This window comes from Novosphingobium capsulatum NBRC 12533 (genome assembly GCF_001598375.1).
Taxonomy (GTDB): domain Bacteria; phylum Pseudomonadota; class Alphaproteobacteria; order Sphingomonadales; family Sphingomonadaceae; genus Novosphingobium; species Novosphingobium capsulatum.
Genome location: NZ_BCYV01000012.1, coordinates 173,015 through 230,685 on the forward strand (window position 1 = coordinate 173,015; position 57,671 = coordinate 230,685).

At 67.2% G+C, this 57,671-nt stretch carries 47 protein-coding genes (2 of these 47 running past the window's edge); 13 read left to right on the forward strand and 34 right to left on the reverse strand.

The genetic code is table 11. The annotated features are described in order from the left end of the window. The 14 genes from SCA01S_RS12180 to SCA01S_RS12245 form a co-directional block, all read right to left on the reverse strand. Positions 1-25 carry the 5' portion of a DUF6152 family protein gene (locus SCA01S_RS12180; protein ID WP_133726793.1) on the reverse strand. 350 nt of this gene lie to the left of the window's left edge, so only the first 25 of its 375 coding nucleotides appear in the window; the start codon lies at positions 23-25; the stop codon falls past the left edge of the window. A gap of 25 nt (positions 26-50) precedes the next feature. After that, the gene (locus tag SCA01S_RS12185; protein WP_054130420.1) at positions 51-554 is read right to left on the reverse strand and encodes a DUF6644 family protein; all 504 of its coding nucleotides are present in this window, start codon (positions 552-554) and stop codon (positions 51-53) included. A gap of 53 nt (positions 555-607) precedes the next feature. Further along, the gene (locus SCA01S_RS12190; RefSeq protein WP_022678536.1) at positions 608-1,072 is read right to left on the reverse strand and encodes a DUF6644 family protein; all 465 of its coding nucleotides are present in this window, start codon (positions 1,070-1,072) and stop codon (positions 608-610) included. Between the two features lie 124 nt (positions 1,073-1,196). Next, on the reverse strand, positions 1,197-3,263 hold the full coding sequence (locus SCA01S_RS12195; RefSeq protein WP_062785858.1) for a TonB-dependent receptor: 2,067 nt from the start codon (positions 3,261-3,263) through the stop codon (positions 1,197-1,199). Between the two features lie 147 nt (positions 3,264-3,410). Beyond that, positions 3,411-3,848, reverse strand: coding sequence for a carboxymuconolactone decarboxylase family protein (locus SCA01S_RS12200; RefSeq protein ID WP_062785861.1), 438 nt, complete (start codon positions 3,846-3,848; stop codon positions 3,411-3,413). Position 3,849: 1 nt separating this feature from the next. After that, a complete protein-coding gene (locus SCA01S_RS12205) occupies positions 3,850-5,277 on the reverse strand; it encodes an NAD-dependent succinate-semialdehyde dehydrogenase (protein WP_062785864.1) in 1,428 nt (475 codons plus the stop codon). Between the two features lie 26 nt (positions 5,278-5,303). Continuing rightward, complete coding sequence (locus tag SCA01S_RS12210) at positions 5,304-5,873, reverse strand: cytochrome b (protein WP_062785867.1); 570 nt, start codon at positions 5,871-5,873, stop codon at positions 5,304-5,306. A gap of 26 nt (positions 5,874-5,899) precedes the next feature. After that, the gene (locus SCA01S_RS12215; protein ID WP_062785869.1) at positions 5,900-6,688 is read right to left on the reverse strand and encodes an SDR family NAD(P)-dependent oxidoreductase; all 789 of its coding nucleotides are present in this window, start codon (positions 6,686-6,688) and stop codon (positions 5,900-5,902) included. Further along, positions 6,685-8,289 (reverse strand): acetolactate synthase large subunit, encoded by a 1,605-nt coding sequence (locus SCA01S_RS12220; protein WP_062786020.1) that lies wholly within the window; start codon positions 8,287-8,289, stop codon positions 6,685-6,687. Before SCA01S_RS12220 ends, SCA01S_RS12215 begins: the two co-directional genes overlap by 4 nt. Position 8,290: 1 nt before the next feature. Further along, a complete protein-coding gene (locus SCA01S_RS12225; protein WP_054130428.1) occupies positions 8,291-9,223 on the reverse strand; it encodes an alpha/beta fold hydrolase in 933 nt (310 codons plus the stop codon). A 2-nt stretch (positions 9,224-9,225) separates the two neighbouring features. Further along, positions 9,226-9,831: an amino acid synthesis family protein gene (locus tag SCA01S_RS12230; RefSeq protein WP_022678528.1), complete on the reverse strand. Its 606-nt coding sequence runs from the start codon at positions 9,829-9,831 to the stop codon at positions 9,226-9,228. Between the two features lie 62 nt (positions 9,832-9,893). After that, the gene (locus tag SCA01S_RS12235; RefSeq protein WP_022678527.1) at positions 9,894-10,373 is read right to left on the reverse strand and encodes a VOC family protein; all 480 of its coding nucleotides are present in this window, start codon (positions 10,371-10,373) and stop codon (positions 9,894-9,896) included. Continuing rightward, complete coding sequence (locus SCA01S_RS12240; protein WP_062785871.1) at positions 10,360-11,394, reverse strand: WD40/YVTN/BNR-like repeat-containing protein; 1,035 nt, start codon at positions 11,392-11,394, stop codon at positions 10,360-10,362. The genes SCA01S_RS12235 and SCA01S_RS12240 overlap by 14 nt, the downstream gene beginning before the upstream one ends. 62 nt (positions 11,395-11,456) lie before the next feature. Then, a complete protein-coding gene (locus tag SCA01S_RS12245) occupies positions 11,457-12,983 on the reverse strand; it encodes an aldehyde dehydrogenase family protein (RefSeq protein WP_054130430.1) in 1,527 nt (508 codons plus the stop codon). Between the two features lie 209 nt (positions 12,984-13,192). Here SCA01S_RS12245 and SCA01S_RS12250 point away from each other — a divergent pair, with 209 nt between their 5' ends. Further along, the gene (locus SCA01S_RS12250) at positions 13,193-13,963 is read left to right on the forward strand and encodes a 2-keto-4-pentenoate hydratase (RefSeq protein WP_157088958.1); all 771 of its coding nucleotides are present in this window, start codon (positions 13,193-13,195) and stop codon (positions 13,961-13,963) included. A 34-nt stretch (positions 13,964-13,997) separates the two neighbouring features. After that, on the forward strand, positions 13,998-14,801 hold the full coding sequence (locus SCA01S_RS12255) for an SDR family NAD(P)-dependent oxidoreductase (protein WP_054130432.1): 804 nt from the start codon (positions 13,998-14,000) through the stop codon (positions 14,799-14,801). 119 nt (positions 14,802-14,920) lie between these two features. Here the strand turns inward: SCA01S_RS12255 and SCA01S_RS12260 are convergent, their stop codons facing one another. Together SCA01S_RS12260 and SCA01S_RS12265 are read right to left on the reverse strand one after the other, a co-directional pair. After that, positions 14,921-16,108: an MFS transporter gene (locus SCA01S_RS12260; protein WP_062785876.1), complete on the reverse strand. Its 1,188-nt coding sequence runs from the start codon at positions 16,106-16,108 to the stop codon at positions 14,921-14,923. 89 nt (positions 16,109-16,197) lie between these two features. Next, positions 16,198-17,562 (reverse strand): aminotransferase, encoded by a 1,365-nt coding sequence (locus SCA01S_RS12265; protein ID WP_062785879.1) that lies wholly within the window; start codon positions 17,560-17,562, stop codon positions 16,198-16,200. 253 nt (positions 17,563-17,815) lie between these two features. Between SCA01S_RS12265 and SCA01S_RS12270 the strand changes: the two genes are divergently transcribed. After that, the gene (locus SCA01S_RS12270) at positions 17,816-18,760 is read left to right on the forward strand and encodes a LysR family transcriptional regulator (protein ID WP_231627483.1); all 945 of its coding nucleotides are present in this window, start codon (positions 17,816-17,818) and stop codon (positions 18,758-18,760) included. Between the two features lie 476 nt (positions 18,761-19,236). Here the strand turns inward: SCA01S_RS12270 and SCA01S_RS22260 are convergent, their stop codons facing one another. From SCA01S_RS22260 to SCA01S_RS12280, 3 genes are all read right to left on the reverse strand, one after another. Then, positions 19,237-19,392 (reverse strand): hypothetical protein, encoded by a 156-nt coding sequence (locus SCA01S_RS22260; RefSeq protein ID WP_156306329.1) that lies wholly within the window; start codon positions 19,390-19,392, stop codon positions 19,237-19,239. Between the two features lie 78 nt (positions 19,393-19,470). Continuing rightward, complete coding sequence (locus SCA01S_RS12275; protein ID WP_157088959.1) at positions 19,471-19,746, reverse strand: hypothetical protein; 276 nt, start codon at positions 19,744-19,746, stop codon at positions 19,471-19,473. 4 nt (positions 19,747-19,750) lie between these two features. Next, positions 19,751-20,950, reverse strand: a complete 1,200-nt coding sequence (locus SCA01S_RS12280; protein ID WP_231627484.1) for a CaiB/BaiF CoA transferase family protein — start codon at positions 20,948-20,950, stop codon at positions 19,751-19,753. A gap of 213 nt (positions 20,951-21,163) precedes the next feature. Here SCA01S_RS12280 and SCA01S_RS12285 point away from each other — a divergent pair, with 213 nt between their 5' ends. Next, positions 21,164-22,129, forward strand: coding sequence for an IclR family transcriptional regulator (locus SCA01S_RS12285; protein WP_062785882.1), 966 nt, complete (start codon positions 21,164-21,166; stop codon positions 22,127-22,129). 8 nt (positions 22,130-22,137) lie between these two features. Beyond that, positions 22,138-23,355 (forward strand): SGNH/GDSL hydrolase family protein, encoded by a 1,218-nt coding sequence (locus tag SCA01S_RS12290; protein WP_054130435.1) that lies wholly within the window; start codon positions 22,138-22,140, stop codon positions 23,353-23,355. Positions 23,356-23,376: 21 nt separating this feature from the next. Here the strand turns inward: SCA01S_RS12290 and SCA01S_RS12295 are convergent, their stop codons facing one another. From SCA01S_RS12295 to SCA01S_RS12315, 5 genes are all read right to left on the reverse strand, one after another. Beyond that, complete coding sequence (locus SCA01S_RS12295; protein ID WP_062785883.1) at positions 23,377-26,175, reverse strand: alpha-L-rhamnosidase; 2,799 nt, start codon at positions 26,173-26,175, stop codon at positions 23,377-23,379. Further along, complete coding sequence (locus SCA01S_RS12300; RefSeq protein WP_062785886.1) at positions 26,175-29,651, reverse strand: glycosyl hydrolase; 3,477 nt, start codon at positions 29,649-29,651, stop codon at positions 26,175-26,177. The genes SCA01S_RS12295 and SCA01S_RS12300 overlap by 1 nt, the downstream gene beginning before the upstream one ends. A 66-nt stretch (positions 29,652-29,717) precedes the next feature. After that, the gene (locus SCA01S_RS12305; protein WP_054130438.1) at positions 29,718-32,312 is read right to left on the reverse strand and encodes a TonB-dependent receptor; all 2,595 of its coding nucleotides are present in this window, start codon (positions 32,310-32,312) and stop codon (positions 29,718-29,720) included. A 57-nt stretch (positions 32,313-32,369) separates the two neighbouring features. Then, positions 32,370-33,971 (reverse strand): alpha-L-fucosidase, encoded by a 1,602-nt coding sequence (locus SCA01S_RS12310; protein ID WP_062786023.1) that lies wholly within the window; start codon positions 33,969-33,971, stop codon positions 32,370-32,372. A 122-nt stretch (positions 33,972-34,093) separates the two neighbouring features. Next, positions 34,094-35,209 (reverse strand): type 2 periplasmic-binding domain-containing protein, encoded by a 1,116-nt coding sequence (locus SCA01S_RS12315; RefSeq protein ID WP_062786026.1) that lies wholly within the window; start codon positions 35,207-35,209, stop codon positions 34,094-34,096. Between the two features lie 120 nt (positions 35,210-35,329). Here SCA01S_RS12315 and SCA01S_RS12320 point away from each other — a divergent pair, with 120 nt between their 5' ends. The 7 genes from SCA01S_RS12320 to SCA01S_RS12350 are packed head-to-tail and all read left to right on the forward strand — an operon-like array spanning position 35,330 to position 43,760. Beyond that, positions 35,330-35,782 (forward strand): MaoC family dehydratase, encoded by a 453-nt coding sequence (locus SCA01S_RS12320; RefSeq protein ID WP_022674682.1) that lies wholly within the window; start codon positions 35,330-35,332, stop codon positions 35,780-35,782. Between the two features lie 4 nt (positions 35,783-35,786). After that, the gene (locus SCA01S_RS12325) at positions 35,787-36,800 is read left to right on the forward strand and encodes a sugar ABC transporter substrate-binding protein (protein WP_062785889.1); all 1,014 of its coding nucleotides are present in this window, start codon (positions 35,787-35,789) and stop codon (positions 36,798-36,800) included. Next, positions 36,794-38,305: a sugar ABC transporter ATP-binding protein gene (locus SCA01S_RS12330; protein WP_062785892.1), complete on the forward strand. Its 1,512-nt coding sequence runs from the start codon at positions 36,794-36,796 to the stop codon at positions 38,303-38,305. The genes SCA01S_RS12325 and SCA01S_RS12330 overlap by 7 nt, the downstream gene beginning before the upstream one ends. Next, positions 38,302-39,414, forward strand: coding sequence for an ABC transporter permease (locus SCA01S_RS12335; protein WP_054130442.1), 1,113 nt, complete (start codon positions 38,302-38,304; stop codon positions 39,412-39,414). Before SCA01S_RS12330 ends, SCA01S_RS12335 begins: the two co-directional genes overlap by 4 nt. Then, entirely contained in the window at positions 39,411-40,604 is a 1,194-nt protein-coding gene (locus tag SCA01S_RS12340) for an extracellular solute-binding protein (RefSeq protein ID WP_062785895.1), read from the forward strand. The genes SCA01S_RS12335 and SCA01S_RS12340 overlap by 4 nt, the downstream gene beginning before the upstream one ends. Next, entirely contained in the window at positions 40,601-41,653 is a 1,053-nt protein-coding gene (locus SCA01S_RS12345; protein WP_054130444.1) for a Gfo/Idh/MocA family protein, read from the forward strand. The genes SCA01S_RS12340 and SCA01S_RS12345 overlap by 4 nt, the downstream gene beginning before the upstream one ends. Positions 41,654-41,684: 31 nt before the next feature. Next, positions 41,685-43,760: a beta-galactosidase gene (locus SCA01S_RS12350; RefSeq protein ID WP_245652539.1), complete on the forward strand. Its 2,076-nt coding sequence runs from the start codon at positions 41,685-41,687 to the stop codon at positions 43,758-43,760. A gap of 24 nt (positions 43,761-43,784) precedes the next feature. Here SCA01S_RS12350 and SCA01S_RS12355 read toward each other — a convergent pair whose 3' ends face one another. Both SCA01S_RS12355 and SCA01S_RS12360 read right to left on the reverse strand, forming a co-directional pair. Beyond that, a complete protein-coding gene (locus tag SCA01S_RS12355) occupies positions 43,785-44,861 on the reverse strand; it encodes a glycoside hydrolase family protein (RefSeq protein WP_062785898.1) in 1,077 nt (358 codons plus the stop codon). Next, entirely contained in the window at positions 44,851-45,672 is an 822-nt protein-coding gene (locus SCA01S_RS12360) for a FadR/GntR family transcriptional regulator (RefSeq protein WP_245652540.1), read from the reverse strand. The genes SCA01S_RS12355 and SCA01S_RS12360 overlap by 11 nt, the downstream gene beginning before the upstream one ends. Positions 45,673-45,841: 169 nt before the next feature. On the opposite strand from SCA01S_RS12360, the gene SCA01S_RS12365 reads away from it, so the two are divergent. After that, on the forward strand, positions 45,842-47,932 hold the full coding sequence (locus tag SCA01S_RS12365; RefSeq protein ID WP_245652541.1) for a PepSY domain-containing protein: 2,091 nt from the start codon (positions 45,842-45,844) through the stop codon (positions 47,930-47,932). Positions 47,933-47,953: 21 nt separating this feature from the next. On the opposite strand, the gene SCA01S_RS12370 is transcribed toward SCA01S_RS12365, so the two are convergent. The 8 genes from SCA01S_RS12370 to SCA01S_RS12405 form a co-directional block, all read right to left on the reverse strand. Continuing rightward, complete coding sequence (locus tag SCA01S_RS12370) at positions 47,954-48,259, reverse strand: hypothetical protein (protein ID WP_157088960.1); 306 nt, start codon at positions 48,257-48,259, stop codon at positions 47,954-47,956. 175 nt (positions 48,260-48,434) lie between these two features. Next, on the reverse strand, positions 48,435-49,436 hold the full coding sequence (locus tag SCA01S_RS12375) for a LacI family DNA-binding transcriptional regulator (RefSeq protein WP_062785907.1): 1,002 nt from the start codon (positions 49,434-49,436) through the stop codon (positions 48,435-48,437). A 43-nt stretch (positions 49,437-49,479) separates the two neighbouring features. After that, a complete protein-coding gene (locus tag SCA01S_RS12380; protein ID WP_062785910.1) occupies positions 49,480-50,661 on the reverse strand; it encodes a cytochrome P450 in 1,182 nt (393 codons plus the stop codon). Position 50,662: 1 nt separating this feature from the next. After that, positions 50,663-51,745, reverse strand: a complete 1,083-nt coding sequence (locus SCA01S_RS12385; RefSeq protein ID WP_237741076.1) for a hypothetical protein — start codon at positions 51,743-51,745, stop codon at positions 50,663-50,665. Next, complete coding sequence (locus SCA01S_RS12390; RefSeq protein ID WP_167542895.1) at positions 51,742-53,040, reverse strand: alpha/beta hydrolase; 1,299 nt, start codon at positions 53,038-53,040, stop codon at positions 51,742-51,744. Before SCA01S_RS12390 ends, SCA01S_RS12385 begins: the two co-directional genes overlap by 4 nt. 5 nt (positions 53,041-53,045) lie before the next feature. Continuing rightward, on the reverse strand, positions 53,046-54,578 hold the full coding sequence (locus tag SCA01S_RS12395) for a dienelactone hydrolase family protein (protein ID WP_022677293.1): 1,533 nt from the start codon (positions 54,576-54,578) through the stop codon (positions 53,046-53,048). Between the two features lie 17 nt (positions 54,579-54,595). Next, complete coding sequence (locus tag SCA01S_RS12400) at positions 54,596-56,731, reverse strand: TonB-dependent receptor (protein ID WP_167542896.1); 2,136 nt, start codon at positions 56,729-56,731, stop codon at positions 54,596-54,598. A 425-nt stretch (positions 56,732-57,156) separates the two neighbouring features. Beyond that, positions 57,157-57,671, reverse strand: partial view of a LysR family transcriptional regulator gene (locus SCA01S_RS12405; protein WP_062785918.1) — the 3' portion only. Its footprint extends 385 nt past the window's final position; 515 of the gene's 900 nt are visible here — the last part of the coding sequence; the start codon falls outside the window, past its right edge; its stop codon occupies positions 57,157-57,159.

Sequence of the window (57,671 nt, forward strand, 5' to 3'; positions counted from 1 at the left end):
TGATCGTACGAAGAGTTGGGGTCACGGGCAGACGCTCCTGGGAGTGGGTTTCAGAACAGCACATCAAGGGTGAAGCCAATCCAGCGGCCAAGGAAGATCACCAGCGTCCACAGCACCAGCGACAAAACGCCGGCGGCACGCGCGGCAAAGGGCGGCGCGGCGGTCTCGTCCCACTGCGCGATCGTGCGCTGGGTGGTGGCGTGGAAAATCGCCATGTTGATGCCGGCCGCCACGATCGCCAGCAGCTTGAGCCGGAACTCGGTATTGGCGGCATAGGCCACCGCGTTGGAGGCAAAGAGCAGGCTGCCGGTGATGATCGCGACGACGAACGCGCCCCATGTGAAAGGCAGCAGTTCAGTGATCAGGCGATTGGCGCTGCGCCGGTGCGCGGCATAGCCGACGAGCCGCAGGTCAACGATCAGGATCGTGCCGAAGACGAGCGTGATCGCCAGCACATGCAGCGATTCGAGCACCGGGAAGGCGTTGGCGTTCTCGCGAATGGCGTTAGAAAGCGGCAGGTCATAGATGCTTTGCAGCGTGGTTTGCAGGGTCATGGGTTGGGCTCCCCCGGTTGTGCTGTTTGGTCGTAACGGTGACGGGGCGCCGTTCAGGTGTAGGCGATGAAGCGGCCACAGAAGATGACCGCGCTCCACACCACCAGCAGCAGCCATGCCACCGTCTTGGCCGCAGGCCGCGCATCGTCGCGCAGCAGCGGGCGGCGCAGCAGCAGCGTGGCAAGGAAGGCCAGCAGCACCAGCGCCATCTTGGCCCAGAACACCGTATTGCCCAGAGTACGCGCCGGCTCGGCCACGATCAGCAGCGTGCCACTGGCCAGCAGCACGACCAGCGCCGACCATATCCACGGCAAATAGCGCCGAACCACGCGCGCGGGGCTCTCGTCAGTAGCGAGCACGCCGGCGAGGCGCAGTTCCGAGACCAGGGCCGAGCCCACGACCACCGCGATCGCCAGGATATGCACGCTCTGCACCGTGGGGATGATCCACGTCGTCTCGCGGAACGTGGTCGAGATCGGCGTGGCATAGAGCCAATCGCCGAAGGTTTGGATGGACATGGCGCAAGGTCTCCCCTCGATGCGTGGATGTTCAGGTCTGTTTATTCCCCCGCCCTAGCCGTCAGGCTGGGCGCCGGGACGTTCGAAACCGTTGCAATACCGGAACAGAGCGCGTGCAACGCCGTCACAGCGTGGCCGAAAGCGTCACGCGCAGCGAACGCGGTTCCAGCGGATGGGCGTTGATTCCGGCCACGCCGGCGGCAGGCTCGCCGGGCAGCCGGCTGACGTAGTAGTAGTCTGCCGCATCGTCGCGGCTGCCGAGCAGGTTATAGATATCGGCACGCAGGTTGACGCGCGGCGTCAGTTGATAGCCCGCCGAAAGGTTGATCTCGCCATAGCCAGGCGAGCGTTGGCTGTTGTCCTCGGTCAGCGGATGCGGGCCGAGCCGCCGCCAGGTGAGCGCGCCCGACCAAGGCCCGAGATTGTCGACCAGCATGCCAGCGGCACCGATGAATCCGGGCGCATCCTCGATAAAGCGGGTGGCCGGGGCACCATCGCGATAGCGCGCATGGCTGAATGCGAGGTTGGAATTGAGTTCGAGCCAGGGCAGCGGGCGGTACTGGGCGCTCAATTCCAGGCCGCGACGCCGGCTGGGCCGCCCCGCCTCGGTTTGCCCGGCATCGGCCGAATAGGTCAGTTCGGAGGCGAAATCGATCTGGAACACGGTGGCCGCAAGCGTCAGCTGGCGCATGAGATTGCTGCGCAGCCCCGCCTCCATGCTGGTGGCGCCGACCAGCAGCGGTGGGCGCACCAAGGTGGTACTGCCATCGTCCGCGGTGACGAGGCCGGCGCGGCCATCGTTGGAATGAAAGCCGCGCCCCGCCGAGACGTAGAACTCGGTCCGCGCCCAAGGGCCGAGGATTATGCTGCCCTTGGGCTGCCACAGCGCGGCATGCTCATGCCCGCGCTCAGGACGCACCAGGTCGTGGTCGGCCACGTGGAAGCTATCGACGCGCAGGCCAAGCACGGTGCGCAGCCAAGAAAGCCATTGCGCCTTGTGTTCTGCATAAGCGCCAAGGCTTGCCTCCTCGACTTGGTCGTCGCGATCGGTGCTCAGCACCGCGCGGCGGCGGGTGTGCGCCAGATCGACGCGGATCGCATCAAAGCGTCCATCAATCCCGAGGGTCAGGGTCTGGTCGATCCCGACGGTGGCAAAGCGGTGCGCCAGTGCCAGGCTGCCGCCCGCGATCCAGCGACGATCGTTCTGCGCGTGCTGGTCTCCGTTGACCGGGTCATCGAGGTAATGGGTGAAGTTGCTCCACAGCGTCAGATGCTGGCGCACGCCATAGATCTCGGCGGTGAGCTGGTCGGCGCTGGACAAGGGCCGGGCATAGCGCAGCGACAGCGACATGCGCTGCGATATCCCCCCATCGCTGGGATCGAGCGAACCAAAGCGCCCAATCAAGCCCTGCTCCACCGCGCGCAGGGGCTGGTCGGTGGTGGCGTTCCAGCGCCCCGAATAGGCCATTGCCGTGGCTGACCACCCTTCCTCGACCGTGCCATGCGAGAGGCGCACCACCCCGTTGAAGCGGCGCAGGTTATCGGGGTTGTCCCATGGGCCATCGAGGTGGAAGTATTCCCCCGCCCCAAGCAATGTGGTGCCCCCGCGCAGGGCCACCGATCCGCCCGCGAACACGCGGCGATCGCCGACCGTGCCGGCGGAAAGCGAGAGTGTGGGCGGCAAGCTGTCCACCAGGCTCAGCCGCGCTGATCCCACGGCGGCAAAGTCCCCGGCAGCGGCGAAATAGGGTCCCTTGGTAAAGGCGATCCCGCCAAACAGCTCGGGCATGAGGAAGTTGAGATCGGTATAACCCTGGCCGTGCGCGTGGGTGCGCTGGTTGACCGGCATGCCATCGACGAAGGTGGCAAAGTCAGTGCCATGGTCGAGGTTGAACCCGCGCAGGAGGTACTGGTTGGCCTTGCCCTCGCCGCTGTGCGAGGTCACCGACAAGCCGGGGATCGCCTCCAGGTACTGCCCGACGCGATAGGCCGGCCGGCGTTGGATTTCCTGGCGGGTGATCGCGCCCTCACTCGATGTGGTGGCGGTGCCAAGCACGTCCTGCGTCGAAGCGGTGACCACGATTTGCGGCGGCGCATCGGGCGAAGCGGCGGCAGGTTCGGCGGCGCGGACCGTGCCAGTGGCAAGCGCCAGTGCGCTGATGGCGGCAAGCATGATCGATGTGCGGCGCATGGCGCTTCCTCCCTCGTCTGTTCTTCGACAAAGGAGGAAGCGCAGCGGCCCGGCCCGCACAAGTTACGCGACGGTTGGCGCAGCGCCCCGCAACGGCTGCGCGCAACGGTTACCCAAGGTGCCGTTACCCGGGGTCAAAAGCCGACCCTATTGCGCGGCAGCGGTGGTGGCCTCGGCGTCATATTCGGCGATGGCTTCGCGCGCGATACGGGTGGCATCGATGCCAGCGGGCACGCCGCAATAGACCGCCACCTGGAGCAGGGCCTCGCGGATCTCCTCGCGCGTCAGGCCGTTGCGCAGTGCCGCCTTGACGTGGAGCCGCAGCTCGTGCGGGCGATTGAGTGCGCTGATCATGCCGAGGTTGAGCAGGCTGCGCTCGCGGCGGGTAAGCCCTGGGCGCGACCAGGTCTCCCCCCAGCACCAGCGCGTCGATAATGCCTGCATCGGGCGTGAGAAATCGTCCGCGCCAGCCATGGCCTGCTCGACATAGGCCGCACCGAGCACTTCCTTGCGCAGCGCCAGACCGCGCACGAAGGCCGGATCGTCGGTGCCGTCGGCCAGAGGGTCGGGGGAGTCCGGCTCCATGTTACAGCCCGCCGACGAGGCAGTACTTGATGGACATGTAATCAGCGAGGCCGTGGCTCGATCCTTCGCGGCCGAAGCCTGATTCCTTCACCCCGCCGAACGGTGCCACCTCGCTCGAGATCAATCCGTCGTTCACCCCGACCATGCCGTATTCGAGGCCCTCCATCATGCGCCACTGGCGTGCAACATCGGCGGTATAGACATAGGCGGCAAGGCCGAACGGCGTATCGTTGGCGATGCGCAGCGCGTCAGCCTCGTCGGTGAAGCGGATGACCGGCGCTACCGGGCCGAATATTTCCTCGTGCGCGATGGCCATGGCCGGGGTCACCCCCGCCAGCACCACTGGACGATGAAAGGCACCGCGCGCGGGGCCATCGTGCCCGTGGCTGACTTCGCGCGCGCCCTCGCCCACTGCGGCCTCGACCAGCCCGGCTACGCGGGTGACTGCCTTGCCATCGATCAGGGAACCCATCGCGCCCGGCACCGCCTGCCCATCGGCCACGCGCAAGGCATCGACCCGCGCGGTGAGCGCAGCGACAAAGGCATCGTGCACGCCATCCTGCACCAGGAAGCGGTTGGCACAGACGCAGGTCTGCCCGGCGTTGCGGAAGCGCGAGGCCATGGCACCGTCAACGGCACGCGCGATGTCGGCATCGTCGAACACCACGAAGGGCGCATTGCCGCCCAACTCGAGGCTGAGCCGCTTCACCTGGGCAGCAGCCTTGGCCATGATGACCTTGCCCACCTCGGTCGAGCCGGTGAAGCTGATCTTGCGCACCAGCGGATGGCTGCAGAACAGGTCCCCCGCCTCTGACGAACGCACGGCCGGGGCCACGCGAAACAGATCGCGCGGCACCCCGGCGCGGTGGGCCAGCGCCTCCAGCGCGAGCGCGGACAGCGGTGTAGCCTCAGCCGGCTTGACCACGATCGAGCAGCCTGCTGCCAGTGCCGGCGCGACCTTGCGGGTTATCATCGCCAGCGGGAAGTTCCACGGGGTGATCGCCGCGCACGTCCCCACCGGCTGGCGCAGCGTCAGCACGCGTTTGCCCGGCGCAAAACTGGGGATCACCTCGCCATAGGCGCGACGCGCCTCTTCGGAGAACCATTCGATGTAACCCGCACCATAGCGCACCTCGCCACGCGACTCCTCGAGCGGCTTGCCGCTTTCAAGCGTCATCAACAGCGCCAGCGCCTCGGCGTTTTCCACCATCGCGTTGAACCAGGCGCGCAGCACGTCGCTGCGTTCCTTGGCGGTGCGCGCAGCCCAGGCATGGCGCGCGGCGTCAGCGGACTCGACGATCGCGGTGAGTGCAGCCACGTCATAGCGGCGCACCGTGGCGACGATGCTGCCATCGGCCGGATTGGTCACGGCCAGGCCCGCCGCATCGAAGGCGTCGGGATGCAGCAGGTGGTGGACAGGGTTGGTCATGGCAGGATCTTTCGTTGAAGGGGCGATCACACCATCCGTGCGAGCACGTCGGTATCGCCGCCGCGATCGTGCAGCCGGTGCTTGAGGGCGCCAGCCACGTGAAGCACCACGAGCACGGCGAGCGTATAGGCACTCCACCCGTGCAGCGTGTCGAACAGCGCGAAGGCCTTGTCGTTCTTGGGCAACAGTTCAGGTACCTGACCCAACCCGAAGAAGGGCACGCCGTCGCTCTGGGTAAAGCTGGCCGACATCGCATAGCCCAGCAGCGGGGTGAGCAACGTCAGCACCATGATCGCACGGTGGACCAGATGCGAAAGCACCCGCTCCCAGGGTCTGAGCCCCACCGGCGGGTGCGGCAGGTGGCGGCGGTGCTGGTAGCGCAGGCCCAGGTGGACCAGCGCGAGCAGCCAGACCAGGGCGCCGAACTGCTTGTGATTGGGATAGAACACCGCGAACTTGGCCGTCGCCTCGTCAGGCAGGCCGGTCATGAACCAGCCCGACCAGATCATGCCGATGATCAATACGGCGCGCAGCCAGTGCAGCAGGCGCATCGACAGCGGATAGCGGGTACGCGCCCCGCCGGTTTCATCGCGCATCGCCCTCTCCTTGCCCGCACGCGCGCTCACAGGAAGATGCCGCGCGAATAGCCGCCATCGATGGTCAGCGACTGGCCGGTAATGGTCGGCCGCGCGGCAACCGCCAGCATCGCCACCAGCCCGCCGACATCGTCGGGCGTCAGGATCGTGCGCGTGGGTATCTCGGCAACGAAGCGCGCCTCGATCGCGGCGGGCGTGGTGTTTTCGGTGTGGGCCATTTCGGCAAACAGCTCGGCCAGGTGCGGGGTGCGGACAATGCCGGGGTGCACCGCATTGACGGTGATACCGGCTGGGCCAAGCTCGTCGGACAAGACCTTGGTCAGGTGCGAGACCGCCGCGTTGCGCAGGCCGCTCAAGGTGTCGCTCGACCGGCCGGTCAGCCCGCCGATATTGACGATATGGCCCCGCCCCTGCCGCTTCATGGCTGGCACGACAGCCTGGGCATAGCGGAGATAGCCACCCACCTTGACGTCAAGATCGGCAATCAGTGCGGCCACATCGACGGTCTCGATCGCCCCACCGATCGGGGTGGAACTGGCAGCGGCATTAACCAGCACATCGATCCGACCATGCCGCGCAAGGACGGCGGCGACGAGGCCTTCGATGGAGGCCGGATCGCGCGCGTCCGACCCCAGTGCGAGGCAATCGTCACCGATCGCTTCGGCCGCAGCCGCAAGCCGCCCCACATCGCGCGCCGTAATGACCACGGCAAACCCGGCGCCCTGCAGGCCGCGCACGATTCCCGGTGCCATTCCGCCGCTGCCGCCGGTGACAATCGCCACGGGCGGCCCGGAACCCACTGCCGCAGCGCTCATGGCAGCTCAGCCTGGATCAGCATCGGCCCGTCGAGCGCGAGCCCCTGCGCCAGTGCCTCGGCCAGTTCGCCGCAGGTCGTGACGCGCACCGCCTCCACGCCATAGCCACGCGCCAGCGAAACCCAATCCACCTTCGGCTTGTCCAGCAGCGTCAGCGCCTCGATCATGGCATCGCCCAGCGGCGCGTTGGCGCGCACCAGTTCGGTCTGGAGAATGGCGTAGCGGTGGTTGGCCGCGAGGATCACCGTCACCGGCAGCTTCTCGCGCGCCATCGTCCACAGGGCCTGGAGCGTATATTGCGCGCTGCCGTCCGACTGGAGCGAAACCACGCGCGCTTCTGGCGCAGCGAGCGCCGCCCCCACTGCACAGGGCATCCCCTGGCCGATCGCGCCGCCCGTGTTGGTCATCACACGATGCCGGCGCGCGCGATGCGCGTTGCGCAGCCAGGGCCCACCCAAGGTCGAGCCCTCGAGCGAGATGATCGCATGTTCGGGCAGTTGCACCAGCAGTTCCTCGACCACGCCCGCCGGCGTCAGCGCAGCAGTGGGATCATTGGCACTGGCAGTGGCCGGCGTGAACGGCTGGGCGCCAGCCGGACCCGTTACGCCCAGCGCCGAACCCAGGCGCACCAGCGCGTCGATCGCATCGTGCTCCGGCCCGGCCAGGCGCACCAGACTGGCCTCTGCAACCAGCTGGCTGGGCCAGCCTTCATAGCCGAAATAGCTGATCGGCATGCGCGCGCCGGCCAGCACGACGCGGGCGGTGCCCATTTGCGCGATCACGTCGTCGGGGAAATAGGCCTGCCGCTCGACCGCAGGCAGATCACCGCCCAGGGTCACGATGCCCGGATAGGGTTCCATCAGCAGGCGGCCGCCAAGCCGCGCGGCGAGTGCGGCACCGGCGCGCACGCCCGCCTCGGTCAGGGCATTGCCGCCCAGCAGCACGATGGCGCCCTGATCGCTCTCCAGTGCGGCAGCGGCGGCGGCAAGCGCCGCGTCATCTACCCGCGCGCCCTGCCATGGGGCAACCGTGGCGCTGCCAGACAGCGCATCCTGGTATTCCTCGCGCGCGTCGATCACGTCGGTCGGCACGATCAGCGTCGCCGCACCGCCCTCGGCCACCCGCGTCGCGGCAAAGGCAGTGGCGACATCGTGCGCGATGGCACCAGGCTCGGCCATGCGGATCACCTGGCGCGAGACCGGCGATGCCAGCGATGTGATGTCCGAGGTCAGCGGCGCGTCATAAGGCAGGTGCCAGGTGGCATGATCGCCGATGATGTTGACGATGCGCGAACCGGCGCGCCGGGCGTTGTGCAGGTTGGCGATACCGTTGGCAAATCCGGGGCCAAGATGCAGCAGCGTCAGCGGCACCTGCCCCGATACGCGCGCATAGCCGTCTGCCGCGCCGGTGCACACGCCCTCGAACAGGCTGAGTACCGGGCGGATGCCACCATGGCGGGCCAGCGCGGTGACCATGGTCATCTCGGTGGTGCCGGGATTGGCAAAGCAGATACGCGCGCCGCCAGCGTGGAGCGCGTCGAACAGCGTATCTGCCCCCGTGCGGATCACCGCATCGTCGGATGGTGCAGGTGCGGCAGGCATGTCATTGGCCATCATCGTGGTCCTCGTGCGCGCGCACCGTAACGCCGGCGAGGAAACCCTCGACCAAGCGACGGAACGCCTCGGGGGCATCGTCGTGGACGTAGTGCGAGGCACCGTCCACGCTGGCATGGGCCAGATGCGAGTTTTGCGCTTCGAGCCGGCGCACCGCCTCAAGGCTGCAAAAGTCTGAACGTCCGCCGCGGATCACCAGCGTGGGCACGCGGATCGCGGCGATCACCGGCCAAAGGTCGATCACGCGGGCGGGATCGGGCGCGATGCGCGTGGCGGCGATGCCTTCGGCATCATAACGCCAGCGCACCCCGCCTGCCGGGTCGGCAGTCATGCTTTCCCACAACCGTTCCTCGATCGCCGCCTCGCCCACGTTGGGCCGCAACCGGCGCCAATAGGCGCGCGCCTCGGCCCAGTCGGCAAAGCGCACGGGCAGTGCCTTCATTTCCGCGACGATGCGCTCGAACCCGGCACCACCGACAGACGAGCCGGCGGTAATGTCTTCGACCACCAGCGCGTGAAGGCGTGCCGGGTGCCGCGCGGCATAGGCATAGGCGGTGGTGCCGCCCATCGAATGCCCGACCAGCACGAAACGATCGAGACCGGCTTCGGCCACGACCGCCTCGAGATCGGCGAGGTAGGCATCGGTGTAATAGTTGCGGCCCTCGTCCCAGTCGCTTTCACCACGCCCGCGCGCGTCGAAAGCGATCAGGCGATAGCGGTCAGCCAGCGCCGCGGCGAGCGGGCGCCAGGTCCCCGAATAGCCGCGCAGACCGTGCAGCAGCACGATCGCGGGGGCCTGCGCATCGCCCCATTCGCGCACGCACAGCGACACGCCACCGCGCGCGACGCGCCGGATGCGCTCGCCAGGCAGCAGCGCCACCGGCGCGGGCGGCGCATCGTCCAGGATGAGATCCGCCGTCATGGTCAGGTCAGCCCGTTGCCTTCGGCGTCTTCGGCACGCAGCCCGCCGAGCCGCGCGTTGAGGCGGCCGCGCGTGGCGAAGACCCAGCACACGATCACTTCGTCACGGTTGGGCGCATCGTCGAACGAGACGCTCATCGTGTCGTAGTGCGAACGCACATAGAGCGCGTCCTTGTGGCCGAACGGTACGTCAAGAATGGTTCCGGGCACCCCACGCTTGCCGGTAGAGGGCACCCACGAGGCCCCGCCGCCCAGCGCATCGCGGATCGGGTTCGCCGCCGGATTGGTGAGCAGCGCGTTGCCGTGCTCGTATTCGCCATCGATACCCACGAGGATCGCCTTGCCATAGCTTTCGATTGGCGCCCCGCCGGTCAGCGCATTGATACGCCGCCCGAATTCCACGCCGAGCACCGGGGAAGCCTCGATCCACGCCGAGAGATCCTCGACATAGTTGCCGGCATAGGGGTTCTTGATGCACGCACCGATCATGTACTTGATCAGCGGCGCGCCGTCGGCGGCGGCACCAGTCTCACCTGCAAGGATTTCCTCGACCTGGGTGAACCACTTGCGAATGTGGAAGGCGCCAAAGTTGGCGGCGTATCTGGTCATGACAACTCCCCTGGATTTTTGTGTCTGCGGGCATCGCCCGGTTCAGGTCTCGGCCGCTGCGGTCACAGTGTGATCGGGTTCGCCTGGCCTTCGTTACGGTTGAGCTCGGCCTGCGACGCGCCGCCCTCGAGCGGGACGTTCTGGCAAAACACCTCGAGCATGTGGCCATCGGGATCATAGAAATAGATGCCCACCGAAACGCCATGATCGAGGATTTCGGCAATCTCGACGCCGCGCTCGCGGAAGAAGGCGTAGTTGGCGCGCAGGTCTTCCATGTTGCACCCGGCCATGGCCAGGCCGATGTGCTCGAACTCGCGGCCCTTGGCCTCCTTGCCGATGGCGGTATCGGCCGCCGCCGGGAACAGCGCGATGTCGTGATCGCTCAGGCCAAAGCTGAGGAACACCCCACCCTTGTACGGCCCATCGCCGGCGCGCGCCGTGATCTTCATGTTGAGGATCTCGGCATACCAGCGGGCAGAGGCCTCAGGATCCTTTACGAACAAAACGATATGCGCGATCCGCGCGACGTTAATGGGTGACATGCGGCAACCCCAGGTCGGAGGGAACGGACGGCAGCCAGGCGAGGCCGGTAATCTCGTTGAACTCGCGCCATTCCTTGGCCCAGGTGCGGCCGCCGTCAACGCTGCGGTAGAGATAGCCGAACTTGCTCGCGGCGAGTTGGAAATCGGGATCGCTGGGATGGGAGCCAAACGCCCACATGCACGAGTTCGACGGATGATCGAGCGCGGCCCTGGTCCAGGTTTCGCCGGCATCATCAGAGAGCAGGATCGCCGCCGTCGTGCCCGGGGTGCCATCGCCGATTCCCACGGCCAGTTGGCGGTTGCTGCCTGGACGGCGCAACAGCACACGCGAATAGCGCAGGCCCCAGGTCTCCTTGGCCGGCTGACGCGTCCAGGTCTGGCCACCGTCGGTCGAGCGGTAGAGGGCGATAACCGTCAGCGCGAGGTGGACGGTGCTTCCGTCGTCCTGCGGCAGGATCATGATGTCGTGCAGGTCGGAGTTGCCACCGAATTCGGACCACGTGCTATCGATGCGCGTCCAGCTGTCGCCGCCGTCGCGACTGCGATAGAGGCCACCTTCCTCGATACCCGCCCAGACGTCGTCGGCATCGCGCGGATCGACCGCCAGCGCCAGCATGCGTGGGCGGTTAACCCCGGCGCAGAACTCGGGCATTTCCAGGCTGGTGCGCTCCCAGGTCTGCCCGCCATCGCGCGAACGGAAGAAGATCGCCAGCGACGGAGCGCCGGTGCCGGCATACATCACCAGTGGATTGCTCTCGCTGACCACCAGCTTCCACACGGCAAGACCGTTGAGCGCGCAGTCGATGCGGCTCCAGTGCACGCCGCAGTCGGCGCTGTAGAACAGCCCCTTTTCCGCTCCGGCAAAAATACCGTCGGGATTGCGCGGGTCGACCAAGAGGCAGCGTACGCGATCGTCGTATTCCAGATCCTGGCCAATGTTGATGCGATACCACGACTTGCCGTTGTCGTGGCTGCGCATGACGGCCTGGCCGTCGGTGCTCACGATGAGAGTCTTGCCCATGGTCGGTTCCCTGATTGAAGACGTGAAGTTGACGCAGCGCGCGGGTGGAGCTGAACCTCTGCTCAGCTGAGGTTGACCCACACGCTCTTGGTCTCGCTGTAGAGCTCCATGGCCTGGCGCCCGTGCTCGCGGCCCCAGCCCGACTGCTTGAAGCCGCCGAACGGGGTGGCGTTATCGACCATGTTGAAGCAGTTGACCCAGACAGTGCCGGCCTTGACGGCCGCGGCAAGGCGGTGGCCCTGGCGGATGTCGTTGGTCCAGATGCCCGCCGAAAGGCCGAAGTCGGAATCGTTGGCCTGTGCCACCAGGTCGTCGGCATCGCTCCATGACAGCGCGCTCAGCACCGGGCCGAAGATTTCCTCGCGGACCACGCGCATGTCGCGCCCGGCGCCGCGCAGGATTGTCGGTTCGAAGAAGAAGCCCTCGCCATGGGCCGCAGGCCGGCCGCCGCCGATCATCACCTCGGCGCCCTCTGCCTGGCCGATCTCGACATAGGAGGCCACGCGGTCCCACTGCTCCTGCGAGACCAGCGGCCCGAAGTTCACGCCTGCATCAAGGCCGTTGCCGATCGTCAGCTTGGCTGCCTCGGCGGCGACGCGATCGAGCAGTTCGTCGTGGATCGCGGCGTGGGCATAGAGGCGCGAGCCGGCAGTACAGGTCTGACCCTGGTTGAAGAAGATGCCCGCCGCGATTGAGGCTGCGGCGGCGCCGAGATCGGCATCGGGCAACACGATCTGCGGCGACTTGCCGCCCAGTTCAAGGCTGACCTTCTTGAGGTTGCCGGTGGCGCCGCGCACGATCGCCTTGCCCACCTCAGTCGATCCGGTGAAGGCCACCTTGTCCACGCCGGGATGCGCGACCAGCGCCGCACCGGCTTCGCCAAAGCCGGTGATGACGTTGAACACGCCCGCCGGAATGCCCGCTTCGAGCGCCAGCTCGGCCAGGCGCAATGCGGTCAGTGGCGTCTGCTCGGCGGGCTTGAGGATGACGGTGCAGCCCGCCGCAAGCGCGGGCGCCACCTTCCATGCCGCCATCGACATCGGATAGTTCCACGGCACGATCAGACCGCACACGCCGACCGGCTCGCGCGTGGTGTAATTGAGGATGCGCGCCCCGCTGCGCGGCGAAACCGGCAGCGTCTCTCCGCCGAACTTGGTGGTCCAACCCGCAAAATAGCGGAACGTCTTGATCGACCCCTCGATCTCGACCCAGCGTGTCAGCGAGGCGGGCTTGCCGTTGTCGATGCATTCCAGCACCGCCAGTTCGTCGGCCTCGCGCTCGATCAGGTCGGCCAGGCGATAGAGCAACTGCCCGCGATCGTAGGCGCTCATCGCCGCCCACGCAGGATTGACCAGCGCGCGGCGCGCAGCCGCGACAGCGACATCGACGTCGGCCGCCCCGCCCTCGGCAACCTGGCAGATCGTCTGGCCTGTCGCCGGATTCTCGGTGGCAAAGGTCTTGCCGGAAAGCGCAGGCACTGCGCGCCCATCGATGATGAGGCCGCGCGGAGCGGGCGCGAGGGCGGCGGCCAGGCGGTCTGCCGTCTGGCGTGCGGTCTCGGCGATGGGGGCGGTGGGCTGGCTGGACATGATACTCCCCTCGGTCTCGCCTCTCGCGGCGATAGTGTGATGCAGCAGACCCGCGGCGGCGTGGTGACCAACCAGGCGACTCCGGCTTGGACGTGAGCTAACCCAACTTCATTGCGTAAACAATACTAGATTTTCAAAGTTTGTTGTTGCATATGCGCGACAATGAAGTGGCGGCGGCAAAACGAGTCCGACCGCCCCGGGAGAACTCCATGCCGATAGGCGACCTTTCGCTGGCGCAGGCCCTGCTTGCCGCGCGCCGCTCCACCAGCCCTGCCGCAGTGCCTGCCGATGACGTGCCGGTGGCCCAGGCCTATGCCGCGCAGCGCGCCGTCCATGTGGCGCTGACGCTGCCGGTGATGGTGTGGAAGCTGGGGCTGACCAGCGAGGGTGCCCGCATGGCCCATGGCGCACACGAACCGGCAGTGGGCCGGCTGCGCGCCAGCGACATCTTCTGCAACCACGGCACCATCGATTTTTGCGGCGACGAGATGTTCGCCGAGGCCGAGCTGGTATTCGAACTGGGCGAGGATTTGCCCCCGCGCACAAAGGCCTACACGCGCGCCGAGGTTGCCGCCGCGCTCAAGGGCGTGTGGGCCGGCATCGAGATCGTGCGCACCCGCTTCGAACACAGTGACCTGCCGCTCGGCCTGCTGATCGCAGACAACGTCATGGGCTATGGCCTGGTACTGGGCGATCGTCTCGCGACGGGCTGGGAAGCGCGCTTTGCCGCCATGCCGGTTACGCTCACGATCGACGCGGATGCACCGGTGGCGGGATCGACCGATCGCGTCATGGGCGATCCGCTCGATGCGCTGGTTTGGCTCGCCAACTGGCTCTGTGCCCATGGCGAGGGCGGGCTGCGCGCCGAGCAACTCGTGGCGGCCGGTAGCTGTACCGGGGTCACGGAAATCCATCGCGGCGACACGATCGTCGCCGCATTCGACCAAGCCGGGATCGCCAGGGTGGTCTTGTCCGCCTGATCCCATCATCATGCATTTCACGAGGAGATCGAACATGAACCTGGAACTGGGCCTTGCGGGCAAGGTCGCCGTCATCACCGGCGGCGGCGTGGGTATCGGCAAGGAAACCGCGCGTAAGCTGGCGCTGGCTGGCGCCAAAGTGGTGATCGCGGCGCGTACTGCTGCCAAGCTCGAAGCGGCCGCAGCCGAACTGCGCGAATCGACCGGCGGCGAGATCATTGCCGTGCCCACCGACACAACCTCGTGGGAGTCGGTCCAGGCACTCGTCGCGGCCGCCGTGGCGCGCTTTGGCGGTGTGCATATCCTTGTCAACTGCGCCGCAGCACCAGGCGGCTTGGTGCGCAACGCGATCGAGCTGGCCGACGAGGATGCGCTGATGCTCGATCTCAACACCAAGCTGTTCGGCTATTTCCGTGCGGCAAAAGCCTGCGTGCCACATATGCGCAAGGCCGGGTGGGGCCGCATCGTCAACGTCGGCGGTCTGACGGCGCGCTGCACCGAGGCGCTGTCGGGCATGCGCAACACGGCGCTGGTCCACTTCACCAAGACGCTCTCTGACGAAGTGGGACGCGACGGCATCACCGTCAACATCATCCATCCGGGCGTTACCCGCACCGAACATATCGAGGAATGGTTTGCCGAGATGGCGGCCGAGGAAGGCACCACGTTCGAGGCCATCGTTGAGCGCGAGGCCGCCGGCCCCGCCGCGGTAAAGCGTATGCTCGAAGTGGCCGAAGTGGCCGACCCGATCGTGTTCCTGTGCTCGCAGTTGGGCAGCGGCATCACCGGCGAATCGATCGCGGTGGACGGCGGCCTATCGCGCGCGGTGTTCCTCTGATGCAGCAGCGATAAGGATGCGGGGTGCGGCCTGTCGCCGCACCCCAGCTTCACCCGATTATGCCGCCGAAATAAAGCCGCGCGGCCGAGCCGCCGATTGCCCAGCAGGCCCATAGCTCATCAAGCAGGGCGCCGCCGCCGCTCAGCGCGAATGGTCAGCACGGTAACGGCGATGCTCGCCGCCAGAATCGCGCTGTTGGCATAGATCATCGGTGCAAACGAGCCGCTGGCCAGCGTGGTGGCGGCCGCTGCAGGGCCAAGGCCAGTGCCGAATGTCTGGATGGAGCCCATTGCGCATACCACCCGCCCGCGCAGGCACGCCTCGGCACAGATGCCCGACAGCAATGGCTGCGCAAAGTTCCAGCAGAACTGCAACAGTACCACTGCCACCACGAAGCCGGTCGCCTCGACCCGCCCGTCAAACATCAGGAAGCTGATGACACCCGCCGCGCCACTCAGCAGCAACGGCCACACCCGGCCCCACCGGCGCGGCAGCATGCCGGCAAGTGCAGCGCCGGCAACGCCTGCCATCGTGCCGATCGAAAGACCAGTGGCGATCACTCCAGGCGCAATGGCGTGGGCCATGCCGATCCGCTCGGAATAGCTCCACATCGCCCCCAGCGCGAAGAAGAACAGAAAGACTCCAAGCAGGGCCCCGCTCGCCAGCCGCATGTCGAGCCGGCCGGCCCCGGCAAAGATGTCGGTTTCGTCGATGCTGCCTTCGGGGAACCAGCGTACGCCCAACGCCACTGGCACCACGACCAGCGCATTGGCGAGGAACAACGTCGCGGGTGAGACCGCCGCCTGCAGGGCGGGCAGGCTGTAGAGCAGCGCCGAGCTGCACAGCGCGCCAACCACGAGATAGATCGAGAATGCGCGGTCCGGGTTGGCGGCGCGGCCAAGCGCGGCAAAGGCAAAGCCCACCGCAATCCCCTCGCCCGCTCCCGCCACCACACGCGCTGCGGCCATCGCGGCAAAGCCCGTGGCCAGCGCGGTCAGGATATTGCCGGCGATCACCAGCGCCAGGCCGATGCTCACGGCAAGACGCCAGGGCACCCGCGCCAAAAGGAACGTACTGAGGCCGATGGTCACGCCCATCGCGTTGATGTCGAACGCAGCGAGATAGCCGAGCTGGTCGTTGTCGAACCCGGTCTTTTGCGCGATTACCGCCAGAAAGCCGGGCGTCACGAAAATCACGAAGGCGCCGATCAGACCGACCAGCACCGCGCTGATCTGCCCCGCCGGGGTCAACCGGCGCGTGCCGCGTTCGGCCTGCGCCATGCCCTCGATTGCGGTGTTGAATTCCATCTGCCCCTCCCTGGACGACGTGGAACCGCGCCGCGAGCGGCAATGCATCAAACCATGCACCACCGCCCGCGCCGGGTTGGTCTTTGGGTTCAGCCGGGCAACACGTCCTCCACCGCAGCACCGAAGCGATCGACGATAGCATCGGCATCGGCGCGGGTGATCACCAATGGCGGGGCAAAGACCAGGGTATCACCCAGCGCGCGGGTGATCAGCCCGCGATTGGCTGCAGCCTTGAGCACCTGGCGACCGGTGCGGTTGGCCATGGGCAGCGCTTCCTTGGTGCCGCGATCGTGCACCAGTTCGATTCCCAGCATCAGTCCCTGGCCGCGAATATCGCCAACATGGGCGTGCTGACCAAGCCGGTCGCGCAACGCCTGGAGCATGTAGGGCCCGACGTCGGCGACGTTGTCCACCACCTTGAGCTCATCGATCAGCTTGAGCGCGGCGAGCGCGGCGGCCGCGCCGACCGGGTGCGCCGAATAGGTATAGCCGTGGCCGAAAAGCCCGGCCTTGCCTGCCTCGCTCTCGATCACGTCCCAGACCTTTGGCGAGATGTAGCAGACCGACATCGGAAAGTAGCCCGAGGTCACACCCTTGGCCGAGGTGATGAGGTCGGGCTCGTAGCCATAGGTCTGGCTGCCCCAGTAGGTGCCGAGACGACCAAAGCCAGATACCACTTCGTCGGCGACGAGCAGGATGTCGTGCTTCTTGAGGATAGGGCAGATCGCCTCGAAATAGCCTTCGGGCGGCGGAATCAACCCACCAGCGCCCATCACTGCCTCGGCAAAGAACGCGGCAATGGTGTCGGCGCCTTCACGCTCGATCAGATCCTCGAGTTCCTGGGCAAGCTGCTGCGAGAACGCGCGCTCGGTCATGCCCTCGGGCGCCTTGCGATAGTAGTAGGGCGCGCTGACGTGCAGGATCGGGCCCTTGGGCAGGTCAAACAGCGTGTGCATGCCCGGCAGCCCGGTGAGACTTGCCGTGGCCACACCGGAACCGTGGTAGGCGTTCCAGCGCGCGATGATCTTCTTCTTCTCGGGCTTGCCGCGCAGGTTGTTGTAATACCACACGAGCTTGAGCTGGGTTTCGTTGGCATCGCTGCCCGAGGCACCGAAGAACACCCGCGACATCGGCACCGGCGCGCGTTGCAGCAGGGCCTCGGCGCATTCGGCGACGACGTCGCTGCTCATGCCGTTGAACGTGTGGAAGAATGACAGGCGCTCGCTCTGCCGGGCGATCGCCTCGGTGATTTCGCGGCGCCCATAGCCCAGGTTGACGCACCACAGGCCGGCCATCCCGTCGATGTATTCGCGTCCATCAACGTCACGCACGTGGATGCCGGAACCACTTTCCATGACCGTGGGCCCTTCGGCCATAAGATCGGTGATCGCGGTGAACGGGTGGAATTGGCTGCGCTGGTCGCGCAGGGCCGCTTGGGAAAGCTGGCTGACCATCGAATTTCTCCCTTGTCTGCGTCTTGCGCGGTCCGCGCCGCGAATCAAGCGCCCATGTGGCGTAGCACGTCCTCGCCGAAAGGCTTCATAAACGCAACAGTAATACTGAATTTGAGATATCTTTTCCGTTTAAACAACAATTGCCCGCAGCAGGTGCAGACAGGCCGCACCGGGATCGCTATGGTGGGCCAACGTGCCCGTGACGGTGACGGGATACATTGACCCGGGCACGCGTGTGGCAGAGGGAGCAGGCATGGACGACAGACCCGATCTTGGAAACGTGATGGCGATGATGTCGTTCGCTGCGGTGGTCAGCACGGGGGGCTTTTCCAGCGCTGCCACGATGCTGGGGTATTCCAAGGCCGCAGTCAGCCGCCAGATTGCCAAGCTTGAGCAGAGCATCGGCGTGCGCCTGCTCGACCGCACCACACGCTCGGTGACACTGACACCGGCGGGACGCGAGATGTATGCGCGCTGCGCCCGCATCGTCGAGGAAGTCAACGAAGCCAACCAGGTGATGACCGGGATGCTCTCCAAGCCGCGTGGCGAGCTCAAGGTCAACGCACCGGTGGTATCCTCGCTGTTCGATCTCACCACGATCCTGCCGCGCTTCCTCCAGACCTATCCTGACGTGCGGCTGTTCGTGAACCTGTCGGACAGCAAGGTGGACCTGCTCAAGGGCCGCTTCGACGTGGTGTTCTGGATGGGTGACACCTTTGATTCCAGCCTGGAATCGGTGCAGTTGCGCAGCTATCCCATGGCACTCGTCGCCGCGCGCTCGTACCTCGACCGCGCCGGGCGCCCCTCGGCCGCCAACGACCTCAAGGTGCACACCTGCATCGTTGAAACGCATATCTCCAAGGTTGGCGAGTGGCGCCTGTCGGAAGACACCACCGTTGCCGTCAACCGCGGACCGCTCACCAGCAACTCGGTACGAATGGCACGCGAGGCCACGCTCGAGGGCCTGGGCATCAGCTACCTGCCGCGCTTCCTCGTCGAGGACGACATCGCCGCCCGCCGCCTCGAGGTCTTGCTGCCCGACCTCGTGAACGAGCGGATTCCACTGCATGTGGTATTCCCACGCGGCAACTACGCGTTGTCCAAGGTGCGCGCTTTCGTCGATTTCGTGCGCGCAGAGATGGCCGATCAGGAAGAGGGCGCCGCCGCGCCGATGTTGGGGCTGGCGACTGCGATCTGATCACCGCGCCGATCGGCGGCCGCGAGGAAGACACCACCCTATCGCAGGCCGAGCGACACCTGACAAAGCGGCCTGATCTGGCGTATCTGCGTTTCCGCCAGCGCATGGAGTTCAGTGCGGCAACAGCTCCTCGCTCCGCCAGGGCATTGAGCGATCATCGTTTCGCAATTGCGTCGAGGGAGCCATTTGGTGAAGGCCGTGACCTGCCCCGCCAAAAGTCCCTCGTGCGCAAGGCAAAGTGCGACGCCACGGAGGTTTCCGATGTCCGTCGGTTAGGCAATTGCAGGACGAGAACGGAAAGCTGAACTGGCCTCTGGCTGATACCACGTTACACAACGCGGTCCTGGATGACCTGCTGAGAAAAGGCTGACGACACTAGGCCAGCACTTTCGAGCGAATTGTCCCGTCGCGTTCGGCTTCCTGCAAGCGCGCTATCGGGGACGGCTATGGAAAGCGAGGACCGCGCTTGAATCGTATCAAGCAAAATCAGGGAACGCTGGCGGAGCGGCGAGCGGACGCCCCTGCGCATCGAGCTTGCGCGGAAACCGCGCGAGATCGGCCCTGACCCAGACCGGCGTATAACCCGGCCCGCCGTTCTTGAACGCGCCGAACCACAGCAGCACCAGGCGCACGCGGTGCTGGCGCGCCTGGGCCAGCAGCGTATCGACAAAGGCGAAATCGAACTGCCCCTCGCGCGGCTCGGCCCGGGCTCAGGCCACCGGCATTTCCAGGGTGTTGGCGCCCAATTGCTCCACCGTCTGCCACACTTGCGGCAAGACGCTGGCATGGTTGGAGGAATTGTTGGCCTGCGCCCCCAGCACAAGGAACGGCGCGCCGTCGACGAACAGCGCCGGGCGGCCATGCGGCGCCGCGATCCGTGGCAAGGCGGGCGCTTGCCGGCCGGGCGGCTGGGCCCTGATCGTCTGGGCACTGGCCGCTGTGGTGCGCAGCAGCGCCAAGGCGCTAAGGCAAGTGCGGGCGCGCATCGCCTCAGGCCAGTGCCAGGCCGAATTCGGCGGCGATGGCCGCGCTGTGCTCGCCCACGCGCGGGGCACCGCGCGCCGAAGCCGGCCTTTGCCCATCGATTCGCATCGGGCTGGCGGTGGTGAGAATGCTGCGGCCCCGGCCGCCGATCGATTGCAGCATGTCGAGCGCGCGGAAGCTTTCGGCCTCCAACAATTGCTCCCAATCGAGCACGGCCGCGGTCCAGATGCCGGCCGGCTCCAGCACGGCCAGCCATTCCTGCGTGGTGCGCGTGGCCAGGCGCTGCGCGATGCGGTCAAGCAGCGCGTCGCGCCCGTCAAAGCCGTTACCGCTCTCGCCCAGGCCCGGCAGATCAAGCAATTCGCCGATCCGGGCCAGCGGCGTCATCGCCAGGGCAAGATGCCCATCTGCTGTGCGATAGACGCCATAGGGCGCAGCAAGATAGGCATTGGCGCCATGGGCGGCGGCGCGCGTCGGGGGGCGGCGGCCATCGTTGAGATAAGTGGTCAGCAGCTCGAACTGGAAATCGACCAGCACTTCGAGCAGGCTGGTTTCCACCCGCCCCCCCAGCCCGGTGCGCGCGCGGCGGACCAGCAAGGCCAGGATGCCCTTGGCCAGAACATGGCCGGCCAGCATGTCTGCCACCGAAAGCCCGATCGGCATCGGCCCATGGTCGGCACTGCCGGTCAGCCACATCACGCCCGAGCGCGCCTGGGCGAGCAGATCCTGGCCCGGCAGCTTGGCCCAGGGGCCGGCACTGCCAAAGCCCGAGACGCTGGCATAGACCAGGCCGGGATTGATCGCCTTGACGTCTTCATAGCCCAGCCCCAGCCGCTCGATCACGCCGGGGCGGAAGTTCTGGATGATCACGTCGGCCCGCGCGACCAGGCGGCGCAGTTCCGCAAGCTGGCCCGCGTCCTTGAGATCGACCGCCAGGCTTTCCTTGTTGCGGTTTATCGCGTGGAACAGCGTGGAATCGCCGGCGATGTCGGTATCGCTCAGATAAAGATCGCGGCACAGGTCACCGCTCTGCGGCCGCTCGATCTTGATCACGCGCGCACCCAGATCGGCCAGTTGCAGCGCGGCCGAAGGGCCGGCGAGGAACTGGGCCATGTCGAGCACCAGCAGATCGGACAGGGGGCCGGGACTGGCCGCAGACGACGCTGTGTCCGTTGCCGAATCCGTGCGGATAAGCCGCTGTTCCAATCCCGTCCTCCACATCACTCATTGTTTACAGGCTAACATACATTCTCTATATAAACAATCAATGCAAATTCCACGCGCCTCTTCCGCTATCACCCCGGCCAGCCCGGCGCGCGCCCGTGCTGGCGGGCAAAGCGGCAGGCGATGATGGCACTTCGCGCCGCCATGGGTTACGCAAGCCGCCCGATCGCCAGACCAGCCGCGGAAGGACAGAACATGGATGCGCGCCCCGAATCAGCCACCCAGGCAGACAGCCCTGCGCCGGACATGCCGGACCTGGGCGACGGCCCGCTCGACGGGCGGTCAGAGGGCATGCTGGCGGACAGCATCCTGTCGAGCGACGAGCGCCGCCGGAAGTATGCCGTGCCGGCGCTGGAAAAGGGCCTCGATATCGTCGAGTACCTGGCCGACCAGGCCGTGCCGATGACGCAATCGCAACTGGCGCGCGCGCTCAACCGCCAGCCGGGCGAGCTGTTCCGCATGCTCGCCTGCCTGGAAGGGCGCGGCTATGTGCGGCGCGACCCGACCAACGGCGGCTATGCGCTGACGCTCAAGCTGTTCCAGCTCGCGCGCATTCACTCGCCCTATGAAACGCTGATCGCGGCGGCGCGCCCGCTGATGCGCTCGCTGTCCGACGACGTGCGCGAAAGCTGCCACCTGACCGTGTTGCAAGGCAACCAGGTGCTCGTGCTCACCCAGGAAGAGAGCCCCAACCCGTTCCGCCTGTCGGTGGAAGTCGGCTCCACCCATTCGCCGCTGCGCACCAATTCGGGGCGCCTGCTGCTCGCCGGCCTGGCGCCCGCCGCGTTTGATGCCTGGCTGGGGCATTCGCGCGAATGGCAGGCGATGGCGCCGGCCGCACGGCAGGATCTGCTCGCCCGCATCGACGACGTGCGCGCGCGCGGCCATGCCCGCTCGCTGGGCGAACGCTTCCTGGGCGGGGCGGATATCGGCGTGCTGGTGGGCACGCCGGGCGCGCCGCTCAACGCCGCGCTGACCATCGCCACGCTGATTGACGCCAATGGCGACGCGCGGCTCGATCCGCTGCTCGAACCGCTGCAACGCACGGCCGCCGCCATCAGCCAGGCCGCCGGCCTGGGGCTGGACAGTGGGCCGCTGGGTAGCGCGGTGGACACCCCTGCCCCGGCCAAGCCGGCAAGAACCCGCAAGACCACAAAATAGGAGAGATCATGATTGCCAGGCCCATCGCCGCGCTCGCCCTGCTTGGGGCACCCCTGCTGATGGCGGCCAGTCCGCCTGCGGCTGGCGACGGGAATGGCAACTGGGCGGCCGGCTGGTTCAGCGCGCCGTTCGCGCCGATTGCCGGCCAGCCGGGCGGCACCCCGGCGATCTTTGCCAACCAGACGGTGCGCCAGATCCTGCGCGTGGACACCGCTGGCAATGCCATCCGCCTCAAGCTGACCAACGAGCTGGGCATCGCCCCGGTGCGGATCGCCGGGGTGCACGTGGCGCTGGTCGATGCAGACGGACGCCTGGTGCCGGGCAGCGACCGCGCGGTAACCTTTGCCGGCGGCGCGGAAGCCTGGATTCCAACCGGCGCGCCGCTGCTCAGCGATGCCGTGCCGCTGCCAATCGAGGCGCTGCAACACCTGGCGATCTCGGTCTATTACAAGGACAGCGCGATGCCCGCCGCGCATCATGGCGATCTGGTGGTGGCGCCCGGCGAGCAACTGGCGGCTGCGTCCATGGCCGGCGCTCGCCCGCTGCGCGGCCCGGCGGTGGTGTCGCAAGTGGAAGTGGCGCGGCCCCAGCGCGGCCCGGTGATCGTGGCGTTCGGGGATTCGATCACCGAAGGCGCCGCCTCCACCCCCGGCAAGGACATGAGCTGGCCCCAACAGTTCGCCAAGCGGCTTGCCGCCGATACGCGCTATCGCGGATGGAGCGTGGTCAATGCGGGGATGAGTGGCAACCGCCTGTTGCACGAAGGCTTTGGCCTGCCCGCCCTGGCGCGGCTGGACCGCGACGCCCTGGCGGTCAGCGGGGTCACGCATATCGTGCTGCTGGAAGGCATCAACGACATCGGATGGTGGAACAAGCCCGACAGCGACGTGACCGCCGCGCAGGTGATCGAGGCCTATCGCCAGATCGTGACCCGCGCCCATGCGCGCGGGGTGAAAGTGATCGGCGCGACGATCCTGCCCTACAAGGGCGCGGTCTATTTCACGCCGGAGGGCGAGGCGATGCGCCAGGCGGTGAACGCCTTCATCCGCACCGGCGGGCTGTTCGACGGAGTGATCGATTTCGAGAAGGCGGCGGCCGATCCCGCCGACCCGGCGCGGATCAATCCCCGTCTGGAGCCGGGCGACCATCTCCACCCCAACGATGCCGGCTATGCCGCCCTGGCGGCCGCCGTTTCGCCCAGCCTGTTCGAAGCGCCCCGTCGCTGATGCCGCGAACCGCCCGCGTACTCAACCAGCGTCGCGGGCGGTCCAGCGATAGTGGCCGGAGCCGAGCGTGATGGCCTGGCCGGCCTCCTCGCGCGCGAAACCGAGCACGCCCGGCACGCGCGCCGGGGCCAGGCCCTGTTCGCGCCAGTCGCTGGCGGGCAGCCCCGGCAAGACCAGCCGCGCCTGGCGCCCCGGCGGCACGGAGACGGTTACGGCGAGGTGGCCTGCCTCGCGTCGCCAGGCGCAGGACAGAACGCCCTCGCGCAGGCGATAGCTGGCCTCGGCCGCCGGGATATCGGCCGGCATCTGCGGCGCGAGGCGCAAGGCCGCGTCCCCGCCTCGCGCGTGATCGATGTCCAGCCCGCCCAGGCGCCGATAGAACCAGTCCTCGGCATGGCCGAGCATGAAATGGTTGAGCGACTTGGTGGGATTGGCGTCCCACGCCTCGGTCAGCGCGGTGGCCCCGCGCGCCAGTTGCAGGGCATAGCCGGGGCGATCGCGCACCCGCAGCATGGCCAGGATCACATCGTCACGCCCGGCCGCAGCCAGCGCCTCCAGCACGTAGCGATAGCCGATGTCCCCGGCGGTAACGCCATTGCCTTCGCGCCGAATCGCCGCGATCAGCCGGTCGAGCGCCGCGGCACGCTGCGCCTGGGGCACCAGGCCGAGCGCCAGCGGCATGGCTTGCGCCGTCTGGCTGCCCCGTTCGTAGCGGCCGGTGGCGGGATCGAGAAAGCGCGCGTTGAAATGCTGCGTAACCTGCACCGCCAGCGCGGCGTAATCCGCAACCGCCCCGATCCGCGCGGCGATCTTGGCCATCGTCTGCAAGCAGGCAATATAAGTGGCCGTGCCGACCAGCGCGCGCGAGGTCAGTTGCGCCTCGCCCGGATCGCTGGGGCCGACATCGTACCAATCGCCCATGCCGAAATCGACGATGCCATCCCGCGCCCGCTGCGCGAGATAGGCGCAATAGCGTTGCGCCGCCGGCCAGGCCGCCACCAGCACGGTGGCGTCGCCGCAAAAGCGATAGGCCGCCCAGGGTGCCAGCACCGCCGCCGCGCCCCATTCGGGGGAATTGCGCCAGACCTGGTCCTGCCCCTGCTCGTCCTGGAAGGCGACATATTCCGGCGCGATGCCCGGCACCATGCCATCGGCCTGCTGCGCCTCGGCGATGTCGTGCACCAGCTTGTCATAAAGCGGCGCGGCATCGCGGTTGTAGAGCACCGTGGGCGCGTTGAGATAGGTCTGTTCCAGCCAGCCCAGCTTTTCGCGGTGCGGGCAATCGGTGAGGACCGAAACCATGTTGCTGGTCACGGCCTGATCGATCAGCCCATGGATGGCGTTGAGCAAGGGATCATCGGCCTGGAACCGGCCGACGCGCGCAAGATCGGCGTGGAGCACCACGCCTTCGACCGCATGGATCGCGGCGCGCAGCAGGCCGCGCAATTCCAGCCAGCGAAAGCCGTGATAGCTGAACAGCGGCTCGAACGCTTCGACCCCGCTCCCGGTGCTGACGTGGGTAAACGCCACGCGGTTGCCCGGCCCGGCGTTGAAGCTGCGCTGGCTGACCCGGCCCTGTTCGTCCAGCGTCTCGCCCGGCAGGATGGTCAGCGTGGCACCGGCCGGCGCCTCGATCATCAGGCGGGGCCGACCGGCGAAGTTGACGCCGAAATCGACCAGCAGCACATCGGGCGCCACGGCCGTGATCGCCACCGGCTCCAGAGTGCGCGCGGCGACCACCGGCGGCACCAGCCCGGCGCGGAGCATCCCGCCCGGCCCCGGCACGGCCACTACCGGCTGCCAGTCGCGATCGTCGTAGCCAGGTTCCATCCAAGCGGGCGGCACCAGGCGCGCGTCCCAGTCCTCGCCGCCATAGATCGAGGAAAAGCGGATCGGCCCTTCCCGCCAACGCCATTGCCCATCGCTGGCAATGTGCTCGATCCGGCCATCGGCATGCTCGATGGTCATCGCCAGAATCGCCTTGGGCCGGCCGAAGCTGTCGAGGAACTTGGTGTAGCGGCCCTCCTTGGCCTCTACATTGTACATGCCGTTGCCCAGCATCAGCGCCAGGACATTGTCGCCAGCGTGCAGCAGGGCCGTGACATCGTGCGTGTCATAAAGCGCGCGGCGGCGGTAGTTGGTCCACCCCGGCGTCAGCGCCGCATACCCCACGGCCTGCCCGTTGATCGCCAGGCGATATTGGCCCAAGCCGCAGACCGACAGCACGGCCCGGCGCGGCGGCGACGCCAGGCGCAAGGGCCGACGCAGGATCGGCAGCGGCCGGGCGGGCACCATGGCTGGGCTCGCCTGCCCCTGACGGTGCGGCGGTAGAACCGGGTCGGGCTCCGCCGCGATCCAGCGGTCGGGCCAGCGCGCCAGCTCGAGCACCCCGGTGAGGAACGCGGCGGGCGCGCTCCAGGCGCCCGGCCGCCCCGCCGCATCGAATATCCGGACCGCCCACCAATAGCGGCGGTGGCTGTCGAGCGCCAAGTCCGCTGTCGGCACCACCAGAGTCTGCCCGCCGGCGGCGGACGATCCGGCCCAGCGGGCGCCCTGGCCAGCAGCCACGCGGGCGCGATCGGTGCCGCCGATCAGTTCGAACCCGCGCTGCACCAGGCCGCGCGCGCTTGGATCGCGCGCGGCAAGGCCCCAGGAAAAGCGCGGACGCAGCAGGTCGAGCCCCGCGGGCTCGGCCACCCCTTCCACGCGCAAGTCTTGCGCCAGCAGATCACCCGGTGGCAGAGAATGCGCCCTGCCGGCGCCGGCCACCAGCGGCGTCGCGCCGATCGCGGCCAGCGCGGTGCGACGGTCCAGCCTCATTAGACCGGAATGTCCACAAGTGGCTTAGCCACGATCCGGACCGGACCGGCCAGGCCCGCTGGCAGCAGCGGCGCATCGCGGGCCGGCAGCCAGTCCTTGGTGCCGCGCAGCTTGGGATAGACCCAGGCAACCCGCTCCGCTTCGGGCAAGACGCGATCGCCCACCAGGCGGTTGTGCCAGGTGTTGGTGACGGTGATGGCGATCGTGTTGCATCCCGGCCGCAAGAATGCGGTGATGTCCAGCCGGAAGGGTGCAATCCAGCGCCGGCCGGCCAAGCGCCCGTTGACCGCGACTTCGGCCATGGCATGCACTGCGCCCAGATCGAGCATCAGGCGGATATCGCGCACCAGCAGGTGGCGCGGCAGGTCGATCTGCGTGGCATAGGTGCCCGATCCGGCATGGAAGCGCACGCGATCGGGGGCAAGGTCGTTCCACAGCGCGGGCTGCTTCAGCGTCAGCCGCTCGGGCGGGGCGCGCCAGCCGGCAAAGCTAAGCGTCCAGGGCTGGTCGAGTTCGATTGCCGGGGGCATGGCCGGCGCCACCGGTGCCAGGCGCCGCCCGTCGCTGCGCAGCAGCCGAGCTTCTCCAGCCCCGGCCATGACCAGCCGCTCACCACGCCATTCCAGGCTTTGCCCGGCCGCGAGATGGGCCTGTGCGAGATGCGGTGCCACGCCGCCGTCGCTCAGAACGATGAACCGGCTTTCCCCCGGCGCCAGGCGCAGCGGCAGGACCGTGCGCCCGGCGACATTCCGCCAGGCGGGTGCTGGCAGGCGCTGCCCTTCCAGCGCATCCCACAGCGCCACGGCGCGCGCGGTCACGCGCAAGGATACTTCGGTATCGAGCGCGGCACCGCCGGTGTTGGCCAGGAAATAGACATCGACCCCCGCCTCGCGGCGATGAGTCCATTCGAGCCCCGCCGCATCGTTCGCCAGAAGATCGCCCGCGATCCCCAGGCTGGCCAGGACATGCGCAGGGCTTTGCCCCCAGACCACGCGCCCGGCGCCCAGCCAGGTTTCGCCCTGACGTCCGGCATCCGGCCAGAGCCGGCGGCACTGCGCAACGAACGCCGCGGGATCGGCTTCTCGCCCGACGACACCAAGCGGCGGCGGTGCCAGCACCGTGGCGCCCGCCCGCACCAGGCGTTCGAGTGCGGCGAGGAAGCCGCTGGAATAGCGCGCTCCCGCGCGCAGCACGAGCAGGCGATAGCGCATGCCGCCGGGCAGTACGATCGCGCCCTGCTCCACCCGCGCCAGGCGCACCAGCGCATCGCGGTTGATCGAGTCATAGGCCACGCCGGCCGGCAATGGCGCGTCCAACTGGTGCGGCAAGAGCGCGCGGTTGGGAATGTCTTCCCCGGTGAACACCGCCACGTCGCTCACTGGCAGGCCGCGTTGCAACACCGCCTGGCAGCGGCGCAGGTAATCGAACCAGCCGCGCGCCTGGCTCCACCAGGTCTGGGTGCGGCTGAACATCGTGCCGATACCGTTGAGCGTCAGCCCCGGCGCGCGATCGAGAAACGGCTGCGCGGTATAGACGTGCAGCATGAAGCGGTTGATGCCCCGGCAATAGTGCCGATCGCCCAAGGGCTTGAGCATCGCGGGGTGCTCGTCCCAGAGAATGTCGTTCTCGGTGAAGCTTTCCGTGGCAATGATCCGCTTGCCATAGATGCGCCCGCCCGAAACCGCATCGGCCACATCGGTCGGCTTGTCGTTGCGCGGCGTGCGCAGCCAGAATTCGCCCATCGGCACATCGGTCGCCTCTGCCCAGCGCAAGCCGTCCACGGCATAGGTCGGGCTGGCCGGCTCCCCGCTGAAGCGGCAGCCGCGTGCATGGGCCAGGCGCGCGATGGTTTCGAAGAACGCGCTTTGCGTAAGATCGGCCACGGTCTGCCGGAAATCGTGCAGTATCGCCTCGCTCTGCTCTGCGCTGCCGACCGGCACGCCGGCCAGCACCGGCAGCCAGACGCGCAGGGCATAGCCGCGCAAGGCCTGGAACCGGGCAGGAAAATCCGCCGTCCAGTTTTGCCCGCTGGCTTCCCAGCTATCGACATGCACCGTGTTCAACACTTTGCCCGCGCGCGCCGGGCCGATGCGATCGAGCGCGGCGCCGAACCAGCGATCGAACTGCATGGTCACTGCCGCCGCGTTGAAGCGATCGACTTCCAGCCCCTGCGCACCCCCGGCGGCGGAGTTCTCGCGGCCATTGCTGGTGTGGCCCAGGCGCAGGATGCGCCAGCGGCCGGGCGGTGGGGTCCAGTCGAGCGTGCCATCGGCCGCCAGCCTGTCGGTCAGGTCGAGCACCTTGGCCGGGTCGACGCAGACCGCATCGGGAACGTCGCGCGCATCGGTGCGGCGGCTGATCGACCATTGCGCCGCCGTCTTGCCCACGATCTGGTGGATTTCCGGCCGGGACGAAAGCTCCAGGCTGAACAGGCGCAGGCGCACGTCCTGCCCGAAATCGTAATTCTCGAAATAGGGGCCGGGCGCCTGCGGCTCGTGCACGAAGCGGAACACGCGCGCGGTGGTTTCGGGCAAGGCGTGGGTCAGCGTGGTCAGGTCGGTCTGCCAGCCATGCTGGGGATATTCCAGCCGGCCAACGGGACGGAACGTGACGCCATCCTCGCTTGCTTCCACGCGCAGCGCATTGGCCGCGCGATAGACGCCGGGGGAATAGCCCCAGGGCGACGGCGTGCGCACGGTGACCGAGCGCAGCGTGAACGGCTGGTCGAAAGCCACGTCGATCTGGCCGGCCTGGGTGGTGTCGAACACGTCCTCGTCGTTGCCGGGATCGAGCAGGCGCGCGAGCGGTGGCCCGGCCAGCGGCAAGGTGGTGGAAACGCGCGGATGGCGCCGTGCGCTCGTCTCGTCCAGCGCTTCCGGCCAGGGAAATGCCAGCACCGCCACGTCGCGATACCAGTTGCGCCGCATCGGCGGGGTGGCCAGGCGGATCGCGCCCTGCCCGGCCGTGGCGCGCGTGTCGGACCAGGTCAGCACCTGCATCGACAGGTCGGGCGTGATCCAGGGGCCGCTCGCCGTAGCCCAGCCATCGCAGATGTTGAGCGACAGCGTAATCCCCAGCCGCTCCGCCTCGGCCACGGCGTGATCGATCAGGCCCCACCATTGCGGCGTGAGTGCATCGGCCGGCGGATCGACCAGCGGCGGCTTGGCCGAGGCGCCAATGGCAAAGACCATCGCCGTGGTGATGCCGTTGGCGTGCATGCCTTCAAGATCGGCCGTGATCCCGGCCGCGCTGACTGCGCCATCGAGCCAGTACCAGTAGACACCCGGTCCGGCCTCGGGCGGAGGGCGGTCGAATGCCTCGCCCCAGGCGCTCGCTTGCGGATCGACCGGCGCGGCGTGGCCGTTGCCAGGCGCGGTGCCCGTGCACAACAGTGCCGCCGATCCGCCCAGCAGGGCCGACCGGCGATCCACCATCAGGCCCGGAAATACAGCATCGAAGTCACGCTTGGACGGCATGGCAGGCCTTTGTCTGGGCCGCGCATCGGGCCGGCCGGATGCCAGCCTGCCCGATGCGCGGAGGCATCACAACTTGAAGCGAACCCCGAAGATGATCTGGCGATCGTCGATCTGGGTTTCGTGCGGCCGGGTATCCATGTTGTTGTAATAGGACCGGCGGATCACGCGCGTCAGGTTGTTGCCTTCCAGGCTGATCGTGACGTTGGGCGTCACGTCATAGCTGAGCGAAGCGGCCAGCCAGCCATAGCCGCGGCGGAAGCTCGGCTGCCCCACCCCGTTGAACAGATAGGTGCTGTCGAAGTAGGTGCTGCGCCAGTTGTAGGCGACGCGGGCCGAAACGCCGTACTTCTCGTACATCCCCACCAGGTTGTAGGTGTGCTTCGACAAGCCCTGGAGCGGGGTGGTCTGGCCGACGATCGAAGAGGTCGTCTTGCTGTCCACGTAGGTATAGTTCGCCTGGATCCCCAGGCCCGACAGCGCGCCGGGCAGGAAATCGAAGAACTGCTGATACCCCACTTCGGCGCCCTTGATCTCCCCGCCCTGGTTGTTGTCCGGGCGGCTGATCGTATAGGTGATGCCGTCGTAGACCTCGACCGAGGGATTGACCGAGATGAAGTTGCGCACCTTCTTGTAGAACAGCGCACCATAGATCGAGCTGCCGCGCGCGAAGTAGTATTCCAGCGACGCGTCGAGCTGGTCGGCCTTGAGCGGCTTGAGGTAGGGATTGCCGGCCGACCCGTTCTGCTGCACCGAATTGAGCGTCAGCGACGGCGAAAGATCGCTGAAGTTCGGGCGGGTGACGACCTTGGACGCGGCCAGACGCAGCTTGAGCTTGTCGGTCAGGTTGAAGCGGATGTTGGCCGAAGGCAGGAAGTCGTCATAGCTGGAATTGACCTGGATCGGCCCGACGCCGCCGCCCGACAGCGTGCGGTTGCCGTTGAGCGCGGTCTGGGTATGGACATAGCGCAACCCGACATTGCCATCGACCAGCCCGCTGGGCGAGCCGAAGCGCGCCATGGCATAGAGCGCGGTGGTCTTTTCGCTGACGCGATAGAACGCCAGCGGCCCGTTCACCGGATCGGTGGCGTCAAAGCCCAGCGCGGTCTGCACTTCGCTCAGATGATCGCGCAGCAGCGGCACGGGAATGACCAGGTAGTTGGACAGCAGCGGCGTACCGCGCGAAGACTTGCTGAAGAAATCGCTGGCCGGGTTGGCAGCCAGGATCGAGGGCGCAGCGGTGCCGGGCGCGCCGCTGAACAGGAAGAAGCTGGTCTGGTTGGATTGCGCCGTGCGGTTGCCGTAGCGGAAGCCGACGTCGATCGACTTGAGGAAGCCGCTGTCCACCGCATAGGACGCATCCAGCGTGCCGGCGAACTGGTCCGCCTTGTTCTGCGTGCCCTGGTAGAGCAGGAACTGGAAGTTGGTGTTCGACTGGCTCAGCAGGTCATAGCCATTGGCGCTCGAACCCGGCACGAACGCGGTGTTGTCCACCGAGAAGCGCGGGATCGTGGCGCCGGTGAAGCCGCTGTTGAACACCACGCTGCCGGTGGCCTTGGTATAGCTGATGTCGGTGGACACGGTCAGCTTGTCGTTGGTCCACTTGCCGCCTCCGGCGAACTGGGTCATCCGGTCGCGCGTGTCATAGGCATAAGACAGTACGGTGAGCGGGGCGTTGAGATAGGTCGCCTTGGTCACGTCGCCATTGGCGGCCACCGTCGCGCCCGGCTCTGCGGTCAAGCCACCCAGGCCAACTGAAGCGCCGTAGTTGTCGTTGAGGTTGTTGAAGCGCGCGTACTGGCCTTCGAAATAGATTTCGAGGTTGGGCGTGGGCTTCCACTGCAAGGTGCCGCTGATGCCCAGGCGGCGGCGATCGCCATAGGGCGTCACGTCATAGGCGCCGTTGGGAGCGACCACCGTCTGGCCGGGCACGATCGTGGTGCTGCTGGCCGGGGTGCCGGTGGAAATCAGGTCTGAGCGGAACTTGCGCTCCTGGTACGACACGCTGACCAGCGCGCCGATCTCACCCGCGCCGGTGTCCCAGCGATCGGCGATCAGGCCCGAGACGGCCGGGGTCAGTTCCTTGGCCAGGTCGGAATAGATGCCGCGGATGTTGCCGGCCACGGTCAGGCCCTTGAAATCGAGCGGCCGGCGCGTGCGCAAGTCGATCAGGCCACCCAGGCCACCTTCGATCTGGTTGGCCGAGGGCGACTTGTAGACATCCAGCCCAGCGAGCAGTTCGGCCGGAATATCCTGGAGGTTGAGGCCACGGGCGCCTTGCGCGGTGAAGATCTCGCGGCCGTTGAGCGTGGTGTTCACTTGGGCCAGGCCGCGCACGTAGACGGTCGACCCTTCGCCATAGTCGCGCTCGATCTGCACGCCCGTCACGCGCTGCAGCGCATCGGTGGTGTTCTGGTCGGGCAGCTTGCCGATATCCTCGGCCACGATCGAATCCACGATCTGGCTGGCATTGGCCTTGCGATCCTGCGCGCTGCGCAAGCTGGCGCGGACCCCGCTGACAACGATGGCGTCGGCAACGGTTTCATCCTTGGCGTCAGTCGTCGCCTTGGCCGCTGCCGGCGCGGTCTGCGCCAGGGCGGAGCCCGCCGGCATGACCAGGGCACCGAGCGCGGCGGTGCAGAGATAGGCTCCCACGTTCTTCATTGCTAAACCTCCCCATTATCCCAAACTTGTGTCAGCTTGTGGTGTGCAAGTGCCCCGTCACGTCTTGTTCGGGGGCGAAAACTCGATGCGCAGCGCATAGGGCATGTCGGCCTTGGCGCCGGTGGCCGGCAGCGTGACATGCAGGCCATCCTTCTCCTGGCGCCAGGCGAGCGGCGCAGTGCTGCCGAGCAGATGCACGGCCTTGACCGGCGGCGCATAGGGATTGCCGGCATAGAGCACGCCGATGCGCACCGCGCCGTCGGCCGGATGGGCCAGACCCAGCGCGTAGAGCCGCCCGTCGCGCGTGGTGAAGCGGATGTCGGCCGGGGTATAGGTGGGATCGCCCCCTTCCTTGAGCGAGCCGACCGCGTTGCGCGTGGGTCCTTCCCCGAACATCACCCACGGCCGCGTGCCGTAGATCGCCTCGCCATTGACCGACAGCCAGGCGCCGATTTCGTCGAGCACCCTGGCCGCTTCGGCCGGGATCGTGCCATCGGCCTTGGGCCCGACATTGAGCAGCAGGTTGCCGTTCTTCGAAACGACATCGGCCAGCGTCGCCACCAGGCTGGCAGCGGTGCGATACTTGTCGTTCTCGACATAGCCCCAACTGTTGATGCTGACCGAGGTATCGGTCTGCCAGGGCAGCAGGCGCAGCGCATCGAGCCGGCCGCGCTCGATATCGAACAGCGCCGAACCAGCGGGGAACGCCTCTTCCTTATAGGCCAACACCGGGCCGACCCCGCGCCGTGCCGCGCTGTCATAGTAATAGGCGGCAAGACGCTGCAAGTAAGGCGCGAAGGCGGGCTGGTTGATCCACCAGTCGAGATAGACGAATTCAGGATTGTACTTCTCGATCACTTCGCCCGTGCGCGCGAGCCAATCGTCAAGAAAGGCCTTGGACGGCGGGTTCCACTGTTCGAGATGGTTGGGATCGGGCTCCGCGCTGGCATCGCTGCCCGGCAGGGTGCGCGGCGCGGCCGGACCATAGAGATCGGCATAGGCCGGGTTCCACACGTCGCTGCCGGCAGGCGCCTGGCCATACCACCACCAGTGTTCGGCGCGGTGTGAAGACAGGCCGAAATGCAGGTTGGCGGCGCGGGCGGCCTTGGCAATCTCGCCCACCACGTCGCGCTGCGGCCCCATCGCCACGGCATTCCAGCGGTTGATCGCCGAGCCATACATCGAGAAGCCGTCGCAATGCTCGGCCACCGGCACGACGTAGCGCGCGCCGGCACGCTTGAACAAGGCCATCCACGCCGCCGGATCGAAGCGCTGGCCGCGGAACTGGGGAATGAAGTCCTTGTAACCGGCGACGGATTGATCGCCATAGGTCGCGCGCTGGTGCACGAAATCGGCGTGGCCCGGCACATACATGTTGCGCGAGTACCATTCGCTGCCCGAGGCCGGCACCGCATAGACGCCCCAATGGACGAATATCCCGAACTTGGCGTCGCGGTACCATTCCGGCACGCGATAGTTGGCCAGAGAGGACCAGTCCGCCTTGAACCGCCCCCCGGCGACCTCACGATCCATCCGGGCGATCTGCGCGGCGGCAGCCTTGGGATCGGACGAGATGCCGGGCTGCGCACCGGCGGGTGCGGCCAGGGCTGTCCCTCCGGCAAGAGCGCAGGCCAGCATGATGCAAGACAGGCTTTTCATGGCCGCAGCCATATCCTCAATCCTTTCGTCGCCCCTCTGCGAGGGCTGTAGACTATGTGGCAGATTGTTCGTATATGAACAAGATGTTTTTTAACAAACACACTTTGGTGCGTTGCCAATCGTTACGGAACGCTCGCGGCAAAGGCCCGGTTGAGCGTGGAAACCAGCGATTCCGCAGGCATTTGGCGCGCAATGGCGGCCAGGATCAGGCCCGAGGCCTCGTCCTGGAACGGCATGTAGCCGGCGTGGCGCGGGCGAATCCACGCGTGGTCCAGCGTGGCACGAGTCGCGCGGTAGAAGTCGCTGGTGGCAGCATTGGTCGGTATGTCGGCCCAGGCCTGGGCGTGGGCCGGTTGCCCGCCATTTGCCGCAACGATACCGGTCTGCACTGGGCCACTGGCGAGCCAGCGGGCAAAGGCCATGGCGCCCTCCGGATCGCGGCCGAGGCGCGAGACGGCAATGCCGGTGCCGCCCAGCACCGAACCGCGCGGCGCGCTGCCCTGCCATGGAGCCAGGTCGGCGAACGCCAGCCGCACTGGCCGAAACCCGTCCTGCGCATAACTGACATAGCCATAGATCAAAGGCGCGGCGACCAGCGGCGAATCCGCGCGGGCCATCGCTTCGAGCACGGCGATCGGATCGCTTTCGGCCGCGCCTGGGGCAGCGCGTTCGGCCAAGGCGTAAAGCCGCTCCACCGCGACGGCCGCCGCATCGGGAAACAGCACGCGCGGCGCCGGGCACAGCTCCAGGCCCATCAGGCCGCACAGGGTCATCAGGCTCATCAGGCTGTGCGGCGCGCGCAGCGGCAGGCCGATGCCGCCAGCCTCCGCGTGGCGCAGCACGCTGCCCCAATCGCGCAGCGGCGTGGGCAGGCGACCAGGCACCCAGGCCTGGACCTGTGCCGCCGCGTCGATCGGCAGCGCCCATTGCCGGCCATCCCAGGCATAGCTTTCATACGATCCGCCAACGCTGCCGGCCGCAGCATCGGCATCGCCGCCCGCGAACGGCAGCAGCGCGCCCGACTGCGCGGCAATGCCGACGTGGGGATGATCGATCACCACCAGGTCATAGGCGCGGGCAAGGTCTTCCACCGGATGGGTTTCGAACGCCTGGAGCGAGCGCCGCTCCCACTCGATCGCCGTTCCGGTGAGCCGCGCCCACTCGCGCGAAGCGGCCACCAGCGGCTCGTAACCGCGCGGGTGATCCCACGTCATGCCCTTCAAGGTCGTCTCGCTCATCTCATCCTCCTTCTTGCCTGCACGGCGAACAACACCGGTTGACTCCGGGATCATCACAGCTTAGCAATAATATAAATCATATAAAAATACTATTGCAGATTTTTCGGAGAGGTATCTGCGATGATCATCGAACAGTTTTTCGAAGACTATGTTCTTGGATCGGAACGGCGAAGTTTTGGCCGAACCATCACCGAGACCGATTTCGTCGTGCATGCCGGCCACACCGGAGACTTTTTTCCGCATCACATGGATGCGGATTGGTGCGCCACGCAGGAGATTGGCCAGCGCATCGCCCACGGCACTCTGGTGTTCAGCATCGGCATCGGCCTCACCGCAACGGTGATCAACCCGCGCGCCATGTCCTATGGCTATGATCGCCTGCGCTTCATCCGCCCGGTGCACATCGGCGACACGATCACCACGATCACCCGCATTGCCGACAAGCGCGACCATCCCAAGCGGACCGCCCAGGGCGTGGTGACCGAGACGGTGGACATCCGCAACCAGCGCGAGGAAACCGTGCTCGCCTGCGAGCATCTCTACCTGGTCGATCGCCGTTCGGCGGCGGCCTGACGCAATGCGCCCGATCCGCCCCCTTCCCCTGCTGGCCGCCACCCTGGTCGTGGCCGTGGGCAGCCTCTCGCTCGTTGCGCTGGCGCGCCACGGCAGCGATGGGGCTGCCGCCGCCGCCGGTGCCCCGCTGCCACCCGGCGCGCCGCGCTATGCGCTATCGACCGTGGGCCTGAGCTTTCCCTTTGCCGCCGCGATCGCCAAGGGCTTTCGCCAGGCCGCGCACGAAGCCGGTGCCGAAGGCCTGGTGGTGGACGGCAAGGCCAATATCCAGAAGCAGGCCAACGACATTGATGACCTGATCGCGCAGCACCCGCGCGGCGTGGCGATCATGCCGCTGGATTCGATCGTGGCACAAGGCTGGGTCAAGCGCGCCCAGGCCGCCGGCGTGCCGGTGGTGGCGGTGGCCGCGCTGGTGGGCGACCCGCGCACGCGCGCGGTGCAGGATGTCTATCCCGGCCTGGCCGCGCTGGTTTCGCAAGACGAAGTCGCCGCCGGCCGCGCCGCGGGCACACTCGCCGCGCAACTGCTGCCCGCCGACCGTCCCGCGCGAATCGCAATTGTCGAAGGGGCCGCCGGATTTCCCGAAGTGGAACAGCGCACGCGTGGCTTTCTCGCCGGCCTTGCCGCCAGCGGCCGGCGCGACACCATCGTGGCCGCACAGCCCGGCAACTGGACACCGGACGGGGGCGAGGCCGCCTGCCAGAACATGCTGGCAGCCGACCCGCGCATCGACCTGTTCTTCAACCAGGCGGACGACATGGTGATCGGCTGCGCCCGCGCCGTGCGCGCGGCCGGATCGCATGCCCGGCTGATCGGCGTGGGCGGTTCGCGCCTGGCCATGGCCTCGCTCAAGGCCGGGGCGATCGACGGCACCGTCTGCTTCCAGCCCGAAGCGCTCGGCGCGCTGGCTTTCCGCGCGCTGGCCAATCCGCCCGCACCGGGCACGCCGCGCTTCCTCACCTACCCGATCCCGGCAGTGACGCGCGCCAGCGCGCAACGGTGCACCGGCCAATGGTGACCGCCCTGCCCCTGCTCGCGCTGCGGCACATCGCCAAGCGCTATCCCAACGGCACGCAGGCGCTGGTAGACGCCTCGCTGGAAATCCGCGCCGGTGAAGTGCATGGCCTGCTCGGCGCCAACGGCGCGGGCAAGTCCACCCTGATCGGCATTCTCTCGGGCGCGACCACGGCCACCGAAGGCGCGATCCTGTGGCGCGGCGCCCCGGTGCGCTGGCGGCGGCCGGCCGACGCACGGCGCGGCGGGGTTTCCACGCTGTACCAGCACATCCCGCTGGTGCCGACGCTGTCGGCGCTGGACAACCTCCTGCTCGGCGCGCCGGGCTGGCAGCGCCGCGATGGCCAACAGCGCGCACGCGCCGAAGCGGTCGTGGCGCAACTGGGCAATCCCTTCCCGCTCGATGCCCTGGTGGCCAACCTGCCGATCGGCGCGCGGCAGATGGTCAGCCTGGCACAGGCGCTGCTCGATGGCGCACAAGTGCTGGTGATGGACGAGCCGACCGCCTCGCTCGCCGCGCAGGACCGCCAGGCGGTCTATGACGTGGTGCGCCGCCTGGCCCACCAGGAAGGCAAGGCGATCGTGTTCGTCTCTCACTTTCTCGACGAGATCCTGGCACTGACCGACCGCGTGACGATCCTGCGCGACGGGCGTGACGTGCTTCACCGCCGCACCGAAGACCTCGACGAAGCCGCTCTGGCCGCCGCGATCAGCGGACGCGCGGTGGCGCGGCTGACCCGCCGGGCGCGCCGCATCGGCGAAACCGTCCGCCTGGCGGTGCGCGATCTGGCATCCCCGGCTGGCCTGGCGCCAATCTCGTTCGATCTGCGCGCCGGCGAAATCCTGGGCCTGGCGGGCATGCTCGGCGCCGGGCGCAGCGAGCTGCTGCACGCCCTGTTCGGCGCCGATCCCTGCGCGCGCGGCGCGGTGCTGGTCGATGGCACGCCGGTGCTGGGGCCGGGCGTGGTGACCAATACCGGCAGCGCCGTCGCCGCCGGGCTGGCGCTGGTGCCCGAAGATCGCAAGCGCCAGGGCTTTGTGGCCGGATTCAGCGTGGCCGAAAACATCGCCCTGCCCCGCCGGGGCTGGCTGATCGATCACGCCACCGAACGGCAACAGGCCGAGGCCGCGATTGCCGCCCTGGCGATCAAGACCGAAGACGCGCAGCGCCCGGTCGGCACCCTTTCGGGCGGCAATGCGCAGAAAGTGGTGCTGGCCAAGTGGCTCACCGACCAGACCCGCGTCCTCCTGCTGGACGAACCGACCGCCGGCATCGACATCGGCGCGCGGGTCGACATTCTCGAACAGGTGCGGCGCCTAGCCGACGAAGGGCTGGCGATCGTGCTGGTCTCTTCGGATTTCGCCGAACTGCTGGCGCTGAGCGACCGCATCCTGGTGCTGCGCGAAGGCGCCGTGGTGGCCGACGTGGACCCGGCCACCAGCAGCGAGATCGACCTTACCCTTTTGGCCAGCGGCAGCGCACCGGCTTGCGATGGAGTTCCTGCATGATCGCCTCAATCCCCTGGCGGCAAAGCCTGGGCCTGCGCCAGGCCGGCGTATTCTATGCGCTGCTGGCGCTGCTCGGCATTCTGGCGGCGCTCGCTGCCAGCCGCGGCCTGCCGCCCTATCTGGCGCCGGCGAACCTGGGTAACATCGCCTATCAAGCCTCGCTCGTCGGGATCATGGCCGTGGCGATGACGATCATGCTGATCACCGGCGCGTTTGATCTCAGCGTGGCATCGGTTGCGGCCCTGGCGGCGGCAGTGCTGGTCGGGCTGGCCGGGCAGATCGGCTTCGTTCCCGCGCTGCTCTGCGCGCTGTGCACGGCGGCGATGATCGGCATTCTCAATGGCGTGATCGTCGAATTCGTCGGGATCAACGCTTTCATCGTCACGCTCGGCACGCTTACGGCGGTGCGCGGGCTGGTCCTGGTGGTCACCGACGGGCGCTCGCTGATGGTCGAAGACCCGCAGGTGCTGGCGCAAATGCTGGCGTTCGAAAGCGCGCGGGTGCCGCTGTTCTGGCCGCTCCTCGCACTCGGTGCCGTGGCGCTGGCGATCGCGACGCTACGCCTGGCGCCTGCTCCGGCGCTGGGCGGCCTGGGGCTGCTGGCGCTGGCCGGCCTGGTCGGCCCGCGCTTCACCGTGGCGGCACCCGTCATCTATCTGCTGCTGTTCACGACCGCCGCCTGGTTCGTGATGGAGCGGACCGTGCTCGGCCGGCGTATCCAGGCGGTAGGCGGCAATGCCGAGGCGGCGCGCCTTTCGGGCATCAACGTGCGCGCCTATCGGCTCGGCGTGTTCATCCTCTCCAGCCTAGCGGCGGGCTTTGCCGGGGCGCTGTTCGGCTCGCGCCTGGGCGCGATCAACCCCACGGCCATGCAGGGCGCGGAACTGACCGTGATCGCCGCGGCGATCCTGGGCGGCACGTCGCTCTATGGCGGAGCAGGCAGCGTGATCAAGACCGTTGCCGGGGCGCTGATCCTGTTTACGCTGACCAACGGGTTCAACATCCTGAACCTGGGAGCCAACTACCAGGGCATCATCGAAGGCGCGGTGATCATCGTTGCCGCCGCGATCTACACCCTGGGCAACCGCAAGCGCGGGGAAACACGATGACCGAAACCGTCCTGCGCATCGCGGTGCGCGAATTCGCACCATTCGAAAGCGCCATTGCCGCCCAGTTCGCCGATTTCGTGCGGCACACCGGCGTTTCTGCCCGGATCGAGCTGGACGTGCTCGATCTCAACACGCTGCACCACAAGGCGATTGCGCAAGGCGGCCTGGCGCGCGGCGACTATGACATCGCGTTCCTGTGCACCGACTGGCTGGCGCAGGCCCAGGCCATGGGGCAACTGGCCGATCTGGCGCCTCTGCTCGCGCAGCGGCCGGCCAGCGACTATCCCCACGGCTGGAGCCCTTCGCTGACCACCATGCAGGCCTTCGCCGGCGGCGTCTGGGGCCTGCCCTATCACGATGGCCCGGAATGCCTGGTCTATCGCAAGGATCTGCTGGCCGCCGCCGGCCTGGCCGTGCCCGGCACCTGGGAGGAATACCACGCCGCCGCCCGCCGCCTGCACGATCCGGCCAGCGGCGTCAGCGGCACGGTGCTGGCGCTGTTTCCCGATGGCCACAACGGGTTCTATGATTTCTGCATCCACATCTGGTCGCGCGGCGGAGAGCCTTTCACGCCCGCCGGCCGGCCCGATTTCGCCTCGCCGCAGGCCCATGCGGCGCTCGATTTCCTGCGCACGCTGGCGCGCGACACACAGGCCATCGCGCCGGGCGCGCGCGAGACCGACAGCGTGCAATCGGGCATGCTGTTCGCCGCCGGACATGTGGCCATGATGGCCAACTGGTTCGGCTTTGCCGCCTATGCCGATACCGCGCCCGACAGCGCCGTGCGCGGATTGGTGGACGTGGCGCCGTTGCCCGCTGGCGAGGGCGGTGGCACGGTATCGCTCAACGTGTTCTGGGTGCTGGGCATCGGCAGTGGCAGCACGCACCGCGATCTCGCCTGGGACTTCCTGCGCCATTGCACCCGGCCCGAGATGGACCGCCTGACCACCACCCATGGTGCCATCGGCACGCGCCGCTCGACTTGGGCGGATCCGGCTGTCAATGCCGCCATCCCCTATTACCACCGCCTCGACTGGCTGCACCAGTCCGCGCGCGCGCTGCCGCACACCACGCGCCTGGCCGATTTTTCGCACATCATCGACGATGTGCTGGGCCAGGCGGTGACCGGCGAGCAGACCACGGCGGACCTGCTGGCGCAAGCCCAGCGCCAGGCGGAGGCACTGGCATGACCGCCCCGCTGCGCCAGGCCTGGGACCACCCCGCCCAGCCCCGTCCGATCGTGCTGATCGGCACCGGCGGCATTGCCCACGACGCGCATCTGCCCGCCTATCGCAAGGCCGACCTGCCGGTCTACGGCGTCTACGATCCCGATCAGGACCGCGCCCGCGCCCTGGCCGATGCGTTCGGCATTGGCACCGTCTTCCCCACGCTGGCCGATGCGGCAAAAGCCGATGCGGTGTTCGACGTGGCCGCGCCGCCGGTGGCGCATCTTGCCATCCTGGAAGCATTGCCACGCGGCGCCAGCGTGCTGCTGCAAAAGCCGATGGGCCTTGATCTCGATGCCGCGCGCGCCATCCGCAACGCGGTGCATGCGCGCGGACAGACCGCAGCGGTCAATTTCCAGTTGCGCTATTCGCCGATGATGCTGGCGCTGGCCGATTGCCTGGCGCGCGGCGATCTCGGCACGCTGCTGGAGATCGAGGTGCATCTCAACCTGGCCACGCCTTGGCACCTCTTTCCGCACCTGATCCCCAATCCGCGCGTGGAGATCGTGTCCCACTCGATCCATTATCTCGACACGATCCGCGCCTTGGCCGGCAACCCGAGCGGCGTCTTTGCACGCAGCTTCGGCTATCCCGGCAGCCCGCTGGCCGATACCCGCACCACGATCCTGCTCGATTACCCGGCGCCCTTGCGCGTCACGCTGTCGATCAACCACCACCACGATTTCGCGCGCCAGTTCCAGGATGCCAGCTTTCGCGTGGAAGGCACCGAAGGCGCCGCGCTGGTCAAGCTTGGCCTGTTGCTCGACTATCCGGTGGGTGAGCCGGACGAGCTGTGGATCGTGCGGCGCGGCAGCGAGTGGCAGCAGGTGCCGCTGCAAGGGCACTGGTTTCCCGACGCGTTCCTCGGCCCGATGTGCAATCTCCAGCGCTTCGCCAGCGGCGAGGACACCCATCTCGCCACGCACGTGGACGATGCCTGGCAGACCATGGCGCTGGTCGAGGCCTGCTATGCCGCCGCGCGCGCGCGCGCCTTTCCCATCCCGCAAGACTGATCGGCGGCTTCCGCCTGCAAGGGGACTTTCCATGATGCGCTTTTCCCGCCGCGCCCTGGCGCTTTGCCTCTGCCTTTCGGCCAGCGCCACGGCCCTGCCGGCCCTGGCCGCTTCGGCACCGACACCGATGCAGGCGACGGCCGCGCCGGGCATTGCCTTTGGCACCGCCTGGTATCCCGAACAATGGCCCGAAGCGCGCTGGGACACCGACCTGGCGCTGATGCAGCAGGCCCATATCAACACCGTGCGCATCGCCGAATTCGCCTGGAGCCGGATGGAGCCGGAGGAAGGCCGGTTCGATTTCGCCTGGCTCGATCGCGCGATCGCCGCTGCCGCGCGGCACGGCATGCGCGTGGTGCTGGGCACGCCCACCGCCGCCCCGCCGATCTGGATGAGCGAGCGCTATCCCGAAATCCTGCGCGTGGACGAAGACGGCAGCCGCGCCGGCCATGGCGGGCGCCGCCACTTCTCGTTCGCCAGCGCCCGCTACCGCCAGTTTGCCCGGCGCATCGCCACGGAAATGGCCCGCCGCTATGGCCACAACCCCGCCGTGATTGGCTGGCAGATCGACAACGAGATCGGCCTGCCCTCGTTCGATGCCGAAGCCGCGCGGCTGTGGCATGCGTTCCTCGCGCAGCGCTATGGCACGATCGACACGCTCAACCAGCGCTGGGCCACCGCCTATTGGAGCCAGACCTACCAGCGTTTCGACCAGGTGCCGATGCACCTGGGTGGGCAACAGAATCCCGGCCTGCTGCTCGATTACCGCCATTTCCTCACCAGCACCTGGACCAGCTATGTGATGAACCAGGCCGACGCGATCAGCGCGTTGGCCAATCCGCACCAGTTCATCACCACCAACACGATGTTCTGGAACGACGGGTTCGATCATTTCGCGCTGCACCAGGGGCTCGATATCGCCGCCTGGGACAATTATATCCAGGATGCCGAGCCGGACTGGATCGCCAATGGTGCCGATCACGATCTCGTGCGCGGCTACAAGCAGAAGAATTTCTGGCTGATGGAAACCCAGGCCGGGCGGATCGACTGGGCGCCGGTCAACCGCGCGATGCGCCCGGGCCAAGTGCGCGAAATGGGCTGGCAGGCCGTGCAGCACGGCGCCGATGCCATTCTCTATTGGGAATTCCGCCCCGCGCCCAATGGCCAGGAAACCAACTATGGCACGCTGCTGGCCGCAGACGGTACGCCCGCGCCGATCTTTGCCGAAATTGCTGGACTGGGCGGCGAACTGGCCAAGGCCTCGGCCGCGCTGGCCGGCACGGAGCCGGTGGCAGACATGGCCTTCCTGTTTTCCTACGACAGTCGCTGGGCGATCGACCTGCAACGGATGCACAAGGATTTCGACCCGGTGCGCCAGTTCACCGACTTCTACCGCCCGTTCCGCCTCGCCGCGCAAGGCGCCGCCGTGGTCGCGCCCGAAGCGGACCTGGCGCGCTACAAGCTGGTGGTTGCCCCCAGTCTCAACGTCTTGACCGCTGCCCAGGCGCAGCACCTGGCCGCCTATGTGCAGAACGGCGGCACGCTCGTACTCGGCCCGCGCACCGGGCAGAAGGACGATGCCAACGCGCTGTGGGCCGCGCGCCAGCCTGGGCCGCTGCGCACGCTGCTGGGCGCGCATGTCGAGCAATTCTATGTGCAGGACGGCACCGTGGCGATCACCGGCCCGCTGGGCGAGGGCAAGGCCGCCATCTGGGCCGAGGCGCTGGTGCCCGATGCACCGGAAACCGAGATCCTGGCGCGCTATCGCCAGCCCGACGGCTGGCTCGATGGCAAGGCGGCGGTCGTCTCCCGCCAGGTCGGGCGCGGGCGGATCGTCTATGTCGGCGCCTGGCTGGAGCCGGAGGCGCTGTCACGCCTCGCTGCGCGCCTGGTGCCCCAGGCCGGGGTTACCCCGGTGTTGCCGGGCACAGCGGCGGACGTGGAAATCGGGCTGCGACGCGGCCAGGGCCGCACCCTGCTGATCGCGATCAACCATGGCGATGAAGCGCGCGCCCTGGCCCTGCCGGCCGGCGCCCGGCCGCTGATCGGCGCGGCACCGGGCGGACAGATCGGCGGGCATGGCGTGCTGGTGGCGGAGTTGCCTTGAGGGCTGCGCCGCCACCCCGTTCGATCAGCTCCAGGGGCGCGACCGGCAGACCGAAATCCCCCGCACATCATTGGGATAGGGGCCGCTGACCGCCGTGTAGAAGTGGTAGAGGTCCCCCTTCCAGAAAATCACCGAGGGCTTGTGGGCATATCCATCGTCGACCGAGCCGGGCTTGCCGACATCGATCAGCACTTCGTCCACCTTGTGGAACGTGAACGGATCGCGGCCCAGCGCGAGCAGGTCGCGCGCCTTGTAGTCGGTGCCCGACAGGCCGAAGTAGAACATCGCCCAGCGCCCCTGATGCGTCATCACCACCGGATCGCTGGCAAAGCGGGAGTCCGGCGCGGGCGGTGCGCCGTTGCGCAGGATCGGGTTGCCCGGATGGCGGCGCCAGGTCTTGAGATCGGTGGACACCGCCACGCCGGTCTGCTCGTGCCAGTCCTTCTCGGCGGTCTTGGCGTTGTAATAGAGCAGGAACTGGTTGCCGTGCTTAACGAGGTAGGGCTTGTACAGCCCGCCCCGCTCCCACGCCGCGCCATCTTCCGCGCGCAGGATCGGCGGCCCGCGCCGCCAGGTGCGCAGATCGCGGCTGAACGCCAGGCCGATCACCGCCGGTCCTTCCTCGTATCCCGGACTGGGATAAGCGTGCCAGGCGCAGACATATTCGCCGTTCACCCGGATCAGTTCGCCGGGCGCATGCATCTCGGTTTCCCGCAGGATCGAGGCCGAGGCGACGTTGAAGCGGGTGACCGGATCGCTGGGATCGCGCGCCAGGATCACGCCGTGCCGCTGCCAGTTCACCAGATCGTCGGACACGGCGATGCCCGTCTGGTAGCCGGTGCCGTCAAAGCCCACATACGTCAGGTAGAAGCGGCCCTCGTGGCGGAACACGAACGGGCAATCGACGGCCTTTTCGTCAAAACTGCCCGCCACCTTCGAGCCGCCGAGGATCAGCCGACCGAGCTTGTAGGGCGTGCGGAACGGCGCGACCGGATCGCTCGCGCCATGCCCATTGGCCAGGGCGTTGCCGGGCAACAGCAAAGTGCCGGCCGCAGCCGACGAACCCGCCAGCATGGCCCGGCGGGAAAGACTATCCTTCATGGTTCCTGATCTCCCCTTCGCGCTGTTCGACAGCGTCGATTCTCTGTTGGCCGTGGCGGATCACGCCACACACCGCCTCTGCCGCGGCAACGCCGTTGCGCGCGGCAATCGCTTCGACGATGGCCGCATGGCCGCGCAGGCTGGCCTGGTGCTCTGCCGCATCGTCTACCGGCGAACTCAGGGTGAACGCGGCGAACAGCGCCGTTTCGATCACCGCTTCGGTCCCGGCCATCAGGCGATTGCCCGAAGCCTGGCCGATCAGCTTATGCAGGGCGAGGTCCGCCCTTGCGAAATCCAGCCGAGACAGGCCCGGCTCACCCATCGCGGCGATCAGCCCGCGCATCTGCGCGATCTGCGCGGGCGTGGCATGGCGCGCTGCCAGGGCGGCGGCGGCCGGTTCCATCGCCAGGCGGAAATCGGCCAGTTCCTCGCGCAGGCGGCTTTCAACGCCTTCGCCCACGTGCCAGGCCAGCACGTCGGCATCGAACAGGTTCCACTGCTGACGCGGACAGACCCGCATGCCCACGCGCGTGCGCGCCACGACCAGGCCCTTGGCCGCCAGCGTCTTGAACGCTTCGCGCAGCACCGTGCGAGACACCGCGAAGCGCTCCAGCAGCAATTCTTCGCTCGGCAGCGTGCCTCCTTGCGCAAACGCGCCGGCGACGATCGCGCTGCCGATGCCATGGACCACGCGATCATGGCTGTTGCGCAAGCCCGGCTGCCGCGCGCCACCGGCCATGGCGGATCGGCCATGAGCGGACAGAAGCGGGCCGGATGGGGCCGAAGCAGACAGGAAACCGGGAATCGCCATGGCGATAGTTTTACGCGGAACGCGCAAACCTGAATAGTCATTTTATATTATTATATGATTTTATGCCAAACCACACCTAACAGACGAAATTGCCAATCCTCCTGCTAATGCGATTGCCTCTCATTACTGTTTAAGCCAGTTGCCGTCCGGTAACAGGGAGGCTCCGCATTTGACCCGATTTCACGCCTTGCTCGCCGGAAGTGCCCTCGCCGCGCTCCTCGCTTCTCCTGGCCTGCACGCCGAAGATGCCGAGGCGCCGCGGACGATTGCGCCGGGCGAGATCGTCGTGACCGGCGAAAAGGCCGCGCGCACGCTTCAGCACACGCCGACCAGCATCGCCGTTACGACGCCGGAAAAGATCGCCCGCGAAACCCTGCTGTCGATCCAGGATGTCTATGCCCGCACCGCGAACCTGAGCGACACGTATGGTTCGGCCGAGTTCATCATTCGCGGCATCACCAATTCGGGCGTGGGCGGTGGCGGCCAGGCGGATACCGCCAGTGTCTATATCGATGGCGCGCCGATCCCGCGCCAGGCGCTCTATGGCGGCCCTACCGACTTGTGGGACGTGCAGCAGGTGGAAGTGCTGCGCGGGCCGCAATCGACCATCCAGGGCCTCAACGCGCTGGCCGGCGGCATTGTCATCACCACGCGCGATCCCTCGCTCGATCGCTGGACCGGCGACGCGCGCGTGCTGTGGACCGATCGCAACGACCGCACCTTTTCCGCCGCGCTCGGTGGCCCGCTCATCGCCGACGAACTCGGCCTGCGCCTGTCGGCCGAGCGCCGCGCCAACCGCGGCGTGATCCGCAACGTCACGCGCGGCGGCTATGACGACGCGATGGAGTCGCTCAACCTTCGCGGCAAACTGAAATGGACGCCCAGCGCCCTGCCCGGCGTGGAGGCCGTGGCCAGCTACAACCGCGTGCGTCGCGAAGGGGGCTATCTCTGCCAATATGCCCGCACCGACGTGCCCGATTACTATGACAACTGCACCTCCACCGCTGACCAGCCCAATCGCGGCTGGGTGGCCAGCGACATCGCCCTGTTCCGGCTGAGCGTACCGCTGGCCGACGGCCTCAAGCTGTCAAGCGCGACGTCGTGGAACCGCTCCCGCGTGCAATCGGTGGCCGACTCCGACAACACGGCGGCCAATCTCTCGACGATCAACAATCTCTATCGCTTCAAGACCCTGACGCAGGAACTTCGCATCAATTACGAAGGCGACCAGCTCAGCGCCCTGCTCGGCGCATGGCACTATCGCCGCACCGGCGGGCTGACCGCGCGCGGCCAGATCAACGTGACCACGCCCACCGGCACGATCACCAACCTGCTCACGCCCTACGTGGGGGCGACGAGCGCCGCCACGATCGCCACTGCCTATGCCCAGGTGCTGCCGGTCATCCCGGTTGCCTATGCAGCTTCGCAGCCGGAGCGGGTCGAGACCATGGCGCTGTTTGGCGACGCGCGCTGGCGCGTGGCCGACCGCCTGCCCCTGATCGGCGGCTTCGGCCTCGATCGCGAGCGCACTCGCTATGCCGCGGAAACGCAAGCGACCTTCACCGGCACGCTGCCCGCCACCGATTTCCTGGGCACGCGCTATGCCCCGCTGGTCTCCGCCGTCAACGCCGGGGTGCTCGGCTTGGTCGACGATGCCAATGCGCCGATGGCCGCCAACACCCGCACGTTCCATGCCTTCCTGCCCAAGGCCGGGGTTAGCATGGACTGGACGCCGGACCTGACCACCGGATTCACCGTGCAGCGCGCCTATCGCTCCGGCGGATCGAGCCAGAACCCGGCGCGGGCCGGCGCGGTGCTGCTGGCTTATCGCGGCAATCGCGCCGACCAGACCTGGGCCGTGGCCGGCGACGGCACGCTTGCACCGCTCAGTGCGCGCTGGAGCGATTTCCTGCTGCACCTGCCTGTGAACCTGCATCTGCCGCGAAGCTGGGGCGGGTTCCTGGTCGGGCTGACCGGCGTGGCCCTGCTGTCTTCGCTCGTCTCCGGGGTGCTCGCCCATCCGCGCGTGGTGCGCGATGCGTTCCACTTGCGCCTGGGCGGATCGCGGCGCCTGGCCGAGGCCGACTGGCACAACCGCCTGGGCGTGTGGGCCTTGCCATTCCACGCCACCCTGGCGCTCACCGGTGCCCTGCTCGGGCTGAGCACGCTGATCGTCGCGGCGCTGGCGCTGCTGCTCTATCGCGGGGATCGATTGCGGCTCGATGCGCAGCATCGCAGCCCTTTGGCCATGCCGACATAGCGCTGGCGTTGGGCAGCGCGATCATGGCTGGCTGCCTGTTGCGTTTGGATAGAGGCTGTTGCGCAGGCCCGCCGGAAGCGCATCCGCTGTGACGCCTGGCGTTGGCTGATCCGCTCTGCCGGTGTGTCGGGGTGAGGCAAACAGCGAGGCGGCCCGCCAATCCGGCACCGCAGCAAGCGTCTCCTGCGCCGCCGGTGGCGTGGTGGCGAGATCGCCCGGCAAGGCGAGCCGGGTGGCAAGCCGGGCCGGCAGATCCTGGCGAGCATGTTCGAGATTCATCGCGGCGCCTTTTTTTGGCAGGGCGGGACAGATCGTGCTGTTCGTCACCAGCTTGGCCTGCCCTTCTTCGCGATCACCGGCCTGTGGTTCTGGTGGGCACGCCAACGCGCCAAACGCAAGGCGCGTGCCCGGCGGCAGGCCGGCACCGCGGCCGGTTGGGCTTAGGCGCTGGCGCCGCAACCAGGGACCTGCCGCCTTTTGCCCCCTCAGGACGGGTATCCAATCAAGCGCTCTCGCGGGCAATGATGCGAAATCCTACGTTCACCGAACGCTGTTTCGGCGCCACGCCCGAGACATGGCTCCGCACCGCGGCATTGACCTCGCGCGCAATCTGCGCCCCGTCGATTTCGACGGTCGTGATTGTCGGGCGCATGTCACTGGCAACGCTGGCATTGCCGAAACCGACGACAGCAAGCTGATCAGGAACCTTCAGGCCTGCGGCATTGGCTTCCACGATGATGCCTTGGGCCAGCGAGTCCGAGCCACAGACGACCACATCGGGGCGTTCCGGCTGCCGGCGCAATTCTGCAAAGACACGTCTGGCGTGGCCAAAGCGGGAAGGACTGTCGACCGCGATTTCCTTGACCGGCGTGTCGCTGTGCGCTTCCCATCCTTTTACGAAGCCATCGCGGCGCAGGCGGGCCCGGCCCAGTTCTGCCGAGACCAGCGCCGGCCGGCGATAGCCGCGTTCATAGATGAAGCGCGCAAGGTCATGCCCGATCTCGACGTGGGAAAAACCGACCGCGATGCCCGGTGGTTCCGCCGGAAGATCCCAGATCTGGACAAAGAGGCCCGGAAAATGCTGTATGAGCGCCGTGGTTTCGGCGCTGAGGGGCGCAGTCGAGACGATCGCGTCCACCTGGCGGCCCATGGCGGCCCGGATCATCGCTTCGGTGCGGCCCGCCGCTGTCCCGGTCAAGGCTAGCATGACCATGGTGCCGCCGGCGTTCAATTCCTCCACCATGGTCTCAATCGTGCGGTCGAACAACGAGTCCACCAAATGGGGGATCAGCACCGCAACCATCTTGGAGCGCGACGACGCCAATCCTCCCGCCAGAAGATTGGGTACGTATTGCATTTCCTCGATCGCGGCACGGATTCGCACCGCAGTGCCGGCAGCCACGATGTCCGGGTTGTTGAGGAAGCGACTGACCGTGGCCGTTGATACTCCGGCCCGCGCGGCGACATCATCGAGTTTGGGATTGCGCGTGGAAGGACGGACCATGGTTGCCACCCTTTCCGAATTTGCCGGAAAGATGCAAGCGTTCTCATCCAAACCGCAACGGCACAGTCAGTGGCCCGATTTCTGGCCAGCGGCTCAACGTGATCGGCCCGTCGAGCGTAAAACCACCCGGCGTGGCAGCCAGCAGTTCGCCCAGCGCCACGCACAGTTCCATGCGCCCCAGGTGCAGCCCCGGACAGTTGTGAGGTCCACGGCCAAACGCAAGATGCTCGGCAATGTTGGGGCGATCAAGCACGAAGCGGTCGCCATCGGGGAAGATCGCCTCGTCGCGATTGGCGGAGCAGTAGAGCAGCGCGATGGCATCGTTGGCCTTGATCGCGCGCGCACCCACCACCGTGTCGTTGACGGCGGTACGGGCAAACCCGCGATAGGGTGTGTAGAGCCGCAGGAATTCCTCGACGGCGGCGGGGACCAGCGCCGGGTCTGCGCGCAACTGCGCCTGCAATTCCTGGTCGCGTGCCAGGTGCACCGCCATGCTTCCGACCAGCACCATCGGGGCTACGATGCCGACCACCAAGACCTGGCGCACGGCCCCGATCAGCAGGTCTTCTGGCAAGGATTGCCCGCCGTGGACAGCGGCAAGCAGGGCGCTCGTCGGGTCGATCGCAGGGTCTTCGGGCGCCTCGCGCCGCAGCCGCACCAGATCACGCGCCATGTCGTAAAGGCGCAGGCTGGTGGCCTTCATCAGTTCCGGCTCGTTGCGATGTACGGCCAGAACGAAAGCACGCCCGTCATCATGCAGCGTATCGAGCCATTGGGGCGGCATGCGCATCCACAGGCCGAACACCCGCACCGGCAAGAACGAGGAAAAATCGGTGCAGATGTCGCCACCGCCGCGCTCCACCATCGGCGCCAGCATTTCGCGTGCAAAGCGCCGGGTATCGGCTTCGAGGCGACGCACCTTGTCCTGCGACAGCAAGGGATTGAGCGCCTGGCGGAAAGGCGTGTGTTCGGGCGGATCGAGGTGCAATGGCGGGCGCCGGCCGGTGAACGCCACCTTCGGGATCACGTTCTGCGTTTCGGTGGAGAACGAAGCCCAATCACTGGCAACGCGGCGCACATCCTCATAGCGGCTGAGCGCCCAGAAACCTCCAAGCCCGTCCGTATGGGCCACCGGACATTCCCGGCGCAGCCGGGCATATTCGCGATGGGCGCTGTCGAAATCCTCGGGCGCCTCGGGATCGAAGTCCGACGGGATTGCGGTCATCTCAGTGGTCCTTGTCAGGGCTGGCCATGGCGCGCGCAGGCATGACGCCGTGCGCGGCACGGGCGGAAAGGCGGGGGGCGAGCGAAAGCAGGGCGATCGCGGCAATCAGGATCGCCGCACCGGCCAATTCTGCAGGGCGTGGCACCGGCATGCCCCAGATCCAGGCGAGCAGCAGCGCCGCCACGACACCCGCGATCAGGCTGGCCGCCCGCTCCAGCGGGACACAGTAGGAATTCTCGCGCGGGTCCAGCAGGATGAGAATAGATAGGATGGACACGGCGGTGAGCGTCACGCCCATGCCCACCAGCGGCCAGATCACGCCCAGGCGCCAGATGCCGATGAACCCACGCGCCAGTTCATCGGCCTGTCCACCCAGGCCGAGCGTGGAAATGGCCGCCAGGGCCACCAGTGACATGGGCAGCGCGATGATCTTTTCTTCGACGAAATAGGCCCTGACCGTTTGTGGATCGCCGGTCTTGCCCACCCGCGTCATCACCACCAGGCGCAGGAAATAGCCAAGCGTGTAAAGCACCACGGTCAGCACCGCGAGAGGAGGCAGCCGCAGCCCACCCCGATCGGTCAGGGTGATCACCAGGGCGAATGCAACCATGGCCAGGGCCAGCCAGCTCCACCACCGCACGCGGCGCCCGAACAGCACGTCGACCAGCGGGGCCAGGATCAAAATGTCACCGCGCATGATCAGCTGGATGAACGGGATGCTGACGCCCTTGAACGTCAGCGACAACGGCACGGTAAACAGCACCAGCGAGGTCGCCAGCCCCGAAAGGAACGTCGCACGGCGGGGAAACGGCACGCTCCAACGACCGATTGCCAGGCGGTTGGCCTGCCGATGCCAGCCAGACAGCCAGATGAAGGCATAAGTCATCACCAGGTTGAGCATCAGCGAGCCGGGCAGGAGTTCGAGGCCGGTGAGCGGACGTCCCAGGGCCACGATCGACGTTGTCGCGAGATACCGCGTCAGCATGATGCTGGGCAGATAGGACAGGAGATAGCCCAGCAGCAGCAGTTCCATCGGCATGCCGCCGGTCGCGGAGGTGGGCGCGGATTGAGCAGGCCTGGTCATCGGCAGGGTTTTCCTCGCAGGCACGGGCGGAGCATCGGTGCCGGGCGATGGGCAACGAACGGGCCTTTCGGCACAACCCAGCGCGCGCGGTCGAGCCGCGCCTCCAAGGTCGACAGCGCGCCCAGAAGCGCCTCGGGCGGGAACCGGCAATGGCCGGCACCGCGATACCACAGGCCCTTGACCATCGCAGGCCTGGCCGCGTCGACATAGGCCTGCTGCAAGGACGGCGATGTGATGCCGTCCCCCTCGGCCTGGAGCGAGACGACCGGCACGCGTGGGCGCGCGTCGGGTGTGTAGTGCTGCATCATGTAAGCCACCGCTGCCGGCTTGGCCGGGATGCGCGGCGCCGCATCGAGGCGGGCCAGATCCGCATCGAGGTTCAAGCCGGCCTGCGCGTAGAGCTTGGCCACGAATGCACGGCGCCCCGAAAGCGCCAGTTGACGGGGATAGGACACCTGCGTGTTCCAGGAAAACGCCCCACCGGCGCGGGTTTCCTGGTCGTGGCGCGGCGGGAACACCGCCATCGCAAAGGTCGCCGCGATGTTGGCAGCCTGGGCATCGGCATCGTCGGCGCGCGGTTCCGGCTGATCGGGCGCGGTCCATCCGGGCATGCCGCCCAGCACACCGGCCAGCGCCAGCCGCGCCCGCCCCTGCGGTGTCGCCATGGCGGCCTTGACCGCATCGCGCACCCGCATGCTGTTGGCCGCATCGTCGGCAACGCCCGTCAACACGATGCCGTCGCCCGGCGCCTGCAAGGTGCGAAAGGCAAAGGCGCCATCCAGAGCCATGTTCATCATGCCGACAGCGCCGCCGATGGACGGGCACAGCGCCACCGCGCCATCGATACGATCGGGTCCGCCGCGGGTCTGCTCGGCCAAGGCAATGGTGACGAGGCTGCCCATCGAAGCCCCCCAGGCGATGGTGCGACGCGGGGCCCCATGCTGGGCGGCAAAGGCAGCAATGGCAGCGCGCTGCGCCGGTACGGCCTGCGCCAGCGACCATCCGCCCGACGCATAATCCGATGCCAAAAGCGCGTATCCCCGCGCCAGCAGCGTGTCACGCAACCCGGCGGGCGCCGGATCCGGCAACGCCGCCTGCGGTTCGTACCCCCGCCCCCAGACGAGCAACGTACCATTCCAATGCCCGGAAACCATCGCGTGCCACCGCCCGCCGCCAGGCAGCGTGCCCGAAAGCACCTGCACGTCGGCAGGAACCGGGTCGGTGGACGGTACCGGTTGGGCCGGGGCGACACCGGAGGTCGGCGCCATGACCATGGCCATGGCAAGGGTGGCCATGGCTTTCATGGCGCCACCACCCGGAGGTTTCGGCGAACGGTCCAGTCGGGATCGCGGCACAGCCGACAATCCGCGCCGACAAACGCCGCGCTGGCGGCACGCTCGCCCTTGAGCTGCCAATCGAGCCAGTGCCGGGCAACGATGGACCAAAGCCCGCCGCGCGGTTCGAAGAACGTGCCCGAATGCCCGACGTCGCGGCTCACCAGCACCGCGGGAACCGAACGGATCCGGGCGAAATCATCGGTGCCATTGGTATAGGCCACGTCGGTCATGCCACCCAACATGTACAATATCGGCGCATGCAACCGGTCGAGCAGGCTCTTGTCCACCGCCAGGCCCGGCATGCCGGCACCACCCGCCGGGAAAAGCCCGGAATCGAACACGATCGTGGCGCGGATGCGCGGATCGGTCGAGAGGCTCAGCGCAAGCAAGCCGCCGCACGACCAACCGGCAACCCCGATCCGTGCCTTGTCAATATAGCGGGCCCAGCCGCCATTGCCGGCGGCATCGGCGCTGGCCCAATCGAGGGCGCGGGTCATGTCTGCCGGGCTTACGCCTTGGCCGGGGCGATCGGGCGCCAGGACGGCGCCTTGCGGATAGTTGCGCAAGCCGCCCGGGCCCTCCAGCATGGCACCGGGCACGATCACGACATAGCCGTGCGAGGCAATTTCGGTCAGCAGCCGGCGCGCGTTGCTGGCATCGGCCATGCAGCCGCCGTTGCCGAAGATCAGCACCGGCAGCCGGGCCTGCTCGAAAAGAGCCAGATTTGCCGGGCGGTAGAGCACGGCGCCGGGCAAGGCGGGCTCGATCGCGCGGATCGCGGGATAAGGGCCGCTGCCTGGCTCGTCGGGCAGGCCGTTGAGGTGTTCGCGTTCACGCTGAAGGACGGCCTCGTCGCTCAACCCGGGCACCGCGCGAAACGCCGCGTCGAGCGCGCCGCGTACGGTGTTGCTGACCAGCGCGAGCCGTGCCGGCGAATCCACCTTGATCTCGGGATGGAAATCGATGTGGTTGTAATCCGCATAGCGATACCCGCGTGCCAGGGCGGCATCCTGCATCCACTGCGCCAACGCCTCATCATCGCGCGACGCGCCGGCCGCAAGGCCGAGCGGCCTTGCAAGGACCACCTTCAGCCCCGCCCCCTGCGCCGCCCGGGCCAGCCGATCCGCGGCGTTGCGCGTGGCTTCCAGTTGGCCCTTGCCGTCCACTAGGTGATCCGGTTGAAGGTGCAAGACCTGGTACCGGCCGCTTTCGATCTGCGCGCGCGCGGCGGCTTCCCCTGCGGCAAGACCGCCCTTTCCGGTCAGGACCGTGCCAAGGCCGGGGAAGTCGAACAGCGCGGGATCGATCCGCATCCAACTTTGCAGCGTGGTGCCCCCCACGAACAGCGGCAAGCGCCGCACGACCGCGGTTGAATTGGCGGCCGCAGCCGCACCCGGCACCGCCGACTGCGCCAGCACCGCGTCGTTCGCTCCCGCAAGCAGCAGGCCCGCCGCGAGGAGACGAAGCAGACCGGGTTTGCGCAAAACGCTGTTCATGGAGGGGACTTTCACGATCAGAACCGGAACGACAGTGTTGCGCCAAACTCGCGCGGTTGCCCCAGGATATAGGACCCGATGCCGTCGGTAACCTGGTCGACACTGGCAATGTAATTGTTGTCCAGCAGGTTATCGACATAGGCTGCCAGCGACCAGTTGTCGGACGCCTTGTAGGTGAGGCGCGCGCCAACCAGCGTCCGGGCGGGGAGACGGTTATAGGGCGCCTGGAAGAAGTTGACCCATTGTGCGCCCTGGTAGCTGATGCGGGCCGACGGGGTCAGCGAGCCCTTGCCCAGGGCGAAGACGTAGGACACGCCCGCCGCGCCCGAAAACTTGGCAGCAAAGGGAATGGTGCGCCCGGCAAGGTTGATCAGTTCGGGCTGTGCCGGCAGCCCATTGCCGAACAGGCCCGCAGGCTGGACAATCTCGAACTGGCCATATTTTGCATCCAGCACCGAGAAGGACGCATCGGCCGCAAAGCCCCCCACCTTCAGGTCGAACTGTCCTTCCACACCCTTGATCCTGGTGCCGTTGACGTTGCGGGTGATCGCGGTCGCGGGATTGTTGATGTCGGCCGCGTAGGTCGCCTGGAAATTCTGGTATGTCATGTAGAAGCCGCTGACCGAAGCGGTCAGGTGATCATCGAACAGGCGTCCCTTGACGCCGGTTTCATAGTTGATGACGCGCTCGGCATCGTAGTTGATGCCAAACGGCGTCGTCCCTCCCGGCTTGTAGCCCTTGCTGATCGTGCCATAGATGAACAGCCTGGGATCGATCTGCCAGTTGAGCGCGAAGCGGCCGGTGAACTCGGAAAAGTCGCGAATGCCGGGATTGAGGGGGATGCGGAAGCCCGAAGGGCCGGCCGGGGCAATGTAGCTGTCGATGAAGCCCACGTGGTCCCAGCTGTAGCGGCCGCCGGCCTTGATTTCCAAGCCATTGCCCAGCTTGTAGCCGACTTCGGCAAAGACGGCCTCGTTGCGCCGCCGTGCATCGGTGAAGATAGTCAGGCTCTGCTCGTATGGCGCGCCCTTGGCGATGTTCGGCACGGTAAAGGCCGGCTGGCGATAATTGAGCATGGTCGCGCCGGCCGTCCAGGTGAACGGGCGATTGTCGGGAGAGATCAGATCGATTTCGCCAGTGTAATAGCGATCGTGAATGGTGATCTTGCTCGACGTTCCGGTGGCAGCGGTGGAATAATCGTTGTCGCGCACCGAGAGCTGGTCGGTCGTTTGATAGGTGCCCAGCACGCGCACCTTGAACGCATCGATGCCGCTGTAGTTGAGCACCGCCGTGGTGCGGTTGTACATGGTGTTGAGCGCTTGGTCGGTGTCATAGGCGATCGTGCGATTGCCCACCGGGGCCTGGGCAAAGCTCTGCGTGGGCAGGCCATCGGTCCGCCGGTCGCTGTATTGGTGGATCAGCAGCAGGTCCAGGTCATCGGTCGGCTTGTAGAGCAGTTGGGCGCGGCCCAGGAAACGGCTGAGGTTGCCCGGCTGGTTGCCATAGCGCACGGGCTGCGCCGCCCCGGTCGGCCCCAGGTTGGTGAACGCTGAGCCGCGCCGCTCGACCTGGCCCGACAGGCGGACGGCCAGCTTGTCGCTCAACTGCGTGGTGACGCCTGCCTCGACCTGCTTGCGGCCGATATTGCCCAACGTGACGCTACCAAAGCCGCTGGTTCCGTTGAAATCGGGTCGCACCGAGCTGATGTAGATCGCGCCGCCGCTGGCATTCTGGCCCGTGTAAGTGCCCTGCGGGCCGCGCAACACTTCCACGCTGGCAACATCGAAGAACGAGTCCCCGTAGACGAATTCGCGGGCGACATAGGTGCCATCCCAATGGATCGCCACGCCAACCGACTGGTTCGGCGCCCCTTCGGAAATGCCGACACCCCGAATGTTGACGAACTTGACGTTGCCGTAGTCAGCAAAGCTCAGCGACGGAACCTGTGATTGCAAGCTGTTGATATCGCTCACGCCACGGGCCTTCAGCATGTCGGCATTGAGCGCCACGACGGAAATCGGCGTGGAAAGCGCGCTCTGGCTGCGGCGCTCGGCGGTCACCACGATGCCGGGGGCCGCCGCGCCTTCGTCGGCGGCCGCACCACTGCCTTCGGCCTGCGCAAATGCAGGAGCCGACGTTCCAGCAAGCAACACGCCTGCGATCCAGTGCTTATACCTCATATTGGATACCCCTCTCCCGATATCGGACACTGCCCGGCGCATGAAGCTGGCCCGCATTCTGATTTTGCATCTGGGTCCGCACAGGCCTTGCGCGCCTTGAAGCACCGCATAGCCCCGTTCCCGCTCCTTATGCAAGCGCTTTCATTGACGGAAGACCGTTCGGACCCGACCCCATCAAGATCGGCATGTCCGCTCGAAATGGGGCAACCAGCGTATCACGCCAGCAAAATTGCTAACGTAACCAACATCAACCCCAGCCGACACCGTCCGTGGATTGAATGACGTCGCACTCGGCAAATTCCGGAGTAAGCGTTTACATGAGGAAAGGCTGAAGGGACGACCCCGTCACGCCGGATCTTGCCGATGGACCTCACGCAAAGGGAATAACTGATGCGCAATCAGGGCTGCTCCCAGTAGGGCGGATCGCCAAAGCTACGGCGCAGACTGTCCCCGAACGCGCGTATCTTGCTCGCGGCACCATGATCGCGCGGATATGTCAGGAAAAGTTCCGCGCCTTCCGCAGGCCAGCCTATGTCCACTTCGATCAGGGCCCCGGTCTTGATTTCCTGGTGCAGGAAGAATGTCGGCAACATGGCAAGCCCAAGGCCGGCCAAGACGGCATCGCGCATCACGATCCCGTTGTTGACCCGCAGCGCCGCTCGCGGCCGCACGACAGTCCAGCCAGACCCCGCAGCGAAGCGCCAGTCACCTGACCTGTTGGCGTAAAGAATGGCCGTGTGACCTTCCAGCTCCGTCAGCGAAGTGGGCTTGCCATGCTCCGCAAGATAGGAAGGCGCAGCCACCAGAAGGCGTCGACTGGTCGCCAGCCGTCGCACGATCAGGCGGCCATCGCCGATGGCGCCGTGTCGCAGGACGGCATCGAACCCGCCGGTCGCCGCGTCGACAAAGCGAT

Coding starts and splice junctions, on each gene's coding strand:
- SCA01S_RS12185 (WP_054130420.1), bottom strand. CDS start 554: ATGACCCTGCAAACCACGCTGCAAAGCATCTATGACCTGCCGCTTTCT.
- SCA01S_RS12190 (WP_022678536.1), bottom strand. CDS start 1,072: ATGTCCATCCAAACCTTCGGCGATTGGCTCTATGCCACGCCGATCTCG.
- SCA01S_RS12195 (WP_062785858.1), bottom strand. CDS start 3,263: ATGCGCCGCACATCGATCATGCTTGCCGCCATCAGCGCACTGGCGCTT.
- SCA01S_RS12200 (WP_062785861.1), bottom strand. CDS start 3,848: ATGGAGCCGGACTCCCCCGACCCTCTGGCCGACGGCACCGACGATCCG.
- SCA01S_RS12205 (WP_062785864.1), bottom strand. CDS start 5,277: ATGACCAACCCTGTCCACCACCTGCTGCATCCCGACGCCTTCGATGCG.
- SCA01S_RS12210 (WP_062785867.1), bottom strand. CDS start 5,873: ATGCGCGATGAAACCGGCGGGGCGCGTACCCGCTATCCGCTGTCGATG.
- SCA01S_RS12215 (WP_062785869.1), bottom strand. CDS start 6,688: ATGAGCGCTGCGGCAGTGGGTTCCGGGCCGCCCGTGGCGATTGTCACC.
- SCA01S_RS12220 (WP_062786020.1), bottom strand. CDS start 8,289: ATGCCTGCCGCACCTGCACCATCCGACGATGCGGTGATCCGCACGGGG.
- SCA01S_RS12225 (WP_054130428.1), bottom strand. CDS start 9,223: ATGACGGCGGATCTCATCCTGGACGATGCGCCGCCCGCGCCGGTGGCG.
- SCA01S_RS12230 (WP_022678528.1), bottom strand. CDS start 9,831: ATGACCAGATACGCCGCCAACTTTGGCGCCTTCCACATTCGCAAGTGG.
- SCA01S_RS12235 (WP_022678527.1), bottom strand. CDS start 10,373: ATGTCACCCATTAACGTCGCGCGGATCGCGCATATCGTTTTGTTCGTA.
- SCA01S_RS12240 (WP_062785871.1), bottom strand. CDS start 11,394: ATGGGCAAGACTCTCATCGTGAGCACCGACGGCCAGGCCGTCATGCGC.
- SCA01S_RS12245 (WP_054130430.1), bottom strand. CDS start 12,983: ATGTCCAGCCAGCCCACCGCCCCCATCGCCGAGACCGCACGCCAGACG.
- SCA01S_RS12250 (WP_157088958.1), top strand. CDS start 13,193: ATGCCGATAGGCGACCTTTCGCTGGCGCAGGCCCTGCTTGCCGCGCGC.
- SCA01S_RS12255 (WP_054130432.1), top strand. CDS start 13,998: ATGAACCTGGAACTGGGCCTTGCGGGCAAGGTCGCCGTCATCACCGGC.
- SCA01S_RS12260 (WP_062785876.1), bottom strand. CDS start 16,108: ATGGAATTCAACACCGCAATCGAGGGCATGGCGCAGGCCGAACGCGGC.
- SCA01S_RS12265 (WP_062785879.1), bottom strand. CDS start 17,562: ATGGTCAGCCAGCTTTCCCAAGCGGCCCTGCGCGACCAGCGCAGCCAA.
- SCA01S_RS12270 (WP_231627483.1), top strand. CDS start 17,816: ATGGACGACAGACCCGATCTTGGAAACGTGATGGCGATGATGTCGTTC.
- SCA01S_RS12275 (WP_157088959.1), bottom strand. CDS start 19,746: ATGCGCGCCCGCACTTGCCTTAGCGCCTTGGCGCTGCTGCGCACCACA.
- SCA01S_RS12285 (WP_062785882.1), top strand. CDS start 21,164: ATGGATGCGCGCCCCGAATCAGCCACCCAGGCAGACAGCCCTGCGCCG.
- SCA01S_RS12290 (WP_054130435.1), top strand. CDS start 22,138: ATGATTGCCAGGCCCATCGCCGCGCTCGCCCTGCTTGGGGCACCCCTG.
- SCA01S_RS12295 (WP_062785883.1), bottom strand. CDS start 26,175: ATGAGGCTGGACCGTCGCACCGCGCTGGCCGCGATCGGCGCGACGCCG.
- SCA01S_RS12300 (WP_062785886.1), bottom strand. CDS start 29,651: ATGCCGTCCAAGCGTGACTTCGATGCTGTATTTCCGGGCCTGATGGTG.
- SCA01S_RS12305 (WP_054130438.1), bottom strand. CDS start 32,312: ATGAAGAACGTGGGAGCCTATCTCTGCACCGCCGCGCTCGGTGCCCTG.
- SCA01S_RS12310 (WP_062786023.1), bottom strand. CDS start 33,971: ATGAAAAGCCTGTCTTGCATCATGCTGGCCTGCGCTCTTGCCGGAGGG.
- SCA01S_RS12315 (WP_062786026.1), bottom strand. CDS start 35,209: ATGAGCGAGACGACCTTGAAGGGCATGACGTGGGATCACCCGCGCGGT.
- SCA01S_RS12320 (WP_022674682.1), top strand. CDS start 35,330: ATGATCATCGAACAGTTTTTCGAAGACTATGTTCTTGGATCGGAACGG.
- SCA01S_RS12325 (WP_062785889.1), top strand. CDS start 35,787: ATGCGCCCGATCCGCCCCCTTCCCCTGCTGGCCGCCACCCTGGTCGTG.
- SCA01S_RS12330 (WP_062785892.1), top strand. CDS start 36,794: ATGGTGACCGCCCTGCCCCTGCTCGCGCTGCGGCACATCGCCAAGCGC.
- SCA01S_RS12335 (WP_054130442.1), top strand. CDS start 38,302: ATGATCGCCTCAATCCCCTGGCGGCAAAGCCTGGGCCTGCGCCAGGCC.
- SCA01S_RS12340 (WP_062785895.1), top strand. CDS start 39,411: ATGACCGAAACCGTCCTGCGCATCGCGGTGCGCGAATTCGCACCATTC.
- SCA01S_RS12345 (WP_054130444.1), top strand. CDS start 40,601: ATGACCGCCCCGCTGCGCCAGGCCTGGGACCACCCCGCCCAGCCCCGT.
- SCA01S_RS12350 (WP_245652539.1), top strand. CDS start 41,685: ATGATGCGCTTTTCCCGCCGCGCCCTGGCGCTTTGCCTCTGCCTTTCG.
- SCA01S_RS12355 (WP_062785898.1), bottom strand. CDS start 44,861: ATGAAGGATAGTCTTTCCCGCCGGGCCATGCTGGCGGGTTCGTCGGCT.
- SCA01S_RS12360 (WP_245652540.1), bottom strand. CDS start 45,672: ATGGCGATTCCCGGTTTCCTGTCTGCTTCGGCCCCATCCGGCCCGCTT.
- SCA01S_RS12375 (WP_062785907.1), bottom strand. CDS start 49,436: ATGGTCCGTCCTTCCACGCGCAATCCCAAACTCGATGATGTCGCCGCG.
- SCA01S_RS12380 (WP_062785910.1), bottom strand. CDS start 50,661: ATGACCGCAATCCCGTCGGACTTCGATCCCGAGGCGCCCGAGGATTTC.
- SCA01S_RS12385 (WP_237741076.1), bottom strand. CDS start 51,745: ATGACCAGGCCTGCTCAATCCGCGCCCACCTCCGCGACCGGCGGCATG.
- SCA01S_RS12390 (WP_167542895.1), bottom strand. CDS start 53,040: ATGGCCACCCTTGCCATGGCCATGGTCATGGCGCCGACCTCCGGTGTC.
- SCA01S_RS12395 (WP_022677293.1), bottom strand. CDS start 54,578: ATGAACAGCGTTTTGCGCAAACCCGGTCTGCTTCGTCTCCTCGCGGCG.